The organism is Mesorhizobium sp. M0815 (assembly GCF_040319995.1).
Taxonomy (GTDB): domain Bacteria; phylum Pseudomonadota; class Alphaproteobacteria; order Rhizobiales; family Rhizobiaceae; genus Mesorhizobium.
In genome coordinates, this window is the sequence record NZ_JAMYOU010000013.1 from 110,502 (window position 1) to 168,172 (window position 57,671).

49 protein-coding genes, 1 tRNA gene and 2 pseudogenes (2 of these 52 cut by a window edge) are annotated in these 57,671 nt (G+C 61.9%); 23 read left to right on the forward strand and 29 right to left on the reverse strand.

What is annotated here, in order from left to right; all coding sequences use genetic code 11:
- A protein-coding gene (locus NKI01_RS16560) for a TIGR03808 family TAT-translocated repetitive protein (protein ID WP_023718428.1) crosses the window boundary here: on the forward strand, positions 1-779 show its 3' portion. It extends 598 nt beyond the left edge of the window; the window shows 779 of its 1,377 coding nt (coding positions 599-1,377); its start codon lies off the left edge, out of view; the stop codon is at positions 777-779.
- On the opposite strand, the gene NKI01_RS16565 is transcribed toward NKI01_RS16560, so the two are convergent.
- Together NKI01_RS16565 and NKI01_RS16570 are read right to left on the reverse strand one after the other, a co-directional pair.
- Positions 772-1,776, reverse strand: coding sequence for an asparaginase (locus tag NKI01_RS16565; RefSeq protein ID WP_023718429.1), 1,005 nt, complete (start codon positions 1,774-1,776; stop codon positions 772-774). The genes NKI01_RS16560 and NKI01_RS16565 overlap by 8 nt on opposite strands.
- 130 nt (positions 1,777-1,906) lie before the next feature.
- Entirely contained in the window at positions 1,907-3,073 is a 1,167-nt protein-coding gene (locus tag NKI01_RS16570; RefSeq protein ID WP_352483649.1) for an acetyl-CoA acetyltransferase, read from the reverse strand.
- On the opposite strand from NKI01_RS16570, the gene NKI01_RS16575 reads away from it, so the two are divergent.
- From NKI01_RS16575 to betB, 6 genes are read left to right on the forward strand one after another with little or no spacing between them, the layout of a single operon-like run.
- Positions 3,072-3,251, forward strand: coding sequence for a hypothetical protein (locus NKI01_RS16575; protein WP_352483650.1), 180 nt, complete (start codon positions 3,072-3,074; stop codon positions 3,249-3,251). The two genes, NKI01_RS16570 and NKI01_RS16575, sit on opposite strands and share 2 nt — an antisense overlap.
- Before the next feature lie 43 nt (positions 3,252-3,294).
- Positions 3,295-3,885: a choline-binding transcriptional repressor BetI gene (betI, locus tag NKI01_RS16580; protein ID WP_023718431.1), complete on the forward strand. Its 591-nt coding sequence runs from the start codon at positions 3,295-3,297 to the stop codon at positions 3,883-3,885.
- Positions 3,882-5,411, forward strand: a complete 1,530-nt coding sequence (gene betC / locus NKI01_RS16585; RefSeq protein WP_352963932.1) for a choline-sulfatase — start codon at positions 3,882-3,884, stop codon at positions 5,409-5,411. The genes betI and betC overlap by 4 nt, the downstream gene beginning before the upstream one ends.
- On the forward strand, positions 5,411-6,418 hold the full coding sequence (locus tag NKI01_RS16590) for a threonine/serine dehydratase family protein (RefSeq protein ID WP_023718433.1): 1,008 nt from the start codon (positions 5,411-5,413) through the stop codon (positions 6,416-6,418). The genes betC and NKI01_RS16590 overlap by 1 nt, the downstream gene beginning before the upstream one ends.
- Positions 6,419-6,421: 3 nt before the next feature.
- Positions 6,422-8,074, forward strand: a complete 1,653-nt coding sequence (gene betA, locus NKI01_RS16595) for a choline dehydrogenase (RefSeq protein WP_023718434.1) — start codon at positions 6,422-6,424, stop codon at positions 8,072-8,074.
- 57 nt (positions 8,075-8,131) lie between these two features.
- Entirely contained in the window at positions 8,132-9,595 is a 1,464-nt protein-coding gene (gene betB / locus NKI01_RS16600; RefSeq protein WP_352963934.1) for a betaine-aldehyde dehydrogenase, read from the forward strand.
- Here the strand turns inward: betB and NKI01_RS16605 are convergent.
- Positions 9,559-11,829, reverse strand: coding sequence for an AGE family epimerase/isomerase (locus NKI01_RS16605; RefSeq protein WP_023718436.1), 2,271 nt, complete (start codon positions 11,827-11,829; stop codon positions 9,559-9,561). The two genes, betB and NKI01_RS16605, sit on opposite strands and share 37 nt — an antisense overlap.
- A 15-nt stretch (positions 11,830-11,844) precedes the next feature.
- Positions 11,845-13,359, reverse strand: coding sequence for a phosphomannomutase/phosphoglucomutase (locus tag NKI01_RS16610; RefSeq protein ID WP_502899438.1), 1,515 nt, complete (start codon positions 13,357-13,359; stop codon positions 11,845-11,847).
- A 205-nt stretch (positions 13,360-13,564) separates the two neighbouring features.
- Here NKI01_RS16610 and NKI01_RS16615 point away from each other — a divergent pair.
- Positions 13,565-13,641: transfer RNA gene (locus NKI01_RS16615), tRNA-Pro, on the forward strand.
- A 70-nt stretch (positions 13,642-13,711) separates the two neighbouring features.
- Here the strand turns inward: NKI01_RS16615 and NKI01_RS16620 are convergent.
- From NKI01_RS16620 to NKI01_RS16635, 4 genes are all read right to left on the reverse strand, one after another.
- Positions 13,712-15,331, reverse strand: coding sequence for an ABC transporter ATP-binding protein (locus tag NKI01_RS16620; protein ID WP_023718438.1), 1,620 nt, complete (start codon positions 15,329-15,331; stop codon positions 13,712-13,714).
- A 1-nt stretch (position 15,332) separates the two neighbouring features.
- Complete coding sequence (locus tag NKI01_RS16625; RefSeq protein ID WP_023718439.1) at positions 15,333-16,451, reverse strand: ABC transporter permease; 1,119 nt, start codon at positions 16,449-16,451, stop codon at positions 15,333-15,335.
- Entirely contained in the window at positions 16,444-17,367 is a 924-nt protein-coding gene (locus NKI01_RS16630; protein WP_023718440.1) for an ABC transporter permease subunit, read from the reverse strand. Before NKI01_RS16630 ends, NKI01_RS16625 begins: the two co-directional genes overlap by 8 nt.
- Positions 17,368-17,533: 166 nt before the next feature.
- Positions 17,534-19,126, reverse strand: a complete 1,593-nt coding sequence (locus tag NKI01_RS16635; protein WP_023718441.1) for a peptide ABC transporter substrate-binding protein — start codon at positions 19,124-19,126, stop codon at positions 17,534-17,536.
- 373 nt (positions 19,127-19,499) lie between these two features.
- Here NKI01_RS16635 and NKI01_RS16640 point away from each other — a divergent pair, with 373 nt between their 5' ends.
- Positions 19,500-19,979: a TadE family protein gene (locus NKI01_RS16640; protein WP_084642568.1), complete on the forward strand. Its 480-nt coding sequence runs from the start codon at positions 19,500-19,502 to the stop codon at positions 19,977-19,979.
- Between the two features lies 1 nt (position 19,980).
- On the forward strand, positions 19,981-21,765 hold the full coding sequence (locus tag NKI01_RS16645) for a pilus assembly protein TadG-related protein (RefSeq protein WP_352963936.1): 1,785 nt from the start codon (positions 19,981-19,983) through the stop codon (positions 21,763-21,765).
- 13 nt (positions 21,766-21,778) lie between these two features.
- Here the strand turns inward: NKI01_RS16645 and bglA are convergent, their stop codons facing one another.
- The 10 genes from bglA to NKI01_RS16695 form a co-directional block, all read right to left on the reverse strand.
- Positions 21,779-23,407, reverse strand: coding sequence for a beta-galactosidase BglA (bglA, locus tag NKI01_RS16650; RefSeq protein ID WP_352963938.1), 1,629 nt, complete (start codon positions 23,405-23,407; stop codon positions 21,779-21,781).
- Entirely contained in the window at positions 23,397-25,400 is a 2,004-nt protein-coding gene (gene glgX / locus NKI01_RS16655; protein WP_352963939.1) for a glycogen debranching protein GlgX, read from the reverse strand. Before glgX ends, bglA begins: the two co-directional genes overlap by 11 nt.
- 253 nt (positions 25,401-25,653) lie before the next feature.
- The gene (locus NKI01_RS16660; protein ID WP_023718446.1) at positions 25,654-27,282 is read right to left on the reverse strand and encodes an alpha-D-glucose phosphate-specific phosphoglucomutase; all 1,629 of its coding nucleotides are present in this window, start codon (positions 27,280-27,282) and stop codon (positions 25,654-25,656) included.
- A 3-nt stretch (positions 27,283-27,285) separates the two neighbouring features.
- Positions 27,286-28,731, reverse strand: coding sequence for a glycogen synthase GlgA (gene glgA / locus NKI01_RS16665; RefSeq protein WP_352549172.1), 1,446 nt, complete (start codon positions 28,729-28,731; stop codon positions 27,286-27,288).
- Positions 28,732-28,734: 3 nt separating this feature from the next.
- Entirely contained in the window at positions 28,735-30,000 is a 1,266-nt protein-coding gene (glgC, locus tag NKI01_RS16670) for a glucose-1-phosphate adenylyltransferase (protein WP_023718448.1), read from the reverse strand.
- Positions 30,001-30,035: 35 nt separating this feature from the next.
- On the reverse strand, positions 30,036-32,249 hold the full coding sequence (gene glgB / locus NKI01_RS16675; RefSeq protein ID WP_352483653.1) for a 1,4-alpha-glucan branching protein GlgB: 2,214 nt from the start codon (positions 32,247-32,249) through the stop codon (positions 30,036-30,038).
- Positions 32,250-32,394: 145 nt separating this feature from the next.
- Positions 32,395-34,863 carry a glycogen/starch/alpha-glucan phosphorylase gene (locus NKI01_RS16680; protein WP_023718450.1) on the reverse strand — a complete coding sequence of 823 codons (2,469 nt, stop codon included), beginning with the start codon at positions 34,861-34,863 and terminating at the stop codon, positions 32,395-32,397.
- A gap of 166 nt (positions 34,864-35,029) precedes the next feature.
- Positions 35,030-35,818: an ATP-binding cassette domain-containing protein gene (locus NKI01_RS16685; protein ID WP_023718451.1), complete on the reverse strand. Its 789-nt coding sequence runs from the start codon at positions 35,816-35,818 to the stop codon at positions 35,030-35,032.
- On the reverse strand, positions 35,815-36,897 hold the full coding sequence (locus NKI01_RS16690) for an ABC transporter permease (protein WP_023718452.1): 1,083 nt from the start codon (positions 36,895-36,897) through the stop codon (positions 35,815-35,817). The genes NKI01_RS16685 and NKI01_RS16690 overlap by 4 nt, the downstream gene beginning before the upstream one ends.
- 89 nt (positions 36,898-36,986) lie before the next feature.
- A complete protein-coding gene (locus NKI01_RS16695) occupies positions 36,987-38,003 on the reverse strand; it encodes a sugar ABC transporter substrate-binding protein (RefSeq protein ID WP_023718453.1) in 1,017 nt (338 codons plus the stop codon).
- Positions 38,004-38,232: 229 nt separating this feature from the next.
- Between NKI01_RS16695 and NKI01_RS16700 the strand changes: the two genes are divergently transcribed.
- The 6 genes from NKI01_RS16700 (at position 38,233) to NKI01_RS16725 (ending at position 43,621) form a co-directional block, all read left to right on the forward strand.
- On the forward strand, positions 38,233-39,462 hold the full coding sequence (locus NKI01_RS16700; protein WP_352494808.1) for an ROK family transcriptional regulator: 1,230 nt from the start codon (positions 38,233-38,235) through the stop codon (positions 39,460-39,462).
- Positions 39,463-39,464: 2 nt separating this feature from the next.
- A complete protein-coding gene (locus NKI01_RS16705) occupies positions 39,465-39,911 on the forward strand; it encodes an RbsD/FucU family protein (RefSeq protein WP_023718455.1) in 447 nt (148 codons plus the stop codon).
- Positions 39,908-40,831, forward strand: a complete 924-nt coding sequence (locus NKI01_RS16710; protein ID WP_352483656.1) for a carbohydrate kinase family protein — start codon at positions 39,908-39,910, stop codon at positions 40,829-40,831. The genes NKI01_RS16705 and NKI01_RS16710 overlap by 4 nt, the downstream gene beginning before the upstream one ends.
- A gap of 251 nt (positions 40,832-41,082) precedes the next feature.
- On the forward strand, positions 41,083-42,225 hold the full coding sequence (locus tag NKI01_RS16715) for a DegT/DnrJ/EryC1/StrS family aminotransferase (protein WP_023718457.1): 1,143 nt from the start codon (positions 41,083-41,085) through the stop codon (positions 42,223-42,225).
- Between the two features lie 17 nt (positions 42,226-42,242).
- Positions 42,243-42,446 carry a hypothetical protein gene (locus NKI01_RS16720; protein WP_023718458.1) on the forward strand — a complete coding sequence of 68 codons (204 nt, stop codon included), beginning with the start codon at positions 42,243-42,245 and terminating at the stop codon, positions 42,444-42,446.
- Between the two features lie 155 nt (positions 42,447-42,601).
- Positions 42,602-43,621, forward strand: a complete 1,020-nt coding sequence (locus NKI01_RS16725) for an LLM class flavin-dependent oxidoreductase (protein WP_352963943.1) — start codon at positions 42,602-42,604, stop codon at positions 43,619-43,621.
- 56 nt (positions 43,622-43,677) lie between these two features.
- Here the strand turns inward: NKI01_RS16725 and NKI01_RS16730 are convergent, their stop codons facing one another.
- Entirely contained in the window at positions 43,678-44,304 is a 627-nt protein-coding gene (locus NKI01_RS16730) for a CDP-alcohol phosphatidyltransferase family protein (protein ID WP_352717074.1), read from the reverse strand.
- 312 nt (positions 44,305-44,616) lie between these two features.
- On the opposite strand from NKI01_RS16730, the gene NKI01_RS16735 reads away from it, so the two are divergent.
- The gene (locus tag NKI01_RS16735; RefSeq protein ID WP_023718461.1) at positions 44,617-45,129 is read left to right on the forward strand and encodes a phosphatidylglycerophosphatase A family protein; all 513 of its coding nucleotides are present in this window, start codon (positions 44,617-44,619) and stop codon (positions 45,127-45,129) included.
- 215 nt (positions 45,130-45,344) lie between these two features.
- Here the strand turns inward: NKI01_RS16735 and NKI01_RS16740 are convergent, their stop codons facing one another.
- Positions 45,345-46,253 carry an FAD-dependent monooxygenase gene (locus NKI01_RS16740; RefSeq protein ID WP_352963960.1) on the reverse strand — a complete coding sequence of 303 codons (909 nt, stop codon included), beginning with the start codon at positions 46,251-46,253 and terminating at the stop codon, positions 45,345-45,347.
- Positions 46,181-46,944: pseudogene (locus NKI01_RS16745) on the reverse strand (FAD-dependent monooxygenase). The gene NKI01_RS16740 and the pseudogene NKI01_RS16745 overlap by 73 nt, the downstream one beginning before the upstream one ends.
- Positions 46,945-47,041: 97 nt before the next feature.
- Between NKI01_RS16745 and NKI01_RS16750 the strand changes: the two are divergent.
- A complete protein-coding gene (locus tag NKI01_RS16750) occupies positions 47,042-47,485 on the forward strand; it encodes a MarR family winged helix-turn-helix transcriptional regulator (RefSeq protein WP_352963945.1) in 444 nt (147 codons plus the stop codon).
- An 83-nt stretch (positions 47,486-47,568) separates the two neighbouring features.
- A complete protein-coding gene (locus NKI01_RS16755; protein WP_352918916.1) occupies positions 47,569-47,799 on the forward strand; it encodes a hypothetical protein in 231 nt (76 codons plus the stop codon).
- A 104-nt stretch (positions 47,800-47,903) separates the two neighbouring features.
- Here NKI01_RS16755 and NKI01_RS16760 read toward each other — a convergent pair whose 3' ends face one another.
- Positions 47,904-48,386 carry an Lrp/AsnC family transcriptional regulator gene (locus NKI01_RS16760; protein WP_352963947.1) on the reverse strand — a complete coding sequence of 161 codons (483 nt, stop codon included), beginning with the start codon at positions 48,384-48,386 and terminating at the stop codon, positions 47,904-47,906.
- Between the two features lie 87 nt (positions 48,387-48,473).
- On the opposite strand from NKI01_RS16760, the gene NKI01_RS16765 reads away from it, so the two are divergent.
- Together NKI01_RS16765 and NKI01_RS16770 are read left to right on the forward strand one after the other, a co-directional pair.
- On the forward strand, positions 48,474-49,547 hold the full coding sequence (locus NKI01_RS16765) for a pyridoxal-phosphate dependent enzyme (RefSeq protein ID WP_352918920.1): 1,074 nt from the start codon (positions 48,474-48,476) through the stop codon (positions 49,545-49,547).
- A 125-nt stretch (positions 49,548-49,672) separates the two neighbouring features.
- The gene (locus NKI01_RS16770; protein ID WP_352918922.1) at positions 49,673-50,290 is read left to right on the forward strand and encodes a glutathione S-transferase family protein; all 618 of its coding nucleotides are present in this window, start codon (positions 49,673-49,675) and stop codon (positions 50,288-50,290) included.
- 9 nt (positions 50,291-50,299) lie between these two features.
- Here the strand turns inward: NKI01_RS16770 and NKI01_RS16775 are convergent, their stop codons facing one another.
- On the reverse strand, positions 50,300-51,157 hold the full coding sequence (locus tag NKI01_RS16775; protein ID WP_352850193.1) for a protein-L-isoaspartate O-methyltransferase family protein: 858 nt from the start codon (positions 51,155-51,157) through the stop codon (positions 50,300-50,302).
- A gap of 532 nt (positions 51,158-51,689) precedes the next feature.
- Entirely contained in the window at positions 51,690-52,010 is a 321-nt protein-coding gene (locus tag NKI01_RS16780; RefSeq protein WP_023718503.1) for an ABC transporter ATP-binding protein, read from the reverse strand.
- Positions 52,011-52,402: 392 nt separating this feature from the next.
- On the opposite strand from NKI01_RS16780, the gene NKI01_RS16785 reads away from it, so the two are divergent.
- The gene (locus NKI01_RS16785) at positions 52,403-53,059 is read left to right on the forward strand and encodes a Crp/Fnr family transcriptional regulator (RefSeq protein WP_352918924.1); all 657 of its coding nucleotides are present in this window, start codon (positions 52,403-52,405) and stop codon (positions 53,057-53,059) included.
- 492 nt (positions 53,060-53,551) lie between these two features.
- Here NKI01_RS16785 and NKI01_RS16790 read toward each other — a convergent pair.
- Positions 53,552-53,668 (reverse strand): annotated as a pseudogene (locus tag NKI01_RS16790) (DUF982 domain-containing protein); the annotation flags it as partial.
- A 299-nt stretch (positions 53,669-53,967) separates the two neighbouring features.
- The gene (locus NKI01_RS16795) at positions 53,968-54,216 is read right to left on the reverse strand and encodes a hypothetical protein (RefSeq protein ID WP_352963949.1); all 249 of its coding nucleotides are present in this window, start codon (positions 54,214-54,216) and stop codon (positions 53,968-53,970) included.
- A 620-nt stretch (positions 54,217-54,836) separates the two neighbouring features.
- Between NKI01_RS16795 and NKI01_RS16800 the strand changes: the two genes are divergently transcribed.
- The gene (locus tag NKI01_RS16800; RefSeq protein WP_352963952.1) at positions 54,837-55,595 is read left to right on the forward strand and encodes a LuxR C-terminal-related transcriptional regulator; all 759 of its coding nucleotides are present in this window, start codon (positions 54,837-54,839) and stop codon (positions 55,593-55,595) included.
- 115 nt (positions 55,596-55,710) lie between these two features.
- On the opposite strand, the gene NKI01_RS16805 is transcribed toward NKI01_RS16800, so the two are convergent.
- The 3 genes from NKI01_RS16805 to NKI01_RS16815 all read right to left on the reverse strand — a co-directional run.
- Entirely contained in the window at positions 55,711-55,977 is a 267-nt protein-coding gene (locus tag NKI01_RS16805; protein ID WP_352918932.1) for a hypothetical protein, read from the reverse strand.
- 352 nt (positions 55,978-56,329) lie between these two features.
- Positions 56,330-57,148 carry a LuxR C-terminal-related transcriptional regulator gene (locus tag NKI01_RS16810; RefSeq protein ID WP_352963954.1) on the reverse strand — a complete coding sequence of 273 codons (819 nt, stop codon included), beginning with the start codon at positions 57,146-57,148 and terminating at the stop codon, positions 56,330-56,332.
- 485 nt (positions 57,149-57,633) lie between these two features.
- Positions 57,634-57,671 carry part of the coding region annotated (locus NKI01_RS16815; protein ID WP_352963956.1) for a c-type cytochrome on the reverse strand (this coding region is incomplete at its 5' end). The annotated region continues 267 nt past the right edge of the window, so 38 of the 305 annotated nt are shown.

Here is a 57,671-nt window from a genome sequence, read left to right on the forward strand (position 1 = left end):
ATAGCGTCTCCGACTGCGCCAATGGCGGCATTCTGGTGCACCGCTGGCAGGCGGCGGAAGATGGTACCATCGTCAGCGGCAACCGCGTCGAACGCATCCAGGCGCGCAGCGGCGGAACCGGCCAGAACGGCAACGGCATCAATGCCTTCCGCGCCGGCAATGTCATCATCTCCGGCAATATTGTTTCGGATTGCGCGTTTTCGGCTATCCGCGCCAACAGTGCCAGCAATTTGCAGATCACCGGCAACACCTGCTCGCGCTCGGGCGAAACAGCCGTGTATTCCGAATTCTCATTCGAAGGCGCCATCATCAGCAACAACATCGTCGATAGTGCTGCGAACGGTATTTCGATCGTCAATTTCAACGAAGGCGGCCGCATGGGGGTCTGCTCCGGCAACATCGTCCGCAACCTGTCGACCAGCGGCCCCTACCCTGCCGATGCGCCCGGCTTCGGCGTCGGCATCAGCGTCGAGGCAGACACCACCGTTTCCGGCAATGTCGTTGAGAATGCGCCGCTCTACGGCATGCAGATCGGCTGGGGACCGTTCATGCGCAATGTGGTCGCCACGGGAAACGTCATCCGCAAGGCGGGGACCGGTATCGTCGTCACCGTGGTCGAAGGTGCCGGGACGGCAATCATCTCCGACAATGTCATCGACGGAGTCCAGAACGGCGCGATCGTCGGCCAGCGCTGGGCCGAGCCGGTGACCGGCGACCTCGCCGCGTCAGGCAATGCCGGCTATGCGCATTTGACCGTCGAGCGCAATCACGTCAGTTGAGGGCGGCGGTGGGCCGGAGCGCGCCGACTTTGGCGCCGATCCGGCTTTCGATAGGCGGATTTGCCTGTTCGATCAGCTTTGCCGCCAGCGGCTGGTCTGCGTGCAAAAGCTTTAACAGCACGGCCGCGAGCATGACTTCAGTTGCGCGGCCGGCGCCGTCGTCGCATTTCAGCGCGATGCCAAGGCCAAGCTCTGGAAGGGCGGCACAATGGACGCCCTCGGCGCCCCCCTTGGCAAAGATCCGGCCAGGCGCGGCCTCCATCATCGCGACGTCGGACCTGCCAGTGCCGGCGACGAAAAACGGCTCGGCCATGCAGGCGGAAAGCAGCCGCTTCGCCGCCCGGGCGCGCACCGGCTCGAAGCTGGCGCCTGTCGCCATGCGGGCAAAGCCAAGCGCAAAGCTGCGCAGCGGCACGGCATAGGTCGGAATCGAGCAACCGTCAGTGCCACGGTGATCGGCGTCATGGGCAGCACCGGTCACCGCCTGCATCGCTTCGCGCACCATCTCCTGCGAAGCATGGCCAGCCTTGACGTAACCGCGATGGGCGATGCCGCTGTGAACGCAGGTGCATAGGAAGCCTGAGTGCTTGCCGGAACAATTGTTGTGCAGCGCGTTCGGCACGCTGCCGGCGCGGGCAAGCGCCAGCGTCGCCCCATGGCTCGACGGCCAATGCGCGCCGCATTCGAGTGCCGTCTCGTCCAGGCCGGCCTTCGCCAGCATAGCCCTCGCGAGCTCGACATGTGGCGGCTCGCCGGAATGCGAGGCGCAGGCCAGTGCCAGCTCCCGGTCACCGAAGCCGTAGCCATCGGCAGCGCCGCTCTCGACCAGCGGCAACGCCTGGATCGCCTTGACCGCCGAACGCGGGAACACCGGTTGTGCCGTGTCGCCGATCTCCCAGACAGGCTTGCCGTCGGCGTCGAAGACGGCAACAGCGCCGCGATGCGCGCTCTCGACGATAGCGCCGCGCAAAACTTCGACCAGAACCGGATTTGTCATGAATTCCCCGCTAGCGCATGATCTCGAAACTCGGAATCAATTTTCGAAAAGGATCATGCGCAAAATCAAAGCGATATAGCGCCCTTTTGCGCGCGCGAAGCGGCGCGCGCGCTGTAATGCGGGGCCGCTTTTATCTGATCCGGTCGAGAATGGAAACGTAGTTGGCGACCGCCGCGCCGCCCATGTTGAAGATGCCGCCGAGCTTTGCTCCCGGCACCTGGATGCCGCCCGCCTCGCCGACGAGTTGCATGGCGGTAAGCACATGCATCGATACGCCGGTGGCACCGATCGGGTGGCCCTTGGCCTTCAGCCCGCCGGACGGATTGACCGGCAGCCTTCCGTCTTTCGCCGTATCGCCATCCAAGGCCAGCTTGGCGCCCTCGCCCGGCTTGGCCAGGCCCATCGCCTCATACTCGATCAGCTCGGCGATGGTGAAACAGTCATGCGTCTCGACGAAGGACAGGTCGCCGAGCGTCACGCCGGCCTGCTTCAGCGCCTGATTCCAGGCCTGCTCGCAACCTTCGAACGCGAGGATGTCGCGCTTCGACATCGGCAGGAAATCCTGCACATGCTCATTGGCGCGGAAGGCGACGGCGCGGCGCATCTTCAGCGCCGTCGCCGTGTCGGCGAGGACAAGGGCGGCGGCGCCGTCCGAAACCAGCGAGCAGTCTGTGCGCTTCAGCGGACCGGCGACGAAGGGGTTTTTTTCGCTTTCCTGCCGGCAGAACTCGTAGCCGAAATCCTTGCGCATCTGCGCGTAGGGATTGTCGACGCCGTTCTTATGGTTCTTGGCGGCGATCATCGCCAGCGCATCCGACTGGTCGCCGTAGCGCTGGAAATAGGCTTGAGCGATCTTGCCGAAGACGCCAGCGAAGCCTGCCGGCGTGTCACCATCCTCCGGCAGATACGAGGCCTTGAGCAGGTTCTTGCCGATCTCAGGACCGGGCGTCGTCGTCATCTGCTCGGCGCCGACCACCAGCACGATACGGGCGGCATTTGCGTCGATGGCGCGGATGCCTTGCCTGACCGCCGCCGAGCCGGTGGCGCAGGCGTTCTCGACGCGGGTCGCCGGCTTGAAGCGCAGCCGGTCGTCTGCCTGGAGGACCAGGCTCGCGGTGAAATCCTGGGCGGAAAACCCGGCGTTGAAGTGGCCGAGCACGATCTCGTCGACGTCATCTGGACCGATGCCGGCATGATCGAGCGCCTCGACCGCCACCTTGGTGATCAGGCCCTCCAGCGTCTCGCCTTCGAGCTTGCCGAAGCGCGAATGCGCCCAACCGACGATGCATGCTGTCATGGCGATCTCCATCCTGCAGGCCCGGCTGCGCGATGTCGCGGCCGCTCGGCATTGTTCAAGGATGAACCGTTCCGCCGGTTTCGTGAAGGGGCCAGAACCGCACAATCGCTTGATCTTGATATCTGGTCATAACGCCTGGCATTTGCCAGCAAATCAGGCTGAATTTTTTGTTGATTGATGCGTCAATAAAAAATAAACTTACCCAACAGGCTGGAGCAAGAATGCCGAAACTCGGAATGGAGCCGTTGCGCCGCAAGGCGCTCATCGACGCAACGATCTCGGCGATCGGCGAGCGCGGTTCGCTTGATGTCACGATGTCGGAAATCGCCGGGCGCGCCGGCGTGTCCTCGGCGCTTGCCCACCATTATTTCGGCGCCAAGGACGAATTGCTGTTGGCGACGATGCGGCACATCCTGAGCGGGCTCACCGCCGATACGCGGCGCGCGCTTCGCACGGCCGGCACGGCGCGCCAGCGCGTCTCGGCAGTGGTCGCGGTCAATTTCTCCGACGTCCAGTTCCAGCCGGAAACGATCGCCGCCTGGCTCGCCTTCTATGTCGAGGCGCAGAAATCGGCAGCACTTCGCCGGCTGCTCAAGGTCTATGCACGGCGGCTGCATTCCAATCTGCTTAGCGGGCTGACCGGTATCCTGCCGAGAAGCGAGGCCGACCGGGTTGCCGAAGCGACGGCGGCGCTGATCGACGGGCTCTATATCAGGCGCGCGCTGAAGGACGGCGTGCCCGATGCCGCGACCGCGATCGCACTGGTTGAGGACTATCTCGAAATGAAGCTTAGCGGACGGCAGAAGCAGTGACATCCAAGCGACCCAACATCCTGATCGTCATGGTCGATCAGCTCAACGGAACGCTGTTTCCAGACGGGCCGGCAGACTTCCTGCACGCGCCACATCTGAAGGCGCTCGCCGCGCGTTCGGCGCGTTTTTGCAACAACTACACCGCCTCGCCGCTCTGCGCGCCGGGCCGCGCCGCATTCATGAGCGGCCAATTGTCGTCACGCACCGGGGTCTATGACAACGCCGCCGAATTCACCTCGTCGATCCCGACCTTTGCCCATCATCTGCGCGCCGCCGGCTATCACACCTGCCTCTCTGGCAAGATGCATTTCGTCGGGCCGGACCAGTTGCACGGCTTCGAGGAACGGCTGACCACCGACATCTATCCGGCCGATTTCGGCTGGACGCCGGACTATCGCAAGCCCCGCGAGCGGATCGACTGGTGGTATCACAATCTGGGCTCAGTGAGCGGTGCCGGAACTGCCGAAATCACCAACCAGCTGGAGTATGACGACGAGGTCGCCTTCCATGCGGTGCAGAAGCTCTACGATCTTGCCCGCGTCTCCGACGACGTCGCACATCGGCCCTGGTGCTTGACGGTTTCCTTCACCCATCCGCACGATCCCTACGTCGCACGGCGGCGCTACTGGGACCTCTACGAGGATTGCCCGGCGCTCGAGCCCGAGATCGGCTTCATTCCCTACGACAGGCAGGACCCGCATTCGCAGCGGCTCTACCGCGCCAGCGACTATGATAGCTTTGACATCACCGCGGAGCAGATCCGCCGCGCGCGGCGCGGCTATTTCGCCAATATCTCCTATCTCGACGACAAGCTCGGCGAGTTGCTGTCGGTGCTCGAGCGCACGCACATGCTCGACGACACGGTCATCCTGTTCTGCTCGGACCACGGCGACATGCTCGGCGAGCGCGGCCTGTGGTTCAAGATGTGCTTCTTCGAAGGTTCGGCGCGGGTGCCGCTGATGATCGCCGGCAAGAGCATACGCACCGGGCTGATCGACACGCCGGTCTCCAACCTCGACGTGACGCCGACGCTTTGCGATCTCGCCGGCATCGACATCAGCGCGATTGCGCCGTGGACCGACGGCCAGTCGCTACTGCCGCTGCTGAACGGAAGGAAACGCTCCGCGCCGGTGCTGATGGAATATGCAGCCGAAGGCTCGAACGCGCCGATGGTGGCGATGCGCGAGGGCCGCTACAAATTCATCCATTGCGAGATCGATCCGCCGCAACTGTTTGATCTTGAATCGGATCCGCTGGAATTGACCAACCTCGCCGCCGATCCGGCCAATGCGGCTTTGGTCGCGGCTTTCACCGGCAAGGTGCGGGAGCGCTGGGACATGGCGGCGTTCGATGCCGCGGTGCGTGCCAGCCAGGCACGCCGCTGGGTGGTCTACCCGGCGCTGCGCAACGGCACCCACTACCCTTGGGAATTCCAGCCGCTGCAGAAAGCATCGGAGCGCTACATGCGCAATCACATGAACCTCGACCTGCTCGAAGAGCAGAAGCGCTTTCCGCGAGGCAAATGATGGCAGACAGTCTCGTCCCCTCGCTCGACCATCTCAGGCAGGCCTATGCCGCCACCTCCAAGGCGACGCAGATCACGCCGCTGCTGGAATCGGCGGCACTCGCCCGCGAGACCGGCGCCGCCCGCTTCTTCGTCAAGGCCGAGTCGCTGCAATGGGCAGGATCGTTCAAGGTGCGCGGCGCCTACTGGCGGCTGAAGCGGCTGTCGCCTGACGAAGCCAAAAAGGGCGTCGTCGCCTATTCCTCCGGCAATTTCGCGCAAGGGCTGGCGGCGGCGGGCCAGGCGCTCGGCATTCCTGTCACCATCGTCATGCCGATCGACGCGCCGGCCGCCAAGCGCGACGCCACATCGGGCTACGGCGCGCACGTCGTGCTGACCGACCATGGCGAGCGCGCGCGTGAGGAAGTCGCTGCCGCCAGGGCGCGCGAGATCGCCGCGAGCGAAGGCCTGGCGCTGCTGCACCCGTTCGACGATCCGGAGATCGTCGCCGGCCAGGCCGGTGCCGGGCTGGAGGCACTCGACCAGCTCGCCGCCAGGCAAACCGAGGCCGATCTCTTGTTCTGCTCGGTCGGCGGCGGCGGCCTGATCGGCGGTGTTTCGCTGGCCTTCCACTACCTGTCGCCAGCCACGAAGATCATCGGCGTCGAGCCGGAAGGTTTTGACGGCATGGGCTCGTCGCTGGCACATGGCGCCATCGAAACCATGCCGATCGGGCCGAAATCGATCTGCGACGGGCTGATGTCGCGGCGGCCTGGCGACGCGCCGTTCGCAGCGGTGAAGACCGCCGGCGTTCGCGGCGTCACCGTCGACGATGCTTCGGTGCGGCGCGCTATGCGGATCGCCTTCGAGCGGCTGAAGCTGGTGCTCGAGCCTTCGGGCGCTGCTTCACTCGCGGCGTTGCTCGGCGGCAAGGTCGACGTGACCGGCAAGACCGTTCTCGTAGTGGCAACCGGCGGCAACGTCTCGCTGGCCGATTTCATTGCGCATATGAACCATGGGCGCGCATGAACCATGCTTGAAGCGGATTTCGTCATCATCGGCTCCGGCTCGGCCGGCTCGGCCATGGCCTACCGGCTGTCGGAGGACGGCAAGCATTCCGTGATCGTCATCGAATATGGCGGCAGCGATATCGGGCCGCTGATCCAGATGCCGTCGGCGCTGTCGATCCCGCTCAACATGAGCCTCTACGACTGGGGCTTTGCCAGCGAGCCGGAGCCGCATCTCGGCGGCCGCGTGCTGGCAACGCCTCGCGGCAAGGTCATCGGCGGCTCATCCTCGATCAACGGCATGGTCTATGTGCGCGGCCATGCCCGCGACTTCGACCATTGGGCCGAACAGGGCGCGGCCGGCTGGGGCTTCGCAGACGTGCTCCCGTACTTCAAGCGAATGGAGGACAGCAATGGCGGCGAGAATGGCTGGCGCGGCCATGGCGGCCCGCTGACTGTGCAGCGCGGCTCGCGGACCAATCCACTCTACGGCGCCTTTGTCGAGGCAGGCCGTCAGGCCGGTTTCGAGCTAACCGATGATTACAATGGCGCGAAGCAGGAAGGTTTTGGGCCGATGGAGCAGACCATTCGTGGCGGTCGCCGCTGGTCGGCGGCGAGCGCCTATCTCAGGCCGGCACTCAGGCGGAAAAATGTCAGCTTGGTCAAGGGGTTCGCCCGACGGGTAATCATCGAGAATCAACGCGCCACCGGAGTCGAGATCGAAGCGCGCAAGCGGATTCAGGTGATCAGAGCGCGGCGTGAGGTGATCGTTGCCGCGTCCTCGATCAACTCGCCCAAGATCCTGATGCTGTCCGGCATCGGCCCCGGCCAGCACCTCAAAGAGAACGGCATTCCGGTGATTGTCGACCGGCCCGGCGTCGGCCGCAATCTGCAGGACCACATGGAACTCTACATCCAGCAGGAATCGACAAAGCCGATCACGCTGAACTCCATCTTGAACCCGTTCTCGAAGGCATTGATCGGCGCGCAGTGGCTGTTCTTCAAGTCCGGCCTCGGCGCCACCAATCATTTCGAGGCGGCCGCCTTTGTGCGCTCGCGCGCCGGCGTCGATTATCCCGATATCCAGTATCACTTCATACCGGCAGCAGTCCGCTATGACGGCAAGGCGGCGGCGAAGGCGCATGGCTTCCAGGCGCATGTCGGGCCGATGCGGTCGAAGTCGCGCGGTTCGGTCACGCTGCGCTCGCCCGATCCCAAATCGAAGCCGGTGATCCGCTTCAACTACATGTCGCATCCGGACGACTGGACGGAGTTCCGCCACTGCATCCGGCTGACCCGTGAGATCTTCGGGCAAGCGGCCTTCGATCCTTACCGCGGCAAGGAACTGTCGCCGGGTTCGCACGTACAATCGGACGACGAGCTCGACGCCTTCATCCGCGACCACGCCGAAAGCGCCTATCACCCTTGCGGCACCTGCAAGATGGGCCGTGCCGACGATGCGATGAGCGTCGTCGATCCGGAATGCCGCGTCATCGGCGTCGAAGGGCTGCGGGTCGCCGATTCCTCGATCTTCCCGCGCGTCACCAATGGCAATCTCAACGCGCCGTCGATCATGACTGGCGAGAAGGCCGCCGACCACGTTCTCGGGCGCTCGCCGCTGGCGCCGTCCAACCAGGAACCATGGATCAATCCGCGCTGGCAGGCGTCGGACAGATAGGCCATGATCCGGCGGACGCACATTCCGCCTGCCGCGAAAGACGATTGGAGAACAGTCATGCGCGCCCAGCCAACGGCATCGCATTATGTCAATGGCCGCTATATCGACGACGAGCGCGGCGCGCCGCTGCCGGTCATCTATCCGGCGACCGGCGAGACCATTGCCATGCTGCGCTCGGCGACGCCGAACGTGCTTGAACTCGCGATCGAAGCCGCGCGTGCGGCACAGCCGGCCTGGGCACGGCTGAAGCCGGTCGAGCGCGGCCGCATACTGCGCCGTGCCGCCGACATTTTGCGCGCCCGCAATGCCGATTTGGCGCGTATCGAGACGCTCGACACCGGCAAGCCGATCCAGGAGACGCTGGTTGCGGACGCCCCTTCGGCGGCGGATTGCCTCGAATATTTCGGCGGCGCGGTCGCCGCCTTTAATGGCGAGGCCGTCGATCTCGGCGGTCCCTTTGCCTATACCAGGCGCGAGGCGCTCGGCGTCTGCGTCGGCATCGGCGCGTGGAACTACCCGATCCAGATCGCCGGCTGGAAATCCGCACCCGCCCTCGCCATGGGCAATGCGATGGTGTTCAAACCGTCGGAAAACACGCCGCTTTCAGCGCTGGCGCTCGCCGAAATCTACACCGAGGCCGGGCTGCCCGACGGGCTGTTCAATGTCGTGCAAGGTTTTGGCGATGTCGGCGCCGGCCTTGTCGGCCATGAGGTCGTCGCCAAAGTCTCGGTGACCGGCTCAGTGCCGACCGGCCGCAAGGTGCTGTCGCTCGCCGGCTCGAAGATGAAGCACGCGACGATGGAGCTCGGCGGCAAGTCGCCGCTGATCGTCTTCGAAGACGCCAACCTCGAAAACGCCATCGGCGGCGCGATGCTCGGCAATTTCTATTCGACCGGTCAGATCTGCTCCAACGGCACACGGGTCTTCGTGCAGCGCAGCATCCATGACCGTTTCGTCGAAAGGCTGACCGAGCGGACCAAGAAAATCCGCATCGGCGACCCGCTCGACCAGGACACGCAGATGGGGCCGCTGGTCTCGAAGGCGCAGCACGACAAGGTCGTCTCATACATCGAGGCCGGCAAGCAGGATGGTGCGGTGCTCGCCTGCGGCGGCAATGTGCCTACGCTGCAGGGTTTTCAGGGCGGCTTCTTCGTCGAGCCGACGGTGTTCACCGGTGTCACCGACACGATGCGCATCGCCCGCGAGGAGATTTTCGGGCCTGTCATGAGCGTGCTGAAGTTCGACAGCGAGGACGAGGTGATCGAGCGCGCCAACGACACCGAATTCGGCCTCGCTGCAGGCGTGTTCACGCGCGACCTGGCGCGCGCCCACCGTGTCATCGCCGAATTGCAGGCCGGCACCTGCTGGATCAACGCCTACAATCTGACGCCGGTCGAAATCCCGTTCGGCGGCTTCAAGCAGTCCGGCATCGGCCGCGAGAATTCGCTCGCGGCATTGGCACTCTATTCGCAGCTAAAGTCGGTCTACGTCGAGACCGGTGATGTCGCCAGCCCGTACTGATCCTTGCGGGCCGTACCGTCCAGATACTGCGTCAGCGCACAGACCAGATGGTAGAAGATGCTGGCCGGCACCTCGCTTGCCAGCGAGCGGCCACGCTCGTCGATGCGGTCGATCCACAGGCCGAGCGGTGCCGGATTGATGTGCCAGCGGAACAGCCGGCCGACACGCGCCTCGATTTCCGGCTTCAGGTCGGGACCGCCCGAGCCGTCCAGCGCGATCGCTGCCTTGATTGCTTCGGCCTGCGGCCAACTGCGCGAGACGCGGTCGAGCGGCAGCCCTTGCCGCGAGACGGCGCCGTAGGCGAGGCCTGTGGCGCGGTTCAGGCCATTGGCAATCGCCGACGCGTAGAGTTTCCTGGCGAGGCCGGTCAAGCCGCTTTGGCCGCTGCGGCCCGCGAAGTCGACCAGCAGCGAGGCCCATTCGAAATGATGGCCCGGTTCGGTCCACGTGCCTTTCTCGCCAGGGGCTGGCCGCCATTCATTGTCGAAATACTCACCCAGCGTCCAGCTTTCCGGGTCGAAGAAATGGCTGCGGAACAGATCGACGATGCGCGCGGCGCGGCGAAGATAGGCGCGCTCGCCGGTCGCCTGATGCCAGGCCAAAAACGCCTCGAGCAGATGCATGTGCGGGTTGGAGCGGCGTTCGCCCTCGCCGCTCGAGGTCTCGCGGAAGCCGGTCAGGCGTTCGTCCTCGAGATGCGCGTCGATGAACGCAAAGGTCTCCTCGCCAAGCCGCAATGCATCCGGATTGCCGCACATATGGGCATGCGCCAGCGCCAGAAGCACGCAGGAATGGTCATAGGCATCCTCGGCGGCATCGGCGACGGTGCCGTCGACGTTGAGCGTGCGCACCCAGCCGCCATTATCGGTGCGGCCGTTCCTGGCCATGAATTCGAGGCCGTGGCTAATCAGCCGATCGGCCGGGCCGTTCCAGCCGCGCGCCTTGGCGACGGCGAAGGCATAGATCTGCCTGGCCTGCGTGCGCATGCGCTTGGGTTTCATCAGCGGGGTGGCGTCGAAACCGAGCGCCTCATGGAACCCGCCATGGCGCTCATCGACGCCGATCGTCGACCACAGCGGCACCGTCTCCTCGAACAGCCAATGGTGCACGCGGCGTTGCCAGGCGCCGCTTTCGATGACGCGATCGTCGGCGGGCGTGAACCTGGTCTCCAGGCGGCCGCTCTTTTCGAGCTGCTCGACGATCTTCTTGACGTTCTGGCTGTGGCTGACCGGCGCGACGAAAGTGGCGTCGGCGGTCGAGACGATGGCGACGTCCTTCAGGCCAATGGCCGACAGCAGGCGGCCGTCGCTGCGGATATAGGAGTTCTCGCAATCGATGGCGACGACGTCGCCGACAATGACGTTGCCCTGCTTGTCGGACGGCCCGACATCGAGCAGCGATTGCCAGGAACCGAGATCGTTCCAGCGAAAGCCGGCCGGCACCATGGCGATGCCGCTGGCGCGCTCCATGATCGCATAGTCGATCGATGTCGAAGGGATGGCGGCATAGAGCTCCAGAGGCATGTAGAGGCCGGAAAGATCCGATGTCGCAGCCTGGTAGGCAGCCTCTGTGGCGCTCCAGATGTCTGGCTGGAAAGCCATGAACGCGTCGCGCATGGCACTGGCGCGAAACAGGAAGATGCCGGTGTTCCAGTAGAAATTGCCGGCCTCAAGATAGCTCTGCGCGGTGGCGAGATCGGGTTTTTCGACGAAACGCGAGACATCGCAGATGCCATCGCGCTCGCCGGCCACCTCGATGTAGCCATACCCGGTCTCCGGTTGGGTGGGCTTGATGCCGAACACCACCAGCCTGCCTTCGCGCGCCGCCGCCGTGCCGGCCTCGACGCTCCGCCAGAATTGCTGCGCGGTCGCGATCTCATGGTCGGACGGCACCACCAGCACCAGGCTGTCGCCGAATTCGGACAAAGTGCGCAGGCTTGCCAAAGCGACGGCCGCGGCAGTGTTGCGTCCGGTCGGCTCGAACAGCGGGCCGCCGCCGGAAAGCTCGTGGCCGGCAATGTCGGCATGAACGCGGTCGGCGTGCCTTTCCGAGGCAATCAGGAAAACCGGCGTTTCGCCTTCCGGCCGCGCAGTCAGCCGGCGTAGCGTCTTGGCCAGCATCGAGCCGTCGCCGGAGAAATCATGGAACTGCTTGGGATTGTCCTCGCGCGACAGCGGCCACAGCCGCGAGCCGATGCCGCCGCTCATCACAAAACTGACGATCCGTTCGGTCATGAAAATAAGTCCCGCTCAAAAGGTCTGATTGTAGGCGCCGACTTCCGGGCTGCGGCGCAGCACCGCGTCGACGGCTTCGAACATCTGGCGACGCCGCTCGGACGATACCGGGCTTTCGACCACCACCACAAGCTCCGGCTTGTTCGATGATGCCCGCACCAGCCCCCAAGTACCATCCTCCGCCACGACCCTGACGCCGTTGACGGTGATCAGCTCGGCGATCTTCTGGCCGGCGAAGACTGCGCCCTCGTCCTTCATCTTGCGAACATCGCCTACGACCCGCTCGACGACGCCGTATTTGAGCTCGTCGGCGCAGTGTGGCGACATGGTCGGCGTGCCGAACGTCAGCGGCAGATCGCGGTAGAGGTCGGCCATGCTGCTTTGCGGGCTGCGATCCAGCATCTGGCATATAGCAATGGCCGTGACCAGGCCATCGTCATAACCGCGGCCAATCGGCGGATTGAAGAAGAAGTGGCCCGATTTCTCAAAACCGGCGACAGCGCCGAGTTCGGCGACGCGCCGTTTGATGTAGGAATGACCGGTTTTCCAATAGTCGGTGACCGCGCCATTTTCCCGCAACACCTTGTCGGTCATGAACAATCCGGTCGACTTGACGTCGACGACGAAAGTCGAGCCGGGATAGAGGTGTGAGATGTCGCGCGCAAGCATGACGCCGACCTTGTCGGCGAAGATCTCGTTGCCTTCATTGTCGACCACGCCGCAGCGGTCGCCGTCGCCGTCGAAGCCGAGCCCGACATCGGCGCCAGTTTCCAGCACCTTGTCGCGAATGGCGTGCAGCATCTTCATGTCTTCGGGGTTGGGATTGTAATTCGGAAACGTATGATCGAGCGCGACGTCGAGCGGAATCACCTCGCAGCCGATCCTTTCCAGTGCCTCGGGAGCGAAAGCCCCGGCGGTGCCGTTGCCGCAGGCGGCCACCACCTTGAGCTTCCTCGAGATACGCTTTCCCGCTGTCAGATCGTCGAGGTAGGTTTTGCGGAAATCCGCAACGAAGTCATAGGAGCCGCCACCGACAAGGTCGAAATCGCCTGAGAGCACGATCGCCTTCAGCGCGCTCATCTCCTCCGTACCAAAAGTCAGCGGGCGCGCCGCGCCCATCTTGACGCCGGTCCAGCCATTCTCGTTATGCGAGGCGGTGACCATGGCGACGGACGGCGTGTCGAGCGCGAATTGGGCGAAATAGGCCATCGGCGACAAGGCCAGCCCGACATCCTTGACCCGCGCGCCGGCGGCCATCAGCCCGGAAACCAGCGCCAGCTTGATGGCAAGCGAATAAGAGCGGAAATCGTGACCGGTGACGATGTCGGGTCCGGCACCCAGACGGCGGATCAGCGTGCCGAGCCCCATGCCGAGCGCCTGGACGCCGATCAGATTGAGCTCCGGCGGCTCGTTCGAACCGGGATGGCCAAACCACCAGCGCGCATCATATTCGCGAAACCCGGATGGCTTGATCAACGCCGAGGTTTCGAACTCAAAAGTGTTTGGTTTGACATCGCTAACGATCTTCATCGACAAGGCTGCAACTCCAGGCGGCTGAATCAGATGCTTCGAGGCAAGTGGACGGTTACCTAGAAGCCCCTTTAAGCCGTGTTTGTGCGACAGGAAACTGAAACCTGTATGACGTAGCGGCTAAAGCGAAAGAAATGCGACGGAAGCGCTGCCATTGGCGCTTGCAGTAACCAAATGCGGCGGCTATAAGCCCGCGGTCTGGTCACGGAGTGTAGCGCAGCCTGGTAGCGCACATCGTTCGGGACGATGGGGTCGCAGGTTCAAATCCTGCCACTCCGACCAGAAAAAACAGCGGCTTAGCTGTTCTTGTTCCCGAAACAACCACCTTCCGCCGCAGTTCTGACCAATCGCGCTATGCGCTCAGGCGAAATCGCGTCACATCGATGGCCGCGGCCATCAGTGTCTGCGTATAGGTTGCCTGCGGATTGCTGAAGATCGCCTCGGACGGCCCCTCCTCGACGATCTTGCCCTGCTTCATGACGATGATGTAGTCGGCCATGGCGCGCACGACCGCGAGATCGTGGCTGATGAACAGATAGGACAGTTCGTGGTCGGCCTGCAGCTTGCGCAGCAATTCGACGATCTGCTTCTGCACGGAGCGGTCCAGCGCCGAGGTCGGCTCGTCCAGCACCACCACTTTCGGCTTCAGTATCATGGCGCGCGCAATGGCGATGCGCTGCCGCTGACCACCGGAGAATTCGTGCGGATAGCGGTTGCGCGTGTTCGGGTCGAGCCCGACTTCGAGCAAGGCATCGACGGCGCGGAGATCGCGCTGCCTGCCCGACAGATTGGGCTCGTGGACCAGGAGCCCTTCGGTGATGATCTGGCCGACGGTCATGCGCGGCGACAGCGAGCCGAACGGGTCCTGGAAGACCAGCTGCAATTCGCGCCGCAGCGGCCGCATCGCCTGGCGGTCGGCGTGGGAGATGTCGCGGTCGCCAAGCCGGATGATGCCGTCGCTGGGCAGGAGCCGCAGCAAGGCGCGGCCGAGCGTCGACTTTCCCGAACCGGATTCGCCCACGATGCCGATGGTCTGGTTGCGCTTCAGCCGGATCGAAATGCTATCGACAGCGCGCAATATCAGCGGTTCTCCACCAAGAAAGCCGCCGCCGATCTTGAAGGTCACTTCGACGTTCCTGCCTTCGAGCAGGACGGGGGCATTCGGAGGCGGCGGGGCCTTGGTGCCGGTCGGCTCGGCGGCAAGCAACATCTTGGTGTAGGCGTGCTGCGGGTTGACGAAGATTGCTTCCGCCTCGCCCTCCTCGACGACCTCGCCATAGCGCATCACATAGACCCGGTCGGCAAAGCGCCTGACGATTCCGAGATCGTGGGTGATGAAGACGATCGCCATGCCGAGCTTGCGCTGCAGTTCGGCGAGCAGCATGAGGATCTGCGCCTGGATGGTCACGTCGAGCGCCGTCGTCGGCTCGTCGGCGATCAATATGTCGGGGTCATTGGCCAGCGCCATGGCAATCATGACGCGCTGGCGCTGACCGCCCGACATCTCGTGCGGATAGGATTTCATCCGCCGCTCCGGATCTGGAATATGGACCAGCCGCAGCAGCTTGAGCGCCTCTTCGCGCGCCTCGGCGGCGCCAAGCCCGCGATGCTTGCGGATCGGTTCGATCAACTGGCTACCGATCGAATAGAGCGGGTCGAGCGAAGTCATCGGCTCCTGGAAGATCATGCTGATCTTGCGGCCGCGGATCTTGTTGAGCTCGGGCTTGCTCAGGGTCAAAAGATTGCGGCCGCGGTAGTCGACGCTCCCGGTGGCTTCGCCGTTCGAGGCCAGCAGGCTCATCGCCGCCATCATCGTCTGGCTCTTGCCGGAGCCGGATTCGCCGACGACGGCTACCGTCTCGCCTGATTTAACATGGATATTGATGCCCTTCACCGCCTCCACCACGCCGTCGAGCGTGCGGAAGCGGACGCGAAGATCCTTGACGCTGAGAATGGTTTCGGAAGCAGCCATCTCAACGATCCCTCGGGTCGAGCGCGTCGCGCAGCCCATCGCCGACGAAATTCAGCGCGAACAATGTCGAGACGAGAAAGAAGGCCGGGAACAAAAGCAGCCAGTTGGCCGAGCCGATATTCTGGGCGCCGACCGAAATCAGCACGCCCCAGCTGGTCATCGGCTCCTGGACGCCGAGCCCGAGGAACGACAAAAAACTCTCCAGGATGATGACCTGCGGCACCAGCAGCGTCATGTAGATCACCACCGGCCCGAGCAAATTGGGGATCACATGGCGCAGCAGAATGCCGCGCTGCCCGACGCCCATCGCCTCCGCCGCCTGGACATATTCCTGCCGGCGGATCGATAGCGCCTGTCCGCGCACGATGCGCGCCATGTCGAGCCACAGCACGGCGCCGACGGCCAGGAACATCAGCACGAAGTTCCTGCCGAAGAACACCACCAGCATGATGACGAAGAAGATGAACGGCAAAGAATAAAGCACGTCGACGATACGCATCATCACCTCGTCGACCCTGCCGCCGGCAAAGCCGGCGGTGGCGCCATAGAGCACGCCGATCACCACCGCCACAATGCCAGCAAGCAGGCCGATGGCCAGCGATATGCGCCCGGCCATCAGCGTTCGCGACAGGAGATCGCGGCCGGTATTGTCGGTGCCGAACAGGAAATATTGCTGCTTGATCGATGCACTCATCACCATTTCGAGACCGTCCGGCGATTTGCTCTCGATCTTTGTGTCATCGAAGGTATCGGAACGATCAAGGTAGCGAATGTTGCGGTCGTCGATCGGCTTGGACGATCTGACGGTAACGAACACACGGCTGCCCTCCTGCCGCCACTCCTTGATGTCGACGCGCATACGCCTGATCGCCTCGTCGAGAGCGCCTTCGATCATGTCGGCCTTTGGATAGGCGGAGAAGCTCGGCGGCGTGCGGACATAGTCGCCATAGATGGTGGTGTATTGGTGCGGCACGAAAGAGGGTCCAAACACGCTGATGACGGCGATGAAGGCAAGATAATAGAGGCTGAACATGGCCGCGCGGTTGGCCTTGAGGCGCGCCCACGCATCCCCCCACAGGGATCGGCCGACGACCGGTGCTGCAACTGCGATATCAGTCATAGCGCACCCTCGGATCAACGACACCATAGAGGACGTCGACGATCAGGTTGAAGACAATGGTGAAGAGCGCGATGACCACCACCGTCCCCATCACCAGTGTGTAGTCGCGATTGAGTGCGGCAACGACAAAATGGCGGCCGATGCCCGGGATAGAGAAGATGGTCTCGACGATGATCGAGCCGGTGAGAAGGGCTGCGGCCGCCGGACCGGTGAAGGAGACGATCGGCAGGATGGCGCCGCGCAGCGCATGCTTGACGACGACCGACCAGTTCGACAACCCAAGCGCGCGGGCGGTGCGGATGTGATGCGAGTGCAGCGATTCGATCATCGAGCCGCGCATCAATCGAGCGACGATGGCGATCTGCGGCAGAGCGAGCGTCAGCACCGGGCCGACCTTATTGATGACGGCTCCATCGCCCCAGCCGCCGATCGGCAGCAGCTTCCAGGTCAATCCGAATACAAGCTGGATCACCGGAGCGATGACGAAGGTCGGAATGGTGCTGCCGGCGGTCGCCAACGCGATCACCGAATAGTCGGCAAGCTTGTTCTGGTTGAGCGCGGCAACAGTGCCGAGCACGCTGCCGAGAAGCAGCGCCAGAACGAGCGCCGAAGCGCCGAGTTGGATCGAGATAGGCAGGCCTTCCCTGAACAACTCGCCGACGGTGAAATCCGGCATGTTGTAGCTGGGGCCGAAATTGCCGCGCAGAAGATTGCCTAAATAATGGAGGTACTGCAGCCAGAGCGGGTCGTTGAGCCCGAACTGGGCTTCGAGATTGGCCCTGATCTCGGGGCTCAGGCCCCGCTCCTGGTTGAACGGGCCGCCCGGCGCGACGCGTATCAGGAAGAACGCTATGGTCACGATGACGAACAGCGTCGGGATGGCGGTCAGCAGCCGCCGAAATACGTAACGCAGCATCGGTGCCCCGCTTGATCCAGAGCAGCGCGCGTCCAACTGGACGATTGCGCTCTAGCCTTCAAATCTTCGCACCGACATTGTCGAAAATCGAATCCGGTTCCCGGGCCGATGCGATGGCAAACCAGCGCCGCCGCGCATCGAGTTGCGCGGCGGCCTGGCTAAGGGATCAGTCCTTGCTGATGAAGCGGGACGGATGGATGTCCATCACATTGTCGTCGAAGCCGTGCAGCTTCGAGGAAACGATGTCGTGGTAGCTGTAGTAGAGAAGCGGGATGTTACCGACATCGTCGACGAGGATGCGCTCGGCCTTGGCGAGTTCCTTCATGCGCTCTTCGGGCTTGCCGCCGGCCGCGGCGGCCTTGTCCATGGCCTCTTCGTATTTCGGGCTGACGTAGCTCGAATAGTTGTTGCCGCTGGCCTTGCGGGTGATGCCAAGGAAGGTTTCCGGATCCTTGTAGTCGGCGATCCACGCGGCACGCGCCACATCATAGTCGCCCTTCTGCTCAAGGAAGGAGTAGTGGGTCTTGGTATCGGTGTTGAGCAGCGTGACCTCGACGCCAAGCGGCTTCAGCTGTTCCTGGATGGCGACAGCGGTGTTCTTGTGGTTTTCCGAGGTGTTGTAGCGGATCTGCATCTTCAACGGATGCTCGGGCGTATAGCCGAGCTTCTCCAGGATTTTCTTGGCTTCATCCTCGCGGTCGATCTGCGGCATGTCAGCGTATTTGGCCAGTGCCGGCGTGTAGCCCTCGATGCCCGGAGGCACCATCGAATAGCCGGGCAGCATCGAATTCTGCCAGACTTTTTCGGCGAGAAAGTCGCGATCGATCGCCATCGAGATGGCGTTGCGCAGTTCGACATTGTCCCACGGCGCCTTGTCGGTCTTGATCGCATAATAGTAGGTGCCGAGATATGGCCCGACACGGACCTGGTCGCCGAATTTGGACTTGAGATCGGCGAGCTGTTCCGTCGGCAGGTCACCGTAACTGTCGAATTCGCCGGCCTCGAAGCGCTTCATCGCAGACGAGCGATCCTCGGTCGGGATGTAGTTGACCACGTCTAACTTGACGCTGGCGGCGTCCCAGAATTTCGGATTCTTCACCAGCTTGAGATGGTCGTTGGGAATCCACTCCGCCGCTGTAAAGGCCCCGTTGGAGACCAGCTTGCCTGCCTTGATCCAGTCGGCGCCAAGCTTTTCGATGGACGCCTTGTTAACCGGAAAGGTCGCCTGATGGGTCAGCATCTCCAGGAAGTAAGGCGTTGGCGCCTTGAGGGTGACTTCGAGGGTATTTGCGTCAATCGCCTTGACGCCCATATCCTCCGGCTTTCCCTTCTTGGTGTTGACTTCCTCGGCACCCTTCACCGGATAGAGCATGGAAGCGTATTCGGCAGCGGTGGCCGGATCTTCCAGCCGACGGAACGAATAAACGAAGTCGTCCGCCGTCACCGGGCTGCCATCCGACCAGAGGCCGTCCTTGCGCAGCTTGAAGGTGTAGACAGTGCCGTCGTCGGACACCGTCCAGCTTTCGGCTGCGCCCGGAATGAGGTTCGTCTTCTGGTCATGCATGACGAGGCCCTGGAACAGGTCGCGTATGATATCGGCTTCGTAGACCGTCGAGGTCTTGTGCGGATCGAGCGTCTCCGCTTCGGCGGCGGCTCCGCGGTTGTAGACGGTTTCGGCGAAAGCCGGCGTGTAGAACGTACCGGCGGCCAAGACCATGGTCGTGGCGAGTACCGTCGCCTTCAGCACATGTTTCAGCATGGAGTTCTCCCTAATGACGTCGCCCTTCAGCTACGTCTCTAAGTGTTGACGCCCCGAAACCGATTGGCTGGTTCCTTTCGAGCGCGCAGCCGGTTCCCTTTCCGGCAGCTGGTGGCCAAACAGTAACGTGGAGATTTTTTATTTCAACAGACTCTCGGGGTCACCCAAAGTAAGGGGGCCGGGGCAGCCGCTTTGCGAACCGCCAATCAATGATCGAAAGCATGAGTTTGGCTGGGTTTCCTGGCCAGAACGCCGATAATCTGGCTGATCATTTCAGTTTACCGGAATGTATTAATTGGTTCTTAGGCAACCAAGGGTTACAAATCCCGATGGGTTCGGCACATCGACCTTTATGGTCCAACGGGCAAGGGCAATGAACAAGATAGACAGTAATACTGTCACATTAAAGCGTAAAATATTGCGCCCAATAAGGGCAAATCTACGCAAAATTGGAGAAGAATCCGGAACTTCCGCGGTCGAATTCGCCCTGCTTTCCCCGATCTTTATCCTGCTCGTACTCGGAATGGTTGCATATGGTATCTATTTTGGTGCAAGCAACTCGTTGCAGCAAATCGCCGCCGATGCCGCCCGTACTGCAATTGCCGGATTGAACCAAACCGAGCGCCAGGCGCTGGTGGCGGGTTTCGTCAAAAACAATGCCAGTGGATACCCGTTCGTCGATTCCGGCAAGCTGACCTATCAGGCGACGGACAGCACGGCCGACGGAAATCAGTTCGTCGTGTCGATCCAGTACGATGCCAGCAACCTGCCGATCTGGAACCTGTTGCCCAGCCTTGCGATGCCGCAAACCACGATCTCGCGCAGGTCTACCATCAGGATTGGAGGCATTTGAAATGTCGCAGTTCTTGCTGAGGGGCATCGGGCGGATCGCTCGCTCCATCGTTGGCGACAAGAAGGCGAACTTTGCCGTCATGACTGCGCTGATAGCGCCATTCGCGCTGGGGCTGGCGGCCTTCGCTGTCGACGAAGGTTCGATCTACACGGAGCGCAGGGAAGCCCAGGCGATGACCGATCTGGCGGCGATCACCGCGGCGTCGAACATCAACAATATGGAAGCCGCGGCGGTAACCACGCTCAGTGACAACCGAATGCCCGGCATCATTGTTCAAAAGCCGGGTGAGACAATCGTTCCCACGGTTGGGAAAACCGTCGTGTCCGTCACCGGCGGCCGATACTCAGCGGCGTCCTCGGTCGGGGTCGACAAGCGCTTCGAAGCCGGTAAACCGCCTTACAACGCCGTTCGCGTCACTCTACACAAAATCCCCGCCCGGTATTTCGCCAGTTCGCTCATCCCTACTCCGGTTGTCGGCACCGAAGCCATTGCCAGCATGACGCCGCAAGCGATGTTCTCGGTCGGATCCAGGCTTCTCAGCGTCAACGGCGGCATCCTCAACGCGCTTCTCAGTAAGCTGCTGGGCGGAAACATCTCGCTCAGCGTCATGGACTACAACGCGCTGATTTCGGCCGACGTCAACGTGCTTTCGTTCGTCGATGCCCTTGCGGTGCAGTTGCAACTGACCGGCGTCAGCTATTCCGAAGTGCTGGCCTCGAAAGCGACGGTAGGCCAGATCGCGACCGCCATGGCCAATGCTTCGGGGACGGGCAGCGCCAGCAAACTTGTCCTACAGACAATCGCGTCGAGGGCTACCAACACGGCCAAGATACCGCTCAATCATCTTGTCGACCTTGGTTCGATCGGCAAGCTCGGCCTCGGACAAAAGTCTCCAGGCTTTTCCGTCGACGCAAGCGCGATGGGCATGCTGGGTGCCGCCGCCTCGCTGGCCAATGGCTCAAACCAGGTCCAGGTCGATCTCGGCGCCACTATTCCGGGACTTACCTCCACCACGCTCGCCGTCGCCATCGGTGAACCGATGCAATATTCACCCTGGCTGGCCGTCGGGGAAAAAGGCACCGTGGTGCGCACTGCGCAGACACGAATCAAGCTGGTCACCACAGTCGGCATCGGCAATTCCAATCTCGGCGGCGGCATCAGTCTGCTATCCGTCAACCTGCCTCTGCATGTCGAAGTCGCCTATGCGGAAGCCAAACTAACCGACATCAGCTGCCCGACGGGCCGGCCGGATAGCATCAAGGTCTCGATCGCCGCGCAGCCTGGCGTGGCCTCGCTGCACCTTGCCGCCAGCGACGCCGACAACAACCCATCGGCCTTCGCCGATTTCAGCAATCCGCAATCGTTCTCCGATGCCACGATTGCACAGGTAAGCGTGAAGCTCCTGCTGCTCACCCTCAATCTGCTCGATGTGAAGGGTTCTTCAGCACTTGCGATCACCAACAACGATCCGACCACATTGACGTTCGACAGCACCGATATCGCCAACAAGACGATAAAGACGGTTTCGACGAAGAACCTGACGCAATCGCTCACCACGTCACTGGTCAGCGGGCTGTCGCTCTCGGTCAATGCGCTGGGCCTCGGGCTGGACGTGACGGCTCTGCTCGGAACGGTGAAGCCGGCGGTGGTAACGGTTCTGAACGGCGTGACGGCGCCTGTCGACGCACTGGTTTATAACGTTCTTGCAGCGCTTGGCGTGCATGTCGGCGAGGCCGATGTCCGGGTTGTCGGCGCGACTTGCGGGCGCTCCGTACTCGTTCAATGAGATCAAATAGAGATCAGCCGATCCGGCCGAGAAAGCAGCCGAGCGGCGGCAGGGATAGAGCTCCTTCCTGCAAGACGCCGGTAGTACTGCCAAGATCTATCGGCTCTATCACATCCAGATCCGGCGGCGATTGCCAGCCGGCCGGCTCATCGGCAAAATTGAAGACGCAGAGCAGCTTTTCGTCACCGCCTTCGCGAATGAAGGCAAGGACGTCGCCCTCAGCATCGAGAAACCGGATCGAGCCTCGAACCAGCGCCGGATGCTGCTTGCGCAAGGCCAGCATCGCCCGGTAGCTCGCCAGGACGGAGGTTTGCTCGCCGTCCTGGACATCGACCGCGCGGGCGCGATGGTTTGCCGGGACCGGAAGCCACGGCTTGCCGGTTGAAAAGCCGGCATTATCGGCGCCAGCCTCCCAGACCATCGGCGTGCGGCACCCATCCCGCCCCTTGATCTCCGGCCAGAAGCGGATGCCGAAAGGATCGCGCAAATCCTCGAACGCCAGTTCGGCCTCCTCCAGCCCGAGCTCCTCGCCCTGATAGAGGCAGATCGACCCGCGCAGGCAAGAAAGCAGCACGATTGAGAATTTCGCCACCCTGTCCGGATCGCCGCCCGGCCTTGTCCAGCGGCTGACATGGCGCACGACATCGTGGTTGGAGAATGCCCAGCAAACCCAGCCGTCGAACACCGTACTCTCGAAGGCCTCGACACAACCGCGCACATGCGCCGCGGAGAATTGCGGGCCAAGCAGGTCGAACGTGTAGGACATTTGGAGCTTGTCGCCGCCGCCCGTGTAGGCGGCAAGCGTCTGCAACGAACGGCTTTCGTCACCAATCTCGCCGACCGCGGCGCGGCCTTCGTACTCGTCAAGCAACGCCCGGAAGCGCCTGAGAAAAGCAAGGTTTTCCGGCTGCGTCTTGTCGAACAGATGCTCCTGGTAAAAATAGGGGCTGGTTGCCGTATTGGTGCCGGCGACGCTTTCCGCCAAAGGCGGGTTGCTGCGGAGCCAGCGGTCGTGGACGTAATAGTTGACCGTATCCAGCCGGAAACCGTCGACGCCACGCTCGAGCCAGAACCGCACCGTTTCCACCAAGGCGTCCTGCACCTGCGGATTGTGGAAATTCAGGTCCGGCTGCGAGGCGAGGAAATTATGCAGGTAATATTGCCTGCGCGTTGCGTCCCATTCCCAGGCGGGGCCGCCGAAAAGCGACAGCCAGTTGTTGGGCGCGGTGCCGTCGGGCTTCGCATCGGCCCAGACGTACCAGTCGGCCTTGGCGTTATCGCGGCTCGTTCGGCTTTCGACGAACCATTCGTGCCGATCCGACGAATGTGACAAGACCTGGTCGATGATCACTTTCAGGCCGAGCCGGTGCGCCTCTGCAATCAGCGCGTCGAAATCCTCTGATGTGCCGAACATCGGATCGACGGCGCAGTAATCCGATACGTCGTAGCCCATGTCGGCCATTGGCGACTTGAAGAAAGGCGACAGCCAAACGGCGTCGACACCGAGCGATGCGACATGGGCAAGCCTCGAGGTGATGCCGAGGAGATCGCCGCTACCGTCGCCTGTCGTGTCCTGGAAGGAGCGCGGGTAGATCTGGTAGATGACGCAGCCGCGCCACCATTCGGCATTGTCACCCATCATGGCTCTCCCCTGCGCCCGCCTGCGCGGCCCTGCTTTCGATCATGAATATGACCGTTCGCCCCAAAACCGGCCGTGAGATATCGCCACTATCCGTTTCGATGGCTGGGCACCAATGAAAACCCGCCCGTTCCGGCAGCGTGAACATGCAGGCCCGACGGTCACCATTGATGATCACGGCAAGGCGACCGTCCTCATCGCCGAGAACCATGACCAGCCGATGCCGCCTAGGATCGTGCCAGGCTGCTTCGTCGAGCGGCACGCCGGTTTCGCTCAGCCAGACGACGTCAGCTATTTCCGAGCCGGCCGCAGGCTCGCCGGTGAGAAAGCTTGCGTCCAAAAGCGCCGGCGCGGCACGACGCATCTTGGCGAGCAGAGCCGTGTACCGCTCCAGCGCCCGGTCGCGCCCGGCCCAGTCGAGCCAGGTGAGGTCATTGTCCTGCGCGTAGGCGTTGTTGTTGCCGCGCTGCGTGCGGCCGAATTCGTCGCCGGCCGTCAGCATGATCGTGCCGCGCGAGGCAAAGAGCGTCGCCAGCAGTGCGCGTTGGTCATCGAAACGGGCCGTAACGATTGACTGGTCGTCGGTCTGGCCCTCGACGCCATTGTCCCAGGACAGGTTGTCGTCGTGGCCGTCGCGGTTCTGTTCGCCATTGGCCTCGTTGTGCTTGTGTTCATAGGCAACGATGTCGGCCAGTGTCATCCCGTCATGTGCGGCGATGAAATTGATGCTGCGGACCGTTGCCTGGCCTGGTTTGGCAAAGACATCGGACGACCCCGCAAGCCGCGTCGCCAGCGCACCGATCATGCCGCCGTCGCCGCGCCAGAAGCGGCGGATATCATCACGGTATTTGTCGTTCCATTCGAGGAAGGGCGGCGGAAAATTGCCGAGCTGATAGCCATCCGGTCCGATGTCCCAGGGCTCAGCGACCAGCACACGGTCGGCAAGAACTGGGTCGTTGCGAATGGCGTTCAGCAGCGGCGCATCGGCGTCGAAAACGCCGTCGACGCGGCCAAGGATCGGCGCCAGGTCAAAGCGGAACCCGTCGACACCGGCGTGCTGGACAAAGTGGCGAAGCGTGTCGAGGACCATTTCCCGGACGACCGGATGATCGCAGGCAACCATATTGCCGGTTCCGGTGTCATTGACCAGAGCGCCGTCGGCCTCGTGCCGGTAGTAGGCGCGGTTGTCGAGCCCGCGCAGCGACAATGTCGGGCCGAGCCGGTCGCTTTCGCCGGTGTGGTTGAACACCAGGTCGAGAATGGTACCGATGCCGGCCTCGCGCAGCGCGGCGACCGTTTCGCGCAGCTCAGCCAGACCGCCGGGCGCCAGTCGCGGATCCAGCGCCATGAAGGTCACGGGATTGTAGCCCCAGGCGTTGCCCAGCCCGAGCGGCGGCAAATGCCGTTCGTCGATCGATGCAGTCACCGGCATCAACTCCACGGCTGCAACGCCGAGTTTTTGCAGATGCTCGACAACAAGAGGATGAGCGAGGGCTGCAATGGTGCCGCGTTGCTTCTCGGGAATGTCGGGATGCAGCTTTGTGAAGGCGCGCACCTGCACCTCGTAGATGAGGCCGCCGGGCCTAAACAGAGGCGGCAAGGCGGGCAAGGGTTCCGGCAAGGCGCCGGCAATGGCCTTCGGCATCAGCGACGCCGTGTCGCCCCCCTCGCCCTGGCGTGCGGCGAGCCGGCCGTCATAGGCATAGGGTCTGTCGATCTCGACGGCATAGGGATCGGCCAGCAGCTTGTCGGGATCGAACCAGAGCCCCTGTTCCGGCGCGTAGTCGCCATCGGCGCGGAACCCGTATCGGGTGCCGGCGGCGAGACCGGCAACAAAAAGCGTATGCACGCCGTCGCCCTCGGGCTGCAGTTCAAGCCGGTCGATCTCGCGCCTTCCTCGCTCGTCGAAAATCGAGACCCAGATGCGCCGAGCCGACGAGGACCATACGGCGAAGCGAATGCCTTCTTTGGTGATGGTTGCGCCGAGTTGGCTCACGCGCGCTCACAGCAGCAGGTCGTAGACAGTTTGAGGCGTTGCCAGGTTAGCTCCCCCTTCTCCCCTTGTGGGAGAAGGTGTCGCCGAAGGCGACGGATGAGGGGTGCTCCAGCTTGGCGCGGACGGCATTCCTTCCAACACCCCTCATCCGTCTCGGCGCTTCGCGCCGATCCACCGCCCGGGGGCGAGCCACGGGTCTCGCCCCGTCCTTCGGACCCCACAAGGGGAGAAGGAAAGGCGCGCCGCTCCAAGCTCACGTAATCACGCTCGGCTTGGCGCGGCCGGTATGGCTGCGAATCCCGGCAATGTCGTCGGCCGCCGCAATCAGATCGGCAAGCGCCTCCTGGGTGTCGAGATCGTGGCGGCTCTTGTCTGGCTCGTAGCGCTCGAAATAAAGGCGCAGCGTCGCGCCCGAGGTGCCGGTGCCGGACAGGCGGAAGACGACGCGCGAGCCGCCTTCGAACAATACTCTTATGCCCTGGTTCTTGCTGACCGAGCCGTCGACCGGATCGTGATAGGCGAAATCGTCGGCGCTGGCGATTGTCATGCCGCGCACGCTGGTGCCCGGCAGCGAGCCAAGTTTGCCGCGCAGTTCGTCGACAAGCGCATTGGCGCGATCGGTCTCGACCTCCTCGTAATCGTGGCGCGAATAGTAGTTGCGCCCATAGGCCGCCCAATGCTCGGTGACGATCTGCCTGGCGCTTTCGCCGCGCGCGGCAAGGATGTTGAGCCACAAAAGCACGGCCCACAGGCCGTCCTTTTCGCGGACATGATTGGAGCCGGTCCCCGCACTCTCCTCGCCGCAGATCGTCGCCATGCCGGCATCGAGCAGATTGCCGAAAAACTTCCAGCCGGTTGGCGTTTCATAGATGCCGATGCCGAGCTTTTCGGCGACCCGGTCGGCAGCACCGCTGGTCGGCATCGAACGGGCGATGCCTTTCAGCCCGGCCTTGTAACCCGGAGCCAGATGGGCATTGGCGGCGAGCATCGCCACCGAATCCGACGGGGTGATGAAAATGCCCTTGCCGATGATCAGGTTGCGGTCGCCGTCGCCGTCGGAGGCCGCGCCAAAGTCGGGCGCATCCGGCCCCATCATCTCGTCGTAGAGGTGTTTTGCATGCACCAGATTGGGATCGGGATGGTGGCCGCCGAAATCCGGCAGCGGGATAAAATTACGAGCGGTGCCGTTCGGCGCCCCTAGCCGGTTTTCGAGGATCTCCTTGGCATAGGGGCCGGTCACCGCATGCATGGCGTCGAAGCGCATGCGGAAGCCTGATTTGAACAACGCCCGCAAGGCATTGAAATCGAACAGGCTTTCCATCAGTTCGGCATAGTCGGCGACCGGATCGATGATCTCGACGGTCATGTCTCCTGCCTCGACCGTGCCGATCGTGTCGATGTCGACCGGTCGGATATCGGCGATCTTGAAGCTCGAAATCACCTTGGTTTTTTCGAAGATCGCGTCGGTCAGCTTTTCCGGCGCCGGGCCGCCATTGCCGGCATTGTACTTGATGCCGAAATCCTCATGCGGGCCACCCGGATTGTGGCTGGCGGACAGGATGATGCCGCCGAAGGTCTTGTATTTGCGGATGACATGCGAAGCGGCCGGCGTGGATAAGATACCGCCCTGCCCGACCATCACCTTGCCGAAGCCGTTTGCCGCGGCCATGGCGATGGCCTTCTGGATGACCTCGCGGTTATAAAAGCGGCCGTCGCCGCCGATCACCAGGGTCTTGCCTTCGAACCCGTCCAGCGCGTCGAAGATCGACTGGATGAAGTTCTCGGCATAGTGCTCCTGCTGGAACACCGGGACCTTTTTACGCAGCCCGGAGGTGCCGGGCTTCTGGTCGGGATAGGGTTTGGTGGCGACAGTGCGGATCATCAGTCAGGCAGCCCTTTTCGAAAGCAACAAGCGATAGAGTTGGACATATTTTTCGGCGCTTTTGTCCCACGACACGTCGGCCTTCATGCCTTGCCGCTGCATCGACGCCCACACCGCGGGATTGGCATGCGCTTCGACAAGGCGGCGGATGGCGTGCAGCAGGGCGCCAGCAATGGGGGGCGCAAACTGGAAGCCGGTCGCCACGCCGGCAGAGATGGCGGCTTCGTTGGCATCGATAACCGTGTCGGCAAGGCCGCCGGTACGCGCGACGACCGGCACGCAGCCATAGCGCAGGCCGTAAAGCTGCGTCAGCCCGCAAGGTTCGAAGCGCGACGGGATAATGATGGCGTCGCAGCCGCCCTGCATGGTGTGGGAGAGCCCCTCGTCATAGCCGACGACGACGCCAATGCGACCACGATGGCGGGCTGCGGCGGCAAGCAACGCGCCTTCGAGCCCGGCGTCGCCAGACCCAAGGATTGCCAGCCGTGCACCTGCCGCGACGATACCGTCGACGGCGGCCGCCAATATGTCCATGCCCTTTTGCCAGGTCAGCCGGCTGACAACGCAGACGATCGGGCTGTCATCGCGATCGAGGCTGAAACGGTCCTCGACCGCGGCCTTGTTGGGCATTCGCGCCTTAAGCGTCTTTGCCGTGTAGTTGGAGACCAGATGCGTGTCGGTTTCCGGGTTCCAGATCTCGGTATCGATGCCATTGACGATGCCATGGAGATCGACGGAGCGCATGTTGATCAGGCCGTCGAGGCCCATGCCGAATTCGGGCAAGCGGATTTCCTGCGCATAGGTCGGGCTGACCGTGGTGATCGCCCAGGCGGCCTGCAGGCCGGCCTTGAGGAAGCCGACGCCGCCATAATATTCGACGCCGTCGAGCGCCATCGCCGCCGCCGGCAGGCCAAGCTCGCCAAAGATGCCGGCGCCGAACTGGCCCTGGAAGGCGAGGTTATGGACGGTGATCATCGACGGCGTGCCGACCGCCTTGCCGTAGCGCATATAGGCGAGTGTCATTGCCGACTGCCAGTCATGGGCATGGACGATATCGGGCAGGTAGCCGGAGATGGCGCCGGCAGCAATATCACCGCCGACCTGGCTCAAGGCCGCGAACCGCCGCCAATTGTCCGGCCAGTCGGCGCCGGCCGCGTTGCCGTACGGGCCGCCGGGACGGTCGAAAAGATGCGGCGCGTCGAGCACAAACAGGTCGAGCCCGGCGATCTGGACGGCATGCACCGAAGCCTTCCCACCCTGCAGCAATGGATATTGCTGAACCGCCTTCTTTTTCCTGAAGGCGCCCATCACCTGAGGATAGCCGGGGACGAGCGTGCGCATGTTGACGCCGTTGCCGGCCAATGCCACGGGCAAGGCGCCAGTCACGTCGGCGAGCCCTCCGGTTTTGACCAGCGGAAAGATCTCGGGCGCCACCGACAGAACCTGCATGCACTACGATCCCAGCCTGTTGACCATGTCCTGCGTGACCAGGCAGATGCCTTTTTCCGAAACGCGGAAACGCTTGGCGTCGAGGACAGGATCCTCGCCGACCACCAGCCCCTCCGGGATCCTGACGCCGTGATCGATGACCACGCGCTTCAGCCTGGCGTTGCGGCCGACATGGACGTCGGGCAGCATGACGACCTCCTCCAGCGTCGAATAGGAATTGATGCGCGCGCCGGTGAAGATCAGGCTTCGCTTCAGCGAAGCGCCCGAAACGATGCAATCGCCCGACACGAGAGACGACACGGCCGACCCGCGGCGGCCATCTTCGTCATGCACGAACTTTGCCGGCGGCTTCAACTCGGCGTAGGTCCAGATCGGCCAGTCGCGGTCGTAGAGGTCGAGTTCCGGCGTGATGTCGGTCAGGTCGATATTGGCTTCCCAATAGGCGTCGACCGTGCCGACGTCGCGCCAATAGGCTTCGTTCTCGGCGGTCGAGCGCACGCATGATTTGGCGAAGCGATGCGCGATCGCCTTTCCGTGTTCGACGATGTAGGGGATGATGTCCTTGCCGAAGTCGCGGCTGGAGCCGGGCTCCGCCGCATCGCGACGCAATTGCTCCATCAGGAACTTGGTCTTGAACACATAGATGCCCATCGAGGCCAGCGCAAAATCCGGCTTGTCGGGAATGCCCGGCGGATCGGCGGGCTTTTCGATGAAGGAGATGATGGTGTCCTTGGTGTCGACATGCATGACGCCGAAGCCGGTGGCTTCCATGCGCGGCACTTCGAGGCAGCCGACGGTGACATCGGCGCCGGCCTCTACATGCTGGCGCAGCATCAATTCGTAATCCATCTTGTAGACGTGGTCGCCGGCCAGGATGACCATGTATTCCGGCCCATAGGCCTCGATGATGTCGATGTTCTGGTACACGGCGTCGGCGGTGCCCTCATACCACTGTGTTTCCGACACACGCTGGCTGGCCGGCAAGATGTCGAAACTCTCGTTGCGCTCGGGCCGCAGGAAGTTCCAGCCGCGCTGCAGGTGGCGGATCAGCGAATGCGCCTTGTACTGGGTGGCGACGCCGAGGCGGCGGATACCGGAATTGAGCGCATTGGACAGCGCGAAATCGATGATGCGGGTCTTGCCGCCGAAATAGACCGCCGGCTTGGCGCGGCGGTCGGTCAGTTCCTTGAGCCGGCTGCCACGGCCGCCGGCCAGCACATAAGCCATGGCGTCGCGTGCCAGCGGCTGTGTTCGTTTTGTTTCAGCCATTCCTATCCTCCCAGGTTAGATGCTCCAGACATAGCTCAGTCCGGGACGAATTCGAGCATGATCGTCGACAGCGGCGGCAAAAGCATCGTCGCCGAAATGCCTCCTCCTTCCGCCCGAGCCTCGACGAGGCCGCTGTTGCCCTTGCCGGAACCGCCATAGTCCGTGGCGTCGGTGTTGATGATCTCGCGCCATTTTCCGGTCTGCGGCAACGGCACGCGGTAATTGTCGCGCGGCACCGGCGTGAAGTTGGAAATGACGGCGACCGGGTTGCCGCCCGGCGCGCTGCGCAGCCAAGCGAACACCGAATTCGCGCTGTCATCGACGATCAGCCAGGAAAAGCCCTCCGGCTCGCAGTCGCGGGCATGCAGCGCCGGGCGCGAGCGGTAGAGATAGTTGAGATCGCGCACCGTCTGCCAGACACCACGGTGGAGCCGGAAATCGAGCAGGTTCCAGTCGAGCGCGCGCGCCTCGCTCCACTCGCGGCGTTGCGCGAACTCCTGGCCCATGAACAACAGCTTCTTGCCGGGATAGCCCCACATGAAGGCGTAATAGGCGCGCAGCGTCGCGAATTTCTGCCAGTCGTCGCCGGCCATCTTGTTAAGCAGCGTTCCCTTGCCGTGCACCACCTCGTCATGGGACAGCGGCAGCACGAAGTTCTCGCTGAAGGCGTAGACCAGGCCGAAGGTGATGTCGTTGTGGTGATGCTTGCGGAAGATCGGCTCCTTGGAGAAATACTCCAGAGTGTCGTGCATGAAGCCCATGTTCCACTTGAAACCGAAGCCCAGTCCGCCCTCGTGCACCGGCTGCGAGACTTTCGGCCACGAGGTCGATTCCTCGGCGATGGTCATCACACCCGGATGGTGGCCGTAGACCTCCTTGTTCATCCGTTGCAGGAAGCTGACCGCTTCCAGGTTCTCGCGCCCGCCCCTCTCGTTGGGAATCCATTCACCGGCCTTGCGCGAATAATCGAGATAAAGCATCGAGGCGACCGCATCGACGCGCAGACCGTCGACGTGATATTTCTCTGCCCAGAACAGCGCATTGTTGACAAGAAACGAGACCACCTCGCGACGACCGAAATTGTAGATCGCGGTGTTCCAGTCGGGATGGAAGCCCTTGCGCGGATCGGCATGTTCGTAGAGTGCGGTGCCGTCGAACTTTGCCAGACCGTGTTCGTCAACCGGGAAATGCGCCGGCACCCAGTCGAGGATGACGCCGATGCCGGCGCGGTGGGCACCGTCGACGAAGCGGGCAAAACCGTCCGGATCGCCAAAGCGGGCGCTCGGCGCATAGAGACCGGTCGTCTGGTAGCCCCAGGACGGGTCATAGGGGTGTTCGGAGATCGGCATGAATTCGATATGGGTGAAACCCGTCTCGACCACATAGGGGATCAGCCGGTCGGCGAGCTCGTCCCATGACAGGAAGCTGCCGTCGTCGTGAAGCCGCCATGAGCCGGCATGGACCTCGTAGATCGATACGGCTTCGCGCCTGTGGTCGGCATTGCGCCAGTAGTTCCGGTGCGCCTCGTCGCCCCATTCATGCACCGGCGGCAGCGCCGTCACCGAGGCGGTAGCCGGGCGCAGTTCGGATTTGAAGGCGAACGGATCTGCCTTGAGCGGCAATCTCACGCCATCCGGCCCGATGATCTCGTATTTGTAAGGGCGGCCGGCGCCGATGTCGGGAATGAACAGCTCCCAGATACCGGTATCGCGGCGGTCGCGCATGGTGTGCCTGCGGCCGTCCCACTCGTTGAAGTCGCCGACCACCGAGACACGCCTTGCATTGGGCGCCCACACCGCAAAATGTACGCCCGATGCACCCTCATGGTCGATGAGATGAGCGCCGAGCTTGTCGAACAGCCTGAGATGCGATCCTTCGGCGATGTAATAATCGTCCAGCGGGCCGAGCACGGGGCCGAAGGAATATGGATCGGTCAGCCACCAGTCGCCGCCGGCGTTCCTGGCGTGATAGCGCAGCGGCTGGCGTTTGCGCAGCGACAGTTTGCCCTCGAAGAAGCCGCGATCGTCGCGTCTCGACAGCTCGCCGGCCTTCTTGCCGGTCAGCGTATAGGCGGTGACGGACTCGGCATGAGGGACGAAGCAGCGGCCGACAAAGCCCTTCCCCGCCTCATGCACGCCAAGCACGGAGAACGGGTCGCCATGCGTGCCGGCGACAATCGCCGCGACATCGCCGGCTGGCGCCAGTCCGTCCGGCCCGCTTGTCGCAACGGTCGCGCGCGGCTTGCTCATCAGGCAGTGTCCCTCCTCGGGCACCAAGTGCGTGTTTCTAGTGAAGTTTTGAATTCGACAGTCGCAGGCCGCCTGACCTTCCAAGGGATGCGAAGGTCAAATCACTCCACTAGGGCCACATTGTTCCTGGTCTCATGCAATCACATCAGGCGGGCACGTGCCAGATGTCTTTCGCATATTGGCGGATCGTGCGGTCGGACGAGAACCAGCCGACGCGGGCGACATTGCGGATGGCTCTGGCGTACCAGTCCGGGCTGTTGCGCCAGACGGCATCGACGTCGCGCTGGGTGGCGGCGTAGGCATCGAAATCCGCAGCGACCATGAACCAGTCGCTCTGGTAAAGGCCGTTGATCAGGTCGCGATAACGGTCCGGATCGTCAGGCGAAAAGACCCCGGACGAAACCGCGGCAAGCGCCTGCGCCAATTCAGGCGATCCCTCGATTACGGCGCGCGGATCGTAACCATTGTTGCGCCGCTCGGCGACCTCATCGGTGGTCAGGCCGAAGATGAAGATGTTGTCGTCGCCGACGCATTCCTTGATCTCGACATTGGCGCCGTCGAGCGTGCCGATGGTCAGCGCGCCGTTCAGCGCGAACTTCATGTTGCCGGTGCCGGACGCTTCCATGCCGGCGGTCGATATCTGCTCCGAAAGATCGGCGGCCGGCATCATGATCTCGGCTAGGCTGACATTGTAGTTCGGCACGAACACCACTTTCAGCAAGCCGCGCACCGCCGGGTCGCGGTTGATGACCCGGGCGACGTCGTTGGCAAGTTTGATGATCAGCTTGGCGTTGTGATAGCTGGGCGCCGCCTTGCCGCCGAAGAACTTGACGCGGGGCATCCAGTCGCGCTCCGGATGCGAGCGGATCTGGTCGTAAAGCGCGACCGCTTCGAGAATGTTCAAGAGCTGGCGCTTGTATTCGTGGATGCGCTTGACCTGGATGTCGAACAGCGCCGAGGGGTCCACCTTGATGCCGAGCCGGTCGGCAACGAGATTGGCAAGCCTCGTCTTGTTCGCCCGTTTGACAGCGGCGAACTTGTCGCGGAAGGCAGCGTCCTCGGCGAAAGGATCGAGCAGCTTTATCTCGTCGATGTCGTCGAGGAAGCCGTCGCCGATCGCCTCTCGGGTGAGTGCCGTGAGGCCGGGATTGCACTGTATCAGCCAGCGCCGCGGTGTGATCCCGTTGGTCTTGTTGTTGATGCGGTCCGGGTAGAGCCTGTGGAGGTCGGCAAACACCGTCTCCTTCATCAATTCCGTATGCAGTGCCGAGACGCCGTTGATCGAGTGCGAGCCGACAAAGGCCAGATTGCCCATACGCACGCGGCGATCGCCATTTTCCTGGATCAGCGAGATGCGGCTGATCTGCTCGTCCGAGAACTGGTCGGAGACGCGCGCCTCGAGCAGCACCTCGGCGTTGATGGCGTAGACGATCTGCATGTGGCGCGGCAACAGCCGCTCGAATAGCGGCACGGGCCAGCTTTCCAGCGCTTCGGGCAGCAGCGTGTGGTTGGTGTAGCCGAAGGTGCGCTTGGTGATGCTCCACGCCTGGTCGAAATCCATGCCGTGGACATCCATCAACAGGCGCATCAGCTCGGGGACGGCGATGGCCGGATGGGTGTCGTTGAGATGGATCGCCGCCTTGTCGGGCAGCGATTGCAGGTCGCCATACTGGCTGAGATGACGCTGAAGGATGTCCTGCAGCGAGGCGGTGGAGAAGAAATACTCCTGCCTGAGCCGCAACTCCTGGCCTGCCTTGTGGGAATCGGCCGGGTAAAGGACGCGCGACAGCGCATCGGCCTTGTTGCTCTCGGCGAGCGCGCCGATGTGATCGCCGGCGTTGAACTTGTCGAGCAGGATCGGATCGACCGGCATGCCGGACCACAGACGCAGCGTGTTGACGCGGTTGGCCCGCCAGCCAACCACCGGGGTATCGTAAGCAACGGCCAGAACATGTTCGGTCGGCTTCCAGACATGGCGCTCGAGCCTGCCATCCTTCGAGGTGATCGATTCCACCGAGCCGCCGAAGCCGACCTCGAAGGAGCGTTCGCGGCGTTCGAACTCCCAAGGATTGCCGTGATCGAGCCATGTCTCGGGCAGTTCGACTTGCCAGCCGTCATGGATCTCCTGCCGAAACATGCCGTTGGCGTAGCGAATGCCATAGCCATGCGCGGGGATATCGACGGTAGCCATGCTTTCCATGAAGCAGGCGGCGAGCCGGCCAAGGCCGCCATTGCCAAGGGCAGCGTCCGGTTCGAGCGCAGCAATGATGTCGAGGTCGACGCCAAGTGACGACAGCGCCTCGCGCATATTGTCCATCAGGCCGAGATTGGAGAAGGCATCGCGCATCAAGCGGCCGATGAGGAATTCCAGTGACAGGTAATAGACGCGCTTTTCCTGCTGGGCGTAGGCCTCTTGGGTCGCCTGCATCCAATGATCGACGATGCGGTCGCGCACAACCTTGATCGAGGCGGTGAGCCAATCGTACTGGGTTGCAACGTTGGTGCCCTTGCCGACCCTGTATTTGAGGGCCTGCAAGACTTCGTCGGCGAGCGTCTTGGGATCCGGGTTTTCGAGGGTGGGCAGAGGAGCTTCGGTTGTCATCGCGCGCGTCATGCTGCCTCTCGTGACGTTGCCAGGATCATGCGGCTTTCACCATCTCCGCCAATGCTAATGCATCCCACCGGATGTTCAATGGATTCAGGCGACCGCAAGCCGGGTTGCCCTGCGGCAATTTGGCATTGAAACACCGCGCCCTCAGCGGCGGGCCTCAAGTTCTTGTTCAGGCCGCCAGCGCCGCCTCCGGCGGGACCTTGGCGCCGGTCATGAAGGCGACCGCGTCGGACATCGTATATTGCTTCGGATCGATGACGCACAGGCGACGGCCGAGCCGATGAATGTGAATGCGGTCCGCCACCTCGAAGACATGCGGCATATTGTGTGAAATCAGCACGATCGGCAGGCCTCGGCGTTTGACGTCGAGTATCAGTTCGAGCACGCGGCGGCTCTCCTTGACGCCGAGCGCGGCCGTCGGCTCATCCATGATGACCATCTTCGAGCCGAACGCCGCGGCGCGCGCCACCGCCACGCCCTGGCGTTGACCGCCGGAGAGAGTTTCCACCGCCTGGCTGATGTTCTGGATGGTCATCAGGCCAAGTTCGGTCAGCTTGTCGCGGGCGCGCTTTTCCATCGCCGGACGGTCGAGCATGCGCAGCCAGCTGCCAAGAAAGCCCGGCTTGCGGATCTCGCGGCCGAGAAACATGTTGTCGGCGATGGACAGCGCCGGCGACAGCGCCAGGTTCTGGTAGACGGTCTCGATGCCGGCTTCGCGGGCCTCCATCGGCGATTTGAATGCAATAGGCTTGCCTTCAAGCCGGATCTCGCCTTCGTCGGGCACGACCGCGCCGGAAATCGCCTTGATAAGCGACGACTTGCCGGCGCCGTTGTCGCCGATGACAGCAAGGATTTCGCCCGGATAGAGATCGAAATCGGCATTGTCGAGGGCGGTGACGCGACCGTAGCGTTTGACCAGGCTGCGGGCGGTAAGGATCGGTTCCTGAGTCTGGTTCATGCCGAGATCTTCCTGATCCACTGGTCGATACCAACAGCGATGATGATAAGGGCGCCGACAGACAATTGCGTCCATTGGGGATCTGTCCCCCAAAGCCTGAGGCCGAGCGCGAACACCCCGACGATCAGCGCACCGAAGATGGTCCCGAGGATGGAACCGCGGCCGCCGAACAGTGATGTGCCGCCAATCACCACGGCGGTAATCGAATTGATGTTCTCGAACTGCCCGGCCTGCGGCGAGACCGATCCGATGCGTCCGATCAAGGCCCAGCCGGCGATGGCACAAATGATGCCGGTCAGGGTATAGACCGTGACCAGCATCCGGCTGACGCGCACCCCCGACAGTTCCGCGGCTTCCGGGTCGTCGCCGACTGCGTAGACATGCCGGCCCCATGCGGTGTGATTGAGCACGTACCAGGCAATTGCCCCCATGATCAGCACCAACAGCACGCCATAGGTGAAGACTGCGCCGCCGATCCTGAACGAGCCGCCGAAAAACTGCAGCAGCGGTGCCGTCGCCTCGAGATCCTGGCTGCGGATGGTCTCGTTGCCGGAATAGATGAAGTTGATGGCAGCGTAGATCGACCAGGTGCCGAGCGTCACGATGAAGGGCGGCAGTTTCACCCAGGCGATGAGAATGCCGTTGATCAAGCCGCAAATCGCGCCGACAAGCAGCCCGATGGCAACGGCGACCGGCGCTGGAACACCGTAATGCATGGCAAACTGGCCCATAACAACCGAGCTCAGCACCATGATGGCGCCGACTGACAGGTCGATGCCGGCGGTGAGCACCACCAGTGTCTGCGCGATGCCGACCATGCCGGTTATCGCCACCTGCTGGAGGATCAGGGTGAGGGTGAAGGGAGAAAAGAAGCGTCCGCCGACGACGACTGCGAACAGAACCACCGAGATGAGCAGGATGATCAGCGGCACCATGGCCGGGCTTTTATGCAAGCGGTGCTGGATGCTCTCCAACGTCGAGCGGGAATGCGTCTCGAATGATGCGACGCTGGCGTCGCTAGCGGCCAGGACCGTCTCGAATTCCTGCGGTCCCTTGCTCCTGGTTGTTTCGACGCTCAAGTCGGCCTCCCCGCCTGTGATGTGGAGCGGCCGAAACCGCTCCACATTCCCTATTGTTCTTTTGAAGTTGAGCCGATCAGGGGATCAAATCAACCCCAGCACTTGCTGAGGCCTTGCTTCGTATCGATGGATTCGATGCCGGCGGCAGGCTTGTCGGTGATCAGCGTGACGCCGGTGTTGTAGAAGTTCAGACCGGGCGACGGCTCAGGCTTCTTGCCGGTGTCGGCAAAGGTCTTGATCGCCTCGATGCCGAGCGAGGCCATGAGCAATGGATATTGCTGTGAAGTGGCGCCGATCACGCCCTCGGCAACGTTCTTGACACCGGGGCAGCCGCCATCGACCGAGACAATCAGGACGTCCTTCTCCTTGCCGACGGCTTTCAGCGCCTGGTAGGCGCCCGCGGCCGCAGGTTCGTTGATGGTGTAGACGACGTTGATATCCGGATCCTTCTGCAGGCAATTCTCCATGGCAGTATGCCCGCCATCCTCATTGCCGCTCGACAGATCGTGACAGACGTTGCGTGCGTCGGTTTCGTCGCCGATCTTCTTGGGATCGCCGAGGTCGATGCCGAAGCCCTTCATGAAGCCTTGATCACGCTGGACGTCGACGGAGGGCTGGCTGGCGATCAGATCCATGTAGGCAATGTGCGCATCCTTGGCCTTGTCGCCCAAGGTAGCCTTTGCCCAGGAGCCGATAAGCTCGCCGGCCTTGAAATTGTCGGTCGCAAACGTCGCATCCGCGGCATCGGCAGGCTCGAGCTGCGTGTCGAGAGCGATCACCAGCACCCCTGCATCGCGCGCCTTCTTCACCGCCGGCACGATGGCCGCAGTGTCGGTGGCGGTGATCAAAATGCCCTTGGCGCCGTCGGCGATGCAGGATTCGATCGCCGCAACCTGGCCCTCATTGTCACCTTCCGCCTTGCCGGCATAGGCTTTCAGATCGACACCGATTTCCTTGGCTTTCGCGGCGGCACCTTCCTTCATCTTCACGAAGAAGGGATTGGTGTCGGTCTTGGTGATCAAGCAGGCGCCGACCCCGGCGGCCGATGCCGTCGACGCAAACGCCATCAGGCTCAGTCCGGCCGCGGCAAACACGGTGGATTTCAACAGTTTTGACGTGGTCACGATTTTCCTCCCATTGAACCATTTAGGATGCCGGCCAACCGGCATCTGCAGCGCGTCCGACGAAATCTCCCAGTGTCGACGCCGATCTCAAGAGACACCAGTCCGCCAGCACTGTCAATAATTAAATCACTCTTATTTATTATTGACAACGCAGGATTGTTCACTCACTCTAGACCAAAAGCATTGAGGGGAAACGACGGGAGGAACAGGGGTGGAGACCGGCATTACAAGGCACGGCTCGCCCGATGCGGCCGAAAGCCGCCTGCACCGCGGCACCAATCAAAGCGGCATGCGGGACCACAATGAGCGGCTGGTGCTGTCGCTGGTGCGCCAGCACGGCAGCCTGGCCAAATCCGACATCGCACGCATGACTGGCCTCTCGGCGCAGACAGTATCAGTCATCATGCGCGAGCTGGAGGAGGACGACCTGCTCGTTCGCCAGGCGCCGTTGCGCGGCAAGATTGGCCAGCCCTCGATACCCATGGCGCTCAATCCCGACGGCGCCTATTTCATCGGCCTGAAGATCGGCCGGCGCAGCGCCGAGCTCGTGCTGATCGATTTCCTCGGCAATGTGCGCTCGATGCTGCAGCATTCGTACCGCTATCCGGCGCCGCGCGAGACGGTGGAATTCGTTACGAGCGGCATGAAGAAGATGCGCGGCGAGCTCACTCCTGCGCAGGACAAGCGCATCGCCGGGCTTGGCATCGCCATGCCGTTCGAATTGTGGAACTGGGCCGATACCGCCGGCGCGCCGCGTGAAATCATGGACGAATGGCGCCATCGCGACATCCGCGCCGACATCCAGGCGCAATGCGAATTTCCGGTCTACCTGCAAAACGATGCCACCTCGGCCTGCGGCGCCGAGCTCGTGTTCGGCCAGGCGGCGGGTGCGGCGCGCGATTTCGTCTATTTCTACATCGGTGCCTTTGCCGGCGGCGGCATCGTGCTGAACGGCCGGCTGTTTGGCGGCCCAACCGGCAATGCCGGCGCGCTGGGCTCAATGCCAGTGCCCGGGCCTGACGGCAAGCCGACGCAGTTGATCGACGTTGCATCGATCGCCACGCTGGAGAAGGCGCTCAACGCACGCGGCGTCGAGGCCTCGCATCTGTGGACATCACCGGGGGACTGGGGCGAGATCGGTGCCGAGCTTGACGACTGGATCGCCAGCGCCTCGCAGGCGCTCGCCTATGCCATCGTTGCGGCGTCGTCCGTCATCGATTTCGAAGCCGCGGTGATCGACGGATGGATGCCGCTCGCCGTGCGCAGGCGGCTTGTCGATGCCGTCATCCAGGCCATCGGCAGGATCGACGGCGAAGGCCTGAGGCTGCCGGCCGTCCGCGAGGGAACGGTCGGCATCCATGCGCGGGCGCTGGGTGGCGCCAGTCTGCCGCTATCGGAGCGCTTCCTCATCGGCTCGACCACGATTTCCCGGAGCTTCTGAGCATGCTGATCGGTATCCCGGCGCTGCTCGGCCCGGAGCTTCTGGCGATGTTGCGCGCCATGGGCCATGGCGACGAGATCGCGCTGGTCGACGGCAACTACCCGGCCGAACAGCAGGCACAGCGGCTGATCCGCGCCGACGGTCATCATCTCGTCCCGGTGCTGGATGCCGTATTGAGCGTGTTGCCTGTCGACGACGCCGTGCCGCAGGCGCTGTTTCGCGCCTCGGCTAAAGGCGATCCCCTGCTCGCCGATCCGGTTCATCATGAGATTGAAGCGATCTGCGCCAGGCATGCGCCGGGCCGCAAGGTGGTTGCGCTTGCCGGCGCCGACTTCTATGCACGGGTCAAGGCCGCGCACGCGATCGTCGCGACGAGCGAGCCGCGGCTTTACGCCAACATCATCATTCGCAAGGGCGTGATCTATCCGCCGGAAAGCAAGACTTCATGATCCTCTGCTGCGGCGAAGCCCTGATCGACATGCTGCCGCGCACCACGACGGAGGGCGAAGCGGCCTTTGCCCCCTATGTCGGCGGTGCCGTCTTCAACTCGGCCATTGCGCTCGGCCGACTCGGCGCGCCGGCCGGCTTCTTCTCCGGCCTGTCGTCGGATCTGTTCGGCGGGCAGTTCAGGGAGGCGCTGGGGGCCAGCAAGGTCAGTTCCACCTATGCGCACACCTCGCCGCGGCCGACCACGCTCGCCTTCGTGCGGCTCACCAACGGCCAGGCGACCTATACATTCTATGACGAGAACACCGCCGGGCGCATGCTGACCATCGAGGACCTGCCGGAGCTCGGCAGCGAGATCGAGGCCATGCTGTTCGGCGCCATCAGCCTGATCTCGGAACCGGCCGGATCGGCCTATGAGGAGTTCATGCGACGTGAGCATGAGCGCCGCGTGATGATGCTCGACCCCAACATCCGGCCAAACTTCATTCCCGACAAGGCCAGGCATCTCAGGCGCATCCGCAACATGATGGCGATGGCCGACATCGTGAAACTGTCGGACGAGGATTTGAACTGGTTCGACGAAGCCGGCTCGCATGAGGACGTCGTCCGCAACTGGCTGGACCGCGGCCCGAAGCTGATCGTCGTCACCCACGGCAGCGAGGGCGCGGTTGGTTACAGCAGCCAGCACCGGGTCACGGTCGTGCCGGACAAGGTCGAGGTGGTCGATACGGTCGGCGCCGGCGACACGTTCAATGCCGGCATCCTTGCCTCCTTGCACGAGCAGGGCCTGCTGTCGAAGACGGCAATCGCCGGCCTGCCGAAAGAAGCCATCCATAAGGCGCTGACGCTCGGCGCCAAGGCCGCGGCGGTGACGGTCTCGCGGGCCGGCGCCAATCCGCCATGGCGGCATGAACTCGCCTGACCGGCTGGCAACCGCCTCACGGACTGCCTGCCGGCGATCACTTTATGTTTCGCCTAACCTGGCGGGCGGGATGCGCAGCCCATATCAAGCATGCCGAAGCCCGGATTTTCCCGCGTTTAAGAGGGCAGATCGGAAACCAGAGGTAACAGGCTGCGACACTTGAGCAATTCAGGGCTTTGCCCTGCGGCTTTCTCGGCCGTGCCAAGTCTGCTACCAGCGGCCGGATCTGGCTAAAACCGTTTGAGGCCGACATGCAGTTCATCGATCTTGGCGCACAGCGCGAACGCATCCGCGACAGGCTGAAGGCGGCAATCGACCGCGTCGTCGACGAAGGTCGTTATATTCTTGGACCGCAGGTCACCGAATTCGAAAACAAGCTCGCCGCCTATATCGGCACCAAGCACGTGGTCGCTTGCGCCAACGGCACCGACGCGCTGCTGTTGCCGCTGTTTGCCGCCGGCATCGGCCCGGGCGACGCGGTATTCGTGCCGAGCTTCACCTTCGCCGCCACGGCCGAAGTGGTGGCGCTGACCAAGGCCGAGCCGGTGTTCGTCGATGTCGATGCTGACAGCTACAATATCGACATCGCCAGCCTCGAGGCGGCAATCGCCATGATCAAGGCGGAGGGGCGGCTGAGGCCGAAGGCAATCATTCCCGTCGACCTGTTCGGCCTCGCCGCCGATTACGAAGCAATCATGGCCATCGCCAATCGCGAAGGCCTGATGGTCATCGAGGATGCGGCGCAGGCGACCGGCGGCTCGGCTGACGGCAAGATGTGCGGCTCGTTCGGCACCGTCGGCTCGACCAGCTTCTATCCGGCAAAACCGCTCGGCTGCTACGGCGACGGCGGTGCGATGTTCACCAATGACGATGCGCTGGCCGAACAGCTGCGCTCGTTCGCCTTTCACGGCAAGGGCGAAACGCAATACGACAATGTCCGCGTCGGCATCAATTCACGGCTCGATACACTGCAGGCGGCGATCCTAATCGAGAAGCTGGCCATCCTCGAGGACGAGATGGTGGCGCGGCAAGCGGTCGCCAATCGCTATGCCGAAGGTCTCGGCGATATAGTCAAGACGGCGCGCAATCTGGGCGGCGGCCGCTCGGCCTGGGCGCAATACGCCATCGAAACGCCGAAGCGCGACGGGCTCAAGGCACATCTCGGTGAAAAGGGCATTCCGTCGGTCATCTACTATGTGAAACCGCTGCACAGCCAGATTGCCTATCGCGATTATCCGCGCACGCCGACCGGCCTTGCCGTTTCGGAAGAGCTGCCGAAGCGCATCCTGTGCCTGCCGATGCATCCCTATCTGAGCGAGGCCGACCAGGACCGGATCATCGAAACGATCCGTAACTATATCGGCTCGAATTCGGCGCACGTGGCGGCGGCATAATTCGAAAGTTGCGGAACATGGTCGCGGATTACATCGACGAGTTCATCATGTTCTGCGCCGGGTTGTGGATGGCTGGCATCGGCTTCGGATTTCTCGCGGACCCGTTCCAAGCTCGCCCCGGCCAGCAAGCATGGTGGACCAACTTTGGAACCCATTTTAAATGGATGGGGCCGCTGTTGATCCTCATCGCGATAGTGCTCGCGTTCGCGGCACCTTCCTAGATGCGCTCGCGCCAGCAACAGGCTCGCCATTGACGGCATCGCTGATCAACAACGGACCGTTCACCTCAAACTGGGCCGTCGGTACCGATTTCGGGATGCTTTGCTCTGCGCCGAAGCATAGTCTGCACCTGTCTTCCCTCTAGGCTGGCTATTTCATGAAGAAGATTGGTTTCCTCTCGTTCGGGCACTGGACGCCCTCGCCGCAATCGCAGACGCGGACGGCATCCGATGCGCTTTTGCAGTCCGTCGAGTTGGCCGTCGCCGCCGAGGAGCTGGGTGCGGACGGCGCGTATTTCCGCGTGCATCACTTCGCCCGCCAGCTCGCCTCGCCCTTCCCGCTGCTCGCAGCGGTTGGGGCGAAGACCAGCCGAATCGAGATCGGCACGGCGGTGATCGACATGCGTTACGAGAACCCGCTCTACATGGCCGAGGACGCCGGCGCCGCCGATCTGATCGCCGGAGGGCGTCTGCAGCTAGGCATCAGCCGCGGCTCGCCGGAGCAGGTGATCGACGGATGGCGCTACTTCGGCTACGCCCCGCAAGAGGGCGAGAGCGATGCCGACATGGCCCGCAGACACACCGGAGTGCTGCTCGAAGTGTTGCTGGGCAAAGGCTTTGCCCAGCCCAACCCGCGGCCGATGTTTCCCAACCCGCCCGGCCTGCTTCGCGTCGAGCCACACTCGGAGGGCCTGCGCGAGCGCGTCTGGTGGGGCGCCGCCACAAACGCCACCGCAGAATGGGCGGCGAAACTTGGGATGAACCTGCAGAGTTCCACGCTCAAATTCGATGAAGGCGGAAAGCCGTTTCACATCCAGCAAGCCGAACAGATCAAGGCTTTTCGCGAAGCCTGGAAGGCGGCCGGCCACACGCGCGAGCCGCGGGTGTCGGTGAGCCGCAGCATTTTTGCGCTGGTCGACGATCGCGACCGCGCCTATTTCGGCGGCAACCAGGGCGGAGATCAGTTCGGCTATATCGAGGCAGACAGGCTTGCCGTGTTCGGCCGCTCCTATGCCGCCGAGCCAGACGTCCTGATCGAGCAGCTAAAGGGCGACGAAGCCATCGCTGAGGCCGATACGCTGCTGCTCACAGTCCCCAACCAGCTCGGTGTCGACTACAATGTCCATGCCATCGAGGCGATCCTGACCCACGTCGCCCCAGGCTTGGGCTGGCGCTGACGCGACTTTGTTGGAAAAGCCACGGCGGTCAATACGATGCTCGCGTTCTAGCGGTCTCACGGCTGCTTCCCGTCGGCTCGTTTCAGCATCGCAAATGCGCGACTGATCCGTTGCAGGGCCGTCGCGTTGGCCAGCACTGCGTACAACGCGAACCCGCCTGCCAGAATCCAGGGCGAAGCCGCGCCCATGGCAGTCGCGACTCCGTCGGCGGCGAGCAGCACGCAAATGAACACCAGACGTTCCATCCGCTCGAAGAAATCCGGCCAACCATGGTTTTCCACAGGGATTTCCAGCGCCGTCCGCGCCTTGGCGTAACTGGTGAGGATCCCGCCGGCGAACGCGAACATTGCGATCGCCCACAGATCGGCGACCCAGCCTATTGCCGCAAAGACGGCCAATTCCTGATAACGGTCGACGACAGCGTCGAAATAGCCACCGGCCTTGGTGCTCATATTTGTCCGGCGGGCGACCGCACCGTCCAGCGCGTCGAAGCTGAAGGCAAACGCCAGGCACAAGCCAAAGGCAAGACTTGAATGGTGATACGCGTAGGCGGCAGAAGACAAAGCCACGAGCACGAGCCCGCTGGCCGTAACCTGGTTCGGCGTCATGCCGATCCCGATCAGCGGAGAGGCGGCCTGCTCCCATAGCGGGTCGATGCGACTTTTCATGAGACCGGCGATCATGGCGGCTCCTCTGATGATGTCGTTTGACGGAGCTTTACCAGCAATTTGCGGGTTTGTTCCACCATCGCCACCGTTTCAGTTGGCCAATGCGGGCCGAGACCGGGCTCCGCAATGTTCTCAACTCGCCGCAAAAGTGATCTCGTTTGGCGAATGTGGCCGGCGGATTAAGGTGCTGCTCGCCAAGCTGACGGCGAAACAGAACTTCCGGTCGCAGCGACAGGTGCCCGACAGCATTTCACGGTTTGGGCGATGCCTTGTGACGGGTGTGCAAATCGAGCGGCGGTCTGGCGGCAACACCCGAACGATGTGACTATGATTGCTTGCGACCCGTCGGAAGCCGGCCGAAACTCGATGCATAAATTTCTACCCAAGTTCGCCTACCTGCTCGCGACCTCTGTCGGCGTGGGATTATCTCCAACATGGCCGGGCACGGCCGGCGCAATGGTTGGAGTGGCTGTTGCCGCGGCTCTGATACCCGCATCGCCTTGGCTGACGGTGCTTGCCTATGCGGCCCTGTTCGCCGTCGGCGTATGGGCGTCATCGCATGTTATCTCCCATACCGGGACGGAGGACCCGCAAATCGTCGTCATCGATGAGACCTTCGGCGCCGCCGTGACACTTTCCATGCTGCCACTCGACCCACTCTGGTGGGCAACAGGCTTCCTTGCTTTCCGGTTTTTCGACGTCGTCAAGCCTTGGCCCATCCGTATCATGCATGACAAGGTAAGGGGTGGGGCCGGCATCATGCTGGACGACGCGGCCGCGGCTGTCGTCGCTGGGGCGTTGCTGCTCCTGCTGAACGAGTTGATTGATCATTTGCCGTAACGGCGACATTCGGCCTCCAATGCCAAAGGCCAGCACGATGGTCCATGCGAGTTTAGCGACACAAGGGGAGGACCGAAGCGGTTGGCGCGGCCCTACTCGGTGACAACGAGTAGGAAGGAGGCATGACGAGACGGGCAAACGGCTGAACATCGCCGGCATTCCCGGCGACGACATCGGCAAGGAAGTCGTGCCGGAAGACCGGAGGCATCCGCCGCTCACTGATGATGTTCGCACGCCTGCGTGCGGAAACCCAAGCCGTCAAGTATTTCGATCAGCATCTGTACAGGATCAGCCACACCGTGCGTTGACCGCCACGCGACAAACCCGTCCGGCCTGACCAAGGCGGCACCGCCGCTTTCAACCCCGAGCGCGGAAGGCCACCGATGGTCCAAATCAATCAGACCCCCATTGGCACCCAAGGCGTGGCAGGTCAGCGGGATGCGGAGGCGCTGGCTTACGGCGTCAGCGGCCTGACACCATGCGTCGTCGGCGCAGAGGAGAAGAGGGTCGCGATCGCACAAATCGAGACTCGAAATCCGCTGGCCGGCACGCCCGACCGCGAAATGCGGTAAACGCGTGCCATGGCGGCCCGACAACTCCGTGGATTTTTGGAATGGGTGATCGTCCCGCGTGGCTTCCTGAGCCACGACACCTGCAGCGTAGCGTTGGCCAAATACCACGTCGTAATCCTCGACGATCGCGACTGGGGGAGGCAATCGCTTCGACGGATCGTCGAACCATTTCTGAAGGCGGGCGAGCGCTTGCGCCAACGTAGCCTCGATGACCGGCCGGCGCTCCATGTCATAGCTATCCAGCAACGAGGGACCGGCATGCCCGCGTGTTACCATCGCAAGCTTCCAGGCAAGGTTATGGGCGTCGTGGATACCTGAATTGCCACCGAAAGCGCCTGTTGGGGGCATCACATGTGCGGCATCCCCCACAAGAAACGCGCGGCCTCGGCGGAATTGGCGCGCTGTCATCGCGGCCACTTCCCAGGAGCGCACATCGACAAGCCTAGTCGTGATATCCGACCGGCCCGCACCTCGTATGATCAGTTCCCTGCACCTGACTTCATCAAAATCCTGGGGTTTCTCGCCCTTTTCGGGAAAGTATTGGATCGCCAGAAGCCATCGTCCACCCTCCCTGGGCGGAAGGTCCCGTTGAGGTCCGTCACGAAGCACGACGTGAAACGCTTGCCGCCGATCGTCGGAGGCATGTCCGTGTCAAAGACGACATTTATCCAGTGCTGAAGGCCGCCTGCCCCGCTGCGGCTGATCTCCAGCCTCTCTCGCATCGAGCCGTTCGCACCGTCCGCGACGATCAGATAGTCGGCCGAGATGGCGTCCTTTACGCCGGTCGCGATATCGCGAATTTCCGCGCGGACGACATTCTCATCCTGTTCGAAAGCCACCAGTCCCTGCTGAAACGTATGTCTGCACCGTTCCGCTCGGCGTAGCGGCGCAGAATCGGTTCCAGGACGTGCTGATCACACGTCGCCGGTTGCGTGGGGCTGAGGGCACTTGCATCCGGCCACGCCGGTCCGCCCCATTGAATCTCGGGATCGGTGAGATTCCTGGCGCGCGCAATAGCGCCTGCCTGCTGGTCCCCCGTACGATTTGCACGAATCTCCTCCTCAAGGCCGAGGCTTCGAAAGATCTCCATGCTGCGCGGGGAAATGCCGGCAAATTTGTACTGGATTGACGTGTCGGGATGGCGCTCGACGAGGACGCACGGAATGTCGTTGTGAGCCAAAAGGGCGGCCGCCGTCAGACCGTTCAGGCCGCCCCCGACGACGAGAACCGTGGTGTTGGTCATCTCGGATCTCCTCTCATTGATTTGATCACTTAAATATTTTGATTGATCAAATCATATGATTGGTCCAAATATGTGTCAAGACACGAAGGAGCGTGGAATGGGACCGGGCCAAGACCGCTTGCAGCACGCCACCGAGGCTTGGCGCCTGGTGTTTGATTTCCTGATGCGGTCCGCGCCGGACCGGTTGGCGATCCAGCAGAAATTAGGCCTGACGCCCAACGATTCGCGCGCCCTCTTCACCCTCGACAAAGATGTGGGCAAGCCGATCGGAGCATTGGCCACTCAATGGCACTGCGACCCTTCGACGGCGACCTGGCTGGTCGACCGGTTGGAGCAGGCGGGGCTCGCCGAACGGGTTCCGTCGCCAAGCGATCGCCGTGTGAAACGTGTCAAGCTTACGGCCAAGGGTGCTGCAACCATTGAGGAATTGACAAGGGAATATCACAAACCCCCTGCCGAGATGCTTGCGCTTCCACGTGCTGATCTGGATCAGCTGATCGGCCTGGTCAGAAAGTTACAGGCTGGCAAGTCCGTGGGCTGATTCTATCCGCCACGGGGCCTCCCGTGCACCACATGAAGTGATAAGCGATGAGCGTCCCGGCACCCGAGCAGAGTCAGTGCGTCATGCGCGCCGATAAGCGGCGTCATGGCATCCACCTCGACCATGGGGAGTCGCCGACGGTCAGCGGCTACTGCGTATGTCTCGTAGTGGATATCGGTGGCGGCGCGATGAACCTGCTATTTGCCGCCACCATACTGCCAGCCAGTCTTGATCAGTATGCCGGAACGAGCCGCACCGTACGCATGGGTGGAACTACTTTGCGCCAGGTGCAGACATTCGCGAAGGGTGAGTAGATACGGGTAACGTGTGTATCGAACTTCACGTGGATTCGCGCGCCCTCGACGGAGATTCCGGGGTCAAAGCAGGGCAAATCAGCTTGCCGGCGAAACGCCTCACCTCAGGCGGTGGATAGCGGCTGTGCATCCGCTGCGCCGACCACTTCCCGCATTGTCACGATGGTGCGGAACGCCTTCACGTTCGAATCGGTGTGGAAGACTTCCCGCGCGAAGACATCGTACGCCTCCATCCCTGGCAATTGCAGAAGGAGCACGAAATCGGTTTCACCGGTGACATACCAGGCCTGCCGAACCTCCGAGCGTCCACGAAGCTTGCCGATGAAGGCGTCCAACTCGACAGCGCTCTCCCGTTCCAACGAAACGAGCACATGGACGGTTAGCGGCAGGCCCATGGCCGCTGGGCGAACGACGGCAACGTCCGCCGCGATCACACCATCCTTCCGCAGCCGGCGCAGGCGGCGCAGGACCGCACTCTGGGAAAGCCCGACCTGCTCGGCGAGACGGCGCGCCGGGATTTGGTTGTCGCGCTGAACCAGCGACAGCAGCACATGGTCGAAGCGATCGAGGGCGGCAGTTTTCGTCATGAGGACAGGCATCTATGCCGAAATCAGGCAGGGGGGCAACGATAATAGGCGCCAACCGGCGTGGTTTCCGGGATAGAAATTCGCCTCATGACCACAGACACACAGCCGGCCCTTAACCCTGATCAGATCGCGGCGCTGTTACAGCGCCTGTCGCCATTTTATGCACCGACACCGCTGCTCGACCTGCCAAACCTCGCTGCGAGCCTGGATGTGACCCAGGTGCTTGCCAAGAACGAGGGCCACCGTGCCCTGGGCAGCTTCAAGTCCCTCGGCGGCACTTATGCCGGTCTGTGCGCTCTCGCTCGCACTACCGGGATGAATATCGACGAATTGCTCGATCCAGAGCGGACCCAGAAGCCGCTGCCGCCGCTCATCACGGCCAGCGCCGGCAATCACGGACTTGCCGTCGCGGCGGCGGCGAAGTTTGCCGGCGGGAGGGCAAGAATATACCTCCACACGGGCGTTCCTGCAGCGCGGGTGCGGCGTATCGAGTCCCAAGGCGCCGAAATCGTGTGGGTCGACGGCACCTACGACGATGCCGTCGATCGGGCCTCTGCGGCAGCCCGCGCCGGAGAAGGCATTCTGGTGGCCGACACCTCGAGCGACCCGGATGACTCAGCGGTCGCTGATGTCGTCGCTGGCTATGGCGTGCTTGCTGCGGAAATTCGTCGCCAGGTCGACGAGATCGGCCATCTGAGGCCAACCCACCTTTTCGTGCAGGCCGGTGTCGGTGGACTTGCCGCCGCCCTGACGGCAGGGCTGCAGGACTGGTTGATGCCTCCAGCCATGATCGTCGTGGTAGAGCCAGAGGCAGCAGCCTGCGTCGCGGCCGCGCTGTCGCAAGCATGGTCCGTGAGGATATCCGGCGATCTCAAAACGTCGGCGGACATGCTCGCTTGTGGCGAAGCGGCCGCATCGGCGCTCGACGTGCTCCGCCGAGGCAAGGCTCGGGTCATAACCGTCTCCGAAGCGGCGCTTGCCGACGCGAAGAACCGGATTCGCGAGGCAAACGGTCCAGGCACAACCCCGTCGGGTGCCGCCGGCCTCGCCGGTCTCGCCACAGCCGTCGCGGCTTCCGGCCTGTCGCAGGAGCTTGCGCTCGATGGATCGAGCCGGGTGCTAATCATCGTGACCGAGGCCGAACTAGAGAAGGACGCATGACGATGGCACCCGACCCCGGACCATTGAACAAAAGAGCGGCTGGGCCGCGGACTGCTGGAGATGCCCACGTTCCAGACCGGACTGCTCGAGATGCCCACGTTCCAGACTCACCGCAGACCGGGTCCATGAAACTCATCTACCAGACCCACTCCCCTTACGCGCGCAAGGTTCTGGTCTTTGCCCACGAGGTCGGGCTTGCCGGACGTCTGCGCGTTATTCATCAGGAGACGAGCCCCACCAATCGCAACGATGATGTGTTTGCGATCAATCCGCTTGGCAAGGTGCCCGCTCTCGTTCTCGACGACGGCTATGCGATCTTCGATTCGAGCGTAATCTGCAGCTATCTCGACAATCTCGAAAGCAGTCCTCGGCTCATCCCCGAAACAGGGCGAGCAAAATGGTCCGCCTTGCGCCTCCAGGCGCTCGCCGGCGGCATGTGCGACGCAGGCATTTCCATCCGCTGGGAAAACGAGCGCCGCCCTGAACATCTGCGTTATCCTGCCTTGGGCGCAGGCATGACGATGAAGCTCATCGAATCCTATAACTTCGTGGAACGCGAGGTCGAATTCGACGCACCGCTCCATGTCGGCCACATCGCGCTCGCCACTTGTCTAAGCTGGCTGGAATTCCGGGGACTGCCCGACTTCTTGCAGGGAAGGCCACGACTGACACGATGGTATAGATCCTTCGTGGAACGCCCTTCAATGCGTGCCACACCCTACGACGGCGACACGCGTGATTGATATCGATCGCTAGGCTTTCGAAATCCAGTATGTGTCGGTCACCAGCCAAGCGTTCTCGAGGCCATTTGCTGGTCGGCCTCGATGATATTGCGCGAGACGGGTGACCTTGCCTCGGGCAGCCTTGAGGGCGGCCATCAAGGCCTTTTCTTCGTCACTGCGCCTAGCTCCGCTGCAGGGGTAAAACCCGCATGGCACAAGTGACCGTACGGGAAACGTATCGCCGACCCTTTCCAGAAGCATCATGAAACCTCGTCGGTCCTCACCTGTGAACGGCAGTGCCATCCGGCCAGCGTCGGACAAATTTGAAAGCCACCGTTCCGGCACGTGCGTCACGCCGGCAAAGGCGACCACGACATCGAGGTTTGGCAGATCAACTGCCTGCGTTGCATCACCTGATATCACTTCTACATGGGCATAATGAGCAAGATTGCTTTGCGCACGCCGAGCCAGTTCTTCGTCGATCTCATATGCAATCACGCGTCCTTCAGAACCCGTCAGTTCAGCGAGGATGGCGGTGAAATAGCCGACACCGGCGCCCACCTGAAGGACAGTCTGGCCGGGAGTGATGTTCAGATGGTCGAAAACCAATGCCCAAAGCGACGGCAAGCCGCTGTTCAGTCCGCGTTTTTCGTCAAGCAAGACCAGAACGTCGTGGTAAATCTCATGAAGTGCGGCTGAAGGGCTGGTATGGACCGCCCCGATTTGCAATCTCGAATGGATACGCCAAGGCCCGTTGCCAAGGTAGTGTTCGCGCGGAACCTTTGCGAAGGCCTCGATGACCGCAGGGTTGTGCAAGACAGGTGATGAGACACGCAGATCTTCGGCAAACCACCGGCGCGCTTCACTCGCATCGATTCTTGTTGGCATGGAATATCGGCTCCGGATTGCGCGTACTCAGTCATGCTCTCAGAAAACCGAACGGCGGCAAAGGGGCGCTATCCCCGCATTGAAGGGCAATGCCCGCTATCCGTTTGCCATAGAGCGCAGCTTTGCCGAGTGCCCTGCCCTCTTTGCCTGTGGACCCGCCCGTTTCGGCGCCTGGCGTCTGACCGAATTTGGCGCACGGGTGCCCGGAACGACGCCAGGACATCAACTCGCGCGGCGGATTGATACTCATTCTCGTGACATAGGGGGATTTTATAGCAAAGCGCGGACACCGGCGGCAACCTCGGCCAAGTCGTCATTGAGCTGGTGGTTGCGGCCGTCGAGCCGATGCAGGAGCGCGCTGGGTATCGCTGCTGATAGAGATCAATATGCGCAAAAGCGCAATTTCGTCCCTGCTGCCGTGATGGCTTTTTCGTGGGCGAGAACCATCAAAATTTCTGGCATTGTTCCGAAGGCCGACCGCGAGGCTGTAAGGCGTGGCGATATGGAAGACACGCAACGCTCCGCCCGACGATCACATCCTCCGGCTGGCCAGCAGCCTTGTGAGCCAGTTCGGATCCATTTCCGGGACGGAGGATAAAAGCCGCTCGGTATAGGGGCCGTGCGGCGGCGTGAGAATTTCGCTCTTTAATGCCCGCTCAACGACTTTACCTTGGTGCACCCCAATTTCGTCGGCGATCGCCCGCACGGTGGCAATGTCATGGGTGATGAAAATGCAGCTCATGCCGAGTTCGCGCTGAAGCCGCATTAAGAGCTTGAGGATTTCCTCTTGCACAATCTGGTCGAGCGCGGACGTGATTTCGTCGCAGATGATGAGTTCCGGATCGGCGGCCAACGCCCGGGCGATGGCTGCTTCTGACCCCCCGACAGTTCGGCCGGCAGACGATCCAGGTAAGTTTCGCTCATCTCGACCATGTGCATGCGTTCGCCGATCCCCCGATCCCACAACCAAGCCGCACTACTGCGCGGCAAGGTGATTGGCGGTTCGGAGCCTGTTGCCGGACCTTAACCCGGAGACTTAACCGCCCTTGTACACCCTAAGTTAAACGCAGTTTACCTCATTCAAACAGACGAGGACAGTAGGCCAACCCGCCCCTAGGGTAAGAGGTCGTTCTGTCGATTTATCCGGGAGATACTATTGTCAGTCGTGTGGAAACAGAAGCAAACTTGCGATTCTCCATGCAGACACTATTGCAGTTCATGTGCTCTCATCCCATAGGGGGGACGTTGTCGAAGAATGAGTGGGGGAACAACAATTTTCTCGGTGTTACCGCAAAAATCTATAAACCCCATTCGGTGATATGCCGGCAGGAGGACGACAACAGTGAGATATTCATTGTAAAATCGGGCTGGGGCATACTTTATCAGGCACTGCCGGACGGAGAGCGGCAGATCATAGACACTCCCCTCAAAGGGGATGTCGTCGGTTTCCGTGGCTTGGACGGACCCCGTCTTGCGTCGCTGGCGTCCATAACCGAACTAGCTGTTTATGAAATTTCCAGTAAGGAACTGGTCGAGGCCATCCTGTCGGAAGGCCGAATCGGGAAGAAGATCGCCTGCTCCCTGGCGCGCCTGAACGCCATCCTTGCCGAACATCTCATGAATACCGGGCGGCGGAACGCGATGAGGCGTACCGCCCACTTCCTGCTCGAGTTGGAGGAGAGGCTCTCCAGGGTTGGGCTGTCGGCGCATGGAAGATATGAGTGTCCTCTTGCCCAGCATGAACTGGCCGACATCCTTGGAATGACCACCGTTCACGTCAACCGAACATTAAGGGAGCTCCGCAAGGCCGATCTCGTCTCTTTCAAGTCAGGCCATGTAGAGGTGATCAATCGCAAGAAGCTGGTCGAAACAGCCGGATTCGACAGCGAGTATCTCAGGTAGCGGCTATATCTCTCTTCGAACGTCAGCGCATGGGCCATCAAGACTTTCCGCTGATTTCGCCTTCTCCGGAACAGTTCCAGACGATATGTTCTGAGGGCTGATCGTGCCCGGGACACCTGGCGGGCTTGGTACGTCTCGACGACGGCCGTATCCGGCTCGAGTCGGTCGAAAGTTGGGCTGAGCGGAACGCAACCCAGTTCGTGCCGAGCAAAGCAAAGTGTGCGAAGGGAGATCATCATGACCCCACGGCAACACTTGTGAATCGGCGTGCAAAATTCGACGCCGATTTTGCACGCCGATTCACAGGCCGTAGCCTCCCAGACCGAGGACCGGGCGGTATGGGCTGCGAGAGGCTTGGCGGCGAAACACACTGGCGTCATTGCCGTGGTCGCGCGATGCTAACCCTGCATTAGGCGAATACGGCGAGCCGACGACATTGTTCGTCAGCCGCGACGTGCCTGATATGGAATGAGCTTCCTTCGGAGACAAGAGCTACGGCGGCAGTAGCTTTCCCTCCTCTTTGGCGGCCTCAAGGAACGCTCTGCGAACCACATCGGGCTTCACCTGATCGATCATTGCATCCATGCAGAGTTGCACCGCGCTATGCCACTTAGGGCCGCGCTTGCTTCACTTCAGGAGCTGCTCAGCGGCCCCTTCGACGTTGCTGCATTGGTAGATGACGCCGGGACGGCCGGTCTTTACGGGAATCGACGGTGAAAACCAATGGAGCGACATTTGTACATAAGCCTTATCTAAACTAAGAGTTCCGTCAGCCACGCCCCGGTTCGAGCCAAGGATCGGAAAACCGGCTATGGCCCAGCCCCGCGCAGCCCCTTCTGGCTGGCCATATCGGGGTAGGGACGCAGCGTAGACATCTATTTTAGGATGCATTGCCAACTCAGAGATGATCATTGCGGTGATGCGAGCCGCTTGGCTAAAGCCATCGTGGCAACGCTGATGCAGCGGGGCCGGTGATGACGGATGTAGTCTCGCTTCTCGGCCGCGGTGCGTTTCTCAGAGCCGCTTAGAGACTCCAGTTCCAGAGCCTGCTTACCGACCAACCATTCGAGCGCTGCGATCCGGGCTTCGGATTCCTGGACCAGGTCGGCGGCCTGCGCATCATCGTCGAACGGGCCTTGCTCATATTTGCGAGACATCGTGATGCTTAGCCAAGCCGTGCAGCGTCTCGCCGGCGATGAACTGCTGCGCGACCCGGCGTTTGAACTCGATGCTGTGACTGCGGTGCTTTGCCATGGGTTCTCTCTCCGAAAAACCCGGAAGGCCGGTCAATCCTCACATCCCGATCTGTCCACCCTCAGGGGGCACTCCAATCGGGGGTCAGTTTCGGAAGCCGTTTGACACTTAAGTGTTGCGCCACGGCTATCAGCACCGTGTCAACACCTTCAGGAGTTCTGGTCTACCGCTGAATCGCCGGAGGCCCCAGCTGATCCACGTTCGGGTGCCTGATGGGCTGAAGATGGCTACGTGGTCCCATGCATGCGGGATTCAGGCAGATTGCAGCCCTTTGGGTCCAACTTAGCGTCGGTTCGCTGAAAATTACAAAAAAAGCAACCTATGTTAGAGACTGCTTATAAATAAACCCTAGACTTACCCAAGCTGGATCTCGCTGGAGGGCGAGGAACTGAAAACGACGCAAATTGGGTAATCGAGTCTCGACCTTTCACAACGCGCAGTACCAAACGTTCAATTCTGGAGAATGCGGAAACCACATCGGGCCGGCGCAAGGCGGCTTGTGTGGGAAAGAGCGGGTATTGATATGGGTTCCACAGCAGGACTGCACAATTACACATCGGCCAATCGGTCCGGAGTCCCGTCCGGCGGAACGGAAATCGCCCACGGGCAGACAGGCAGGGAATGCCTCCTCATCCTGGACGGAAGGGCTCTAGACCGCGAGTGTCTCGCATCCGCTCTCGTGGACCACGAACTCGGCATGGATGTCGCCGCCTTGGGTTCCGTTGAGGAATGGCGCGTGAGAAAGAGCTCGGCCCCTCCCCTTGCAGCCATACTCTTCAATCTTGGCAGCCGGAAGGTCACCGATCATGGCATCGCGGACGAGATCAGGCATATTTCGTCCGAGTTCAACTCGGTCCCTGTGGTCGTCCTAGCCGACACCGAAGACCTTGCCCAGATACTGACCGCTCTCGAATGCGGTGCACGCGGCTACATTCCGACCTCTGTTGACATCGATGTCTGTGTCGAGGCTATCAACCTTGCGGCAGCGGGAGGCATCTTCGTGCCGGCGAGCAGGCTCCTTTCTATGCGGCACTTGATAGGTTCGGGCAGCCGGGACAAGCAGCCTTTGGCAGGCATGTTCACGCTCAGGCAGGCCGAGGTTGCGCAAGCGCTCCGGCGCGGCAAGGCGAACAAGATCATCGCCTACGAACTGAATTTGCGCGAAAGCACGGTGAAGGTCCACATCCGGAATATCATGAAGAAGCTAAAGGCGACCAACCGCACGGAAGTCGCCTACAAGGTCAACGATCTTCTCGCGGAAGGAACTCTGGCTGAAGAGTGAGCCAAGTATAGCACCTGCCCACTTTGGACAAATCCCGCGGCCGTATTCGACTGATTGCCTGATCAATTATATATTGTGAAAGTGGACGGGCGGAATCGGCGGATTAATCTGCGATCTACGCAGGCTCAGGGAAAGTGTTCCTTCCTACCCATCGCATCGCCTCCTCGATCGTGTCGAAATTCTTGTGCTGCCCGCTCAGCAGCCCGAACCCCGTTTCGAGGAACCATTTGCCTTTCGTGGAGTAGGCTTCCTCGTCGATTTGGGTAAGGACCGCCACCAGTTGGTCGCGTTTCCACACCAGGACCCCGGATTCTCCGCCTTCGACCGTTCCGATTCGGGCTTCGCTGAATGACAATCCAGAAACAGCTTTTGCTTTGCCCATTTTGATGAATCCCTCGAATTCAAAATGGTAGTAAAAACTCCGCCAGCTTTATATTCTTTTGTATCAGATCACGCGGTGAGTTCAAGCAGTTTGAGACGATCTAATTCGTCGATCCACCTGTTCGGTAACAGACGACAAACTCGCAAGGAAACCGGATCGAAGACGGCCCGCTTCACTAAAAAGGGCCGGGTCGTGGCCAGACTGGCGGGGTCCACATGATGTGCCTCTGGGATGCGGTCTCCACCGCGCTCCTTCGCCCATCGCCGGGAATGATTTGAGCCCTATGCATTCTTGATCGAGGACGAGGATTTGGCAAGTGAATGCACCAGCCCGAACCAATATCTATCACAGGTCATATCGGGTCATGATTATCGAGCAAGAGGTATCTATTTTGTGCTTCAAGTAGATTATGGGGACGGTGAGACGGCTGAGGTGCGATCGTATCGCCCCGCGACGGGCCGTTGCTAGACGCTGGATTCAGCATACCATGGTTCATCGCCCAAACTGCAGCCTGTGTTCGGTTGCGGACCCGAATCTTTCGAAGGATGGCCTTGACGTGTACCTTCACTGTAGCCTCGGCGATGTTAATCTCGCGCGCGATGGCTTTGTTAGACTCCCCTTCGATCAAGCGACGTAGAATGCAGTTCTCCCGATTTGACAAAATTACTAGTTCTTTACCGCCATTCTCCACTTTAACTACCACATTTGTTAACTCAGCTACCGGGTCATTTTTCAAATCTTGCCTAATATCCTGAATAGCCATCGAAGTTTCCGCAGGTAACACCGTTTGTCCTAGCATAACCAATTCGAGAGCTTTGATGAAGGTGTCGTAAGCAGCGACCTTTGTCAGATACCCGTTAGCCCCGGCACGAAAAGCTGAGACTATATTGGTCGTTCGACAGTGATCGGCTAGCGCAACGACATGGCTGGTCGGGTAAATCGCCTTGAAGTTTGCAATTTGTGCGAATTCAGCATCCGCATCAGTATCGCCGACATCTATGATGAGCAAGATGGCCCGGTGCTGGGGTAGCGGCTTCTGCAGAAGATCGTGAACACACGCAGCGGAGAAAAGAATACGAAAATTTGCCGCATTCAGGATTCGACTAAGCCCTTCTCGAAGCAACTCGCTCGGCTCGACAAGCACGGTTGTGAAAGATTGTCTTGTCATCATCGCATTCTCGCTCGGCGCGATTGAGATACACGCGTCGATTAGGGCGCTCCACGCGCCAACCGCACAGCTTCTTTTTCTTTCTTAATGTTACGCTCGGAAACCCGTACACCCAAATACCGTCTTTAGGCGTAGGGCAGCATCATCGAGGCGTATCCGAATTCTTGAACCTGGGGCTTTTGGTCAAGGCTACGAGCTCTTGGTTTCGGCAGCTCAGGGAGGCAGCCATCGTGGCAAAGGACTGCGAGGCCGTGAGGATTGCTAGGGCTTGGTTGAGCCAGGCGATGCGACGCAGCACCGATAACAGCGCAGATGCGTCTTGGCTTTGAAAGTGGGCGAAATCTGCCGGCCGGCAATGGAGGGGTTGCCTGCCGCGGCCGATATCGGGGTGCGCTGCTAGGGCGTGTACTCATAAACGTCGACCAATCGATGCACGTTCTCGGCATAAGACGCCGGCCGGTAGGTAGTTGCGCCAAGAGATCATCGATTCAGGGCAGCGGGATCGGCTTGTCGCTGAGTGTGCGCA

Coding starts and splice junctions, on each gene's coding strand:
- NKI01_RS16565 (WP_023718429.1), bottom strand. CDS start 1,776: ATGACAAATCCGGTTCTGGTCGAAGTTTTGCGCGGCGCTATCGTCGAG.
- NKI01_RS16575 (WP_352483650.1), top strand. CDS start 3,072: ATGGCGATCTCCATCCTGCAGGCCCGGCTGCGCGATGTCGCGGCCGCT.
- NKI01_RS16570 (WP_352483649.1), bottom strand. CDS start 3,073: ATGACAGCATGCATCGTCGGTTGGGCGCATTCGCGCTTCGGCAAGCTC.
- betI (WP_023718431.1), top strand. CDS start 3,295: ATGCCGAAACTCGGAATGGAGCCGTTGCGCCGCAAGGCGCTCATCGAC.
- NKI01_RS16590 (WP_023718433.1), top strand. CDS start 5,411: ATGGCAGACAGTCTCGTCCCCTCGCTCGACCATCTCAGGCAGGCCTAT.
- betA (WP_023718434.1), top strand. CDS start 6,422: ATGCTTGAAGCGGATTTCGTCATCATCGGCTCCGGCTCGGCCGGCTCG.
- betB (WP_352963934.1), top strand. CDS start 8,132: ATGCGCGCCCAGCCAACGGCATCGCATTATGTCAATGGCCGCTATATC.
- NKI01_RS16605 (WP_023718436.1), bottom strand. CDS start 11,829: ATGACCGAACGGATCGTCAGTTTTGTGATGAGCGGCGGCATCGGCTCG.
- NKI01_RS16610 (WP_502899438.1), bottom strand. CDS start 13,359: ATGAAGATCGTTAGCGATGTCAAACCAAACACTTTTGAGTTCGAAACC.
- NKI01_RS16620 (WP_023718438.1), bottom strand. CDS start 15,331: ATGGCTGCTTCCGAAACCATTCTCAGCGTCAAGGATCTTCGCGTCCGC.
- NKI01_RS16625 (WP_023718439.1), bottom strand. CDS start 16,451: ATGACTGATATCGCAGTTGCAGCACCGGTCGTCGGCCGATCCCTGTGG.
- NKI01_RS16630 (WP_023718440.1), bottom strand. CDS start 17,367: ATGCTGCGTTACGTATTTCGGCGGCTGCTGACCGCCATCCCGACGCTG.
- NKI01_RS16635 (WP_023718441.1), bottom strand. CDS start 19,126: ATGCTGAAACATGTGCTGAAGGCGACGGTACTCGCCACGACCATGGTC.
- NKI01_RS16640 (WP_084642568.1), top strand. CDS start 19,500: ATGAACAAGATAGACAGTAATACTGTCACATTAAAGCGTAAAATATTG.
- NKI01_RS16645 (WP_352963936.1), top strand. CDS start 19,981: ATGTCGCAGTTCTTGCTGAGGGGCATCGGGCGGATCGCTCGCTCCATC.
- bglA (WP_352963938.1), bottom strand. CDS start 23,407: ATGATGGGTGACAATGCCGAATGGTGGCGCGGCTGCGTCATCTACCAG.
- NKI01_RS16660 (WP_023718446.1), bottom strand. CDS start 27,282: ATGATCCGCACTGTCGCCACCAAACCCTATCCCGACCAGAAGCCCGGC.
- glgA (WP_352549172.1), bottom strand. CDS start 28,731: ATGCAGGTTCTGTCGGTGGCGCCCGAGATCTTTCCGCTGGTCAAAACC.
- glgC (WP_023718448.1), bottom strand. CDS start 30,000: ATGGCTGAAACAAAACGAACACAGCCGCTGGCACGCGACGCCATGGCT.
- glgB (WP_352483653.1), bottom strand. CDS start 32,249: ATGAGCAAGCCGCGCGCGACCGTTGCGACAAGCGGGCCGGACGGACTG.
- NKI01_RS16680 (WP_023718450.1), bottom strand. CDS start 34,863: ATGACGCGCGCGATGACAACCGAAGCTCCTCTGCCCACCCTCGAAAAC.
- NKI01_RS16685 (WP_023718451.1), bottom strand. CDS start 35,818: ATGAACCAGACTCAGGAACCGATCCTTACCGCCCGCAGCCTGGTCAAA.
- NKI01_RS16705 (WP_023718455.1), top strand. CDS start 39,465: ATGCTGATCGGTATCCCGGCGCTGCTCGGCCCGGAGCTTCTGGCGATG.
- NKI01_RS16710 (WP_352483656.1), top strand. CDS start 39,908: ATGATCCTCTGCTGCGGCGAAGCCCTGATCGACATGCTGCCGCGCACC.
- NKI01_RS16715 (WP_023718457.1), top strand. CDS start 41,083: ATGCAGTTCATCGATCTTGGCGCACAGCGCGAACGCATCCGCGACAGG.
- NKI01_RS16720 (WP_023718458.1), top strand. CDS start 42,243: ATGGTCGCGGATTACATCGACGAGTTCATCATGTTCTGCGCCGGGTTG.
- NKI01_RS16725 (WP_352963943.1), top strand. CDS start 42,602: ATGAAGAAGATTGGTTTCCTCTCGTTCGGGCACTGGACGCCCTCGCCG.
- NKI01_RS16730 (WP_352717074.1), bottom strand. CDS start 44,304: ATGATCGCCGGTCTCATGAAAAGTCGCATCGACCCGCTATGGGAGCAG.
- NKI01_RS16735 (WP_023718461.1), top strand. CDS start 44,617: ATGATTGCTTGCGACCCGTCGGAAGCCGGCCGAAACTCGATGCATAAA.
- NKI01_RS16750 (WP_352963945.1), top strand. CDS start 47,042: ATGGGACCGGGCCAAGACCGCTTGCAGCACGCCACCGAGGCTTGGCGC.
- NKI01_RS16755 (WP_352918916.1), top strand. CDS start 47,569: ATGCGCGCCGATAAGCGGCGTCATGGCATCCACCTCGACCATGGGGAG.
- NKI01_RS16760 (WP_352963947.1), bottom strand. CDS start 48,386: ATGACGAAAACTGCCGCCCTCGATCGCTTCGACCATGTGCTGCTGTCG.
- NKI01_RS16765 (WP_352918920.1), top strand. CDS start 48,474: ATGACCACAGACACACAGCCGGCCCTTAACCCTGATCAGATCGCGGCG.
- NKI01_RS16770 (WP_352918922.1), top strand. CDS start 49,673: ATGAAACTCATCTACCAGACCCACTCCCCTTACGCGCGCAAGGTTCTG.
- NKI01_RS16775 (WP_352850193.1), bottom strand. CDS start 51,157: ATGCCAACAAGAATCGATGCGAGTGAAGCGCGCCGGTGGTTTGCCGAA.
- NKI01_RS16795 (WP_352963949.1), bottom strand. CDS start 54,216: ATGTCTCGCAAATATGAGCAAGGCCCGTTCGACGATGATGCGCAGGCC.
- NKI01_RS16800 (WP_352963952.1), top strand. CDS start 54,837: ATGGGTTCCACAGCAGGACTGCACAATTACACATCGGCCAATCGGTCC.
- NKI01_RS16805 (WP_352918932.1), bottom strand. CDS start 55,977: ATGGGCAAAGCAAAAGCTGTTTCTGGATTGTCATTCAGCGAAGCCCGA.
- NKI01_RS16810 (WP_352963954.1), bottom strand. CDS start 57,148: ATGATGACAAGACAATCTTTCACAACCGTGCTTGTCGAGCCGAGCGAG.